General features: G+C 68.5%; 43 protein-coding genes and 3 pseudogenes (2 of these 46 only partly in view). 19 read left to right on the top strand and 27 right to left on the bottom strand.

The annotated features are described in order from the left end of the window. From ABFO07_RS22115 to ABFO07_RS22060, 12 genes and pseudogenes are all read left to right on the top strand, one after another. A pseudogene (locus ABFO07_RS22115) lies at positions 1 to 86 on the top strand (LysR family transcriptional regulator) (its annotated part extends 84 nt beyond the left edge of the window); the annotation flags it as partial. 218 nt (positions 87 to 304) lie between these two features. Then, on the top strand, positions 305 to 985 hold the full coding sequence (locus ABFO07_RS22110; protein ID WP_124491167.1) for a hypothetical protein: 681 nt from the start codon (positions 305 to 307) through the stop codon (positions 983 to 985). A gap of 31 nt (positions 986 to 1,016) precedes the next feature. After that, complete coding sequence (locus tag ABFO07_RS22105) at positions 1,017 to 1,514, top strand: Lrp/AsnC family transcriptional regulator (protein WP_059881097.1); 498 nt, start codon at positions 1,017 to 1,019, stop codon at positions 1,512 to 1,514. Positions 1,515 to 1,665: 151 nt separating this feature from the next. Then, entirely contained in the window at positions 1,666 to 2,745 is a 1,080-nt protein-coding gene (locus ABFO07_RS22100) for a homoserine dehydrogenase (protein WP_060291688.1), read from the top strand. Beyond that, positions 2,742 to 4,172: an aldehyde dehydrogenase family protein gene (locus ABFO07_RS22095; RefSeq protein ID WP_059805210.1), complete on the top strand. Its 1,431-nt coding sequence runs from the start codon at positions 2,742 to 2,744 to the stop codon at positions 4,170 to 4,172. The genes ABFO07_RS22100 and ABFO07_RS22095 overlap by 4 nt, the downstream gene beginning before the upstream one ends. 80 nt (positions 4,173 to 4,252) lie before the next feature. Continuing rightward, positions 4,253 to 5,050 (top strand): ABC transporter ATP-binding protein, encoded by a 798-nt coding sequence (locus tag ABFO07_RS22090; RefSeq protein ID WP_059559112.1) that lies wholly within the window; start codon positions 4,253 to 4,255, stop codon positions 5,048 to 5,050. Between the two features lie 31 nt (positions 5,051 to 5,081). Beyond that, on the top strand, positions 5,082 to 5,861 hold the full coding sequence (locus ABFO07_RS22085; protein ID WP_347469569.1) for a transporter substrate-binding domain-containing protein: 780 nt from the start codon (positions 5,082 to 5,084) through the stop codon (positions 5,859 to 5,861). A gap of 71 nt (positions 5,862 to 5,932) precedes the next feature. Further along, the gene (locus tag ABFO07_RS22080) at positions 5,933 to 6,610 is read left to right on the top strand and encodes an ABC transporter permease (RefSeq protein ID WP_124491169.1); all 678 of its coding nucleotides are present in this window, start codon (positions 5,933 to 5,935) and stop codon (positions 6,608 to 6,610) included. A gap of 13 nt (positions 6,611 to 6,623) precedes the next feature. Next, on the top strand, positions 6,624 to 7,319 hold the full coding sequence (locus tag ABFO07_RS22075; RefSeq protein ID WP_081059711.1) for an ABC transporter permease: 696 nt from the start codon (positions 6,624 to 6,626) through the stop codon (positions 7,317 to 7,319). Between the two features lie 44 nt (positions 7,320 to 7,363). Then, a complete protein-coding gene (locus tag ABFO07_RS22070) occupies positions 7,364 to 8,533 on the top strand; it encodes a trans-sulfuration enzyme family protein (RefSeq protein WP_059805223.1) in 1,170 nt (389 codons plus the stop codon). 104 nt (positions 8,534 to 8,637) lie between these two features. Next, positions 8,638 to 9,566, top strand: a pseudogene (locus ABFO07_RS22065) (homocysteine S-methyltransferase family protein). Then, the gene (locus tag ABFO07_RS22060) at positions 9,563 to 10,000 is read left to right on the top strand and encodes an Lrp/AsnC family transcriptional regulator (RefSeq protein WP_059805229.1); all 438 of its coding nucleotides are present in this window, start codon (positions 9,563 to 9,565) and stop codon (positions 9,998 to 10,000) included. The pseudogene ABFO07_RS22065 and the gene ABFO07_RS22060 overlap by 4 nt, the downstream one beginning before the upstream one ends. A 434-nt stretch (positions 10,001 to 10,434) precedes the next feature. Here the strand turns inward: ABFO07_RS22060 and ansP are convergent, their stop codons facing one another. After that, complete coding sequence (ansP, locus tag ABFO07_RS22055; RefSeq protein ID WP_059881087.1) at positions 10,435 to 11,925, bottom strand: L-asparagine permease; 1,491 nt, start codon at positions 11,923 to 11,925, stop codon at positions 10,435 to 10,437. A 605-nt stretch (positions 11,926 to 12,530) separates the two neighbouring features. On the opposite strand from ansP, the gene ABFO07_RS22050 reads away from it, so the two are divergent. The 4 genes from ABFO07_RS22050 to ABFO07_RS22035 all read left to right on the top strand — a co-directional run bounded on the left by ABFO07_RS22050 (position 12,531) and on the right by ABFO07_RS22035 (position 15,496). After that, on the top strand, positions 12,531 to 13,337 hold the full coding sequence (locus ABFO07_RS22050) for a transporter substrate-binding domain-containing protein (RefSeq protein WP_059559136.1): 807 nt from the start codon (positions 12,531 to 12,533) through the stop codon (positions 13,335 to 13,337). Between the two features lie 89 nt (positions 13,338 to 13,426). After that, a complete protein-coding gene (locus ABFO07_RS22045; protein ID WP_059805232.1) occupies positions 13,427 to 14,113 on the top strand; it encodes an amino acid ABC transporter permease in 687 nt (228 codons plus the stop codon). Next, positions 14,110 to 14,760, top strand: coding sequence for an amino acid ABC transporter permease (locus tag ABFO07_RS22040; protein WP_059559144.1), 651 nt, complete (start codon positions 14,110 to 14,112; stop codon positions 14,758 to 14,760). Before ABFO07_RS22045 ends, ABFO07_RS22040 begins: the two co-directional genes overlap by 4 nt. Further along, positions 14,747 to 15,496, top strand: a complete 750-nt coding sequence (locus ABFO07_RS22035) for an amino acid ABC transporter ATP-binding protein (protein WP_059559147.1) — start codon at positions 14,747 to 14,749, stop codon at positions 15,494 to 15,496. Before ABFO07_RS22040 ends, ABFO07_RS22035 begins: the two co-directional genes overlap by 14 nt. 1 nt (position 15,497) lies before the next feature. Here ABFO07_RS22035 and ABFO07_RS22030 read toward each other — a convergent pair. The 22 genes and pseudogenes from ABFO07_RS22030 to tssJ form a co-directional block, all read right to left on the bottom strand. Then, positions 15,498 to 15,953, bottom strand: a pseudogene (locus ABFO07_RS22030) (helix-turn-helix domain-containing protein); the annotation flags it as partial. A gap of 230 nt (positions 15,954 to 16,183) precedes the next feature. After that, positions 16,184 to 17,581 carry an ISNCY family transposase gene (locus ABFO07_RS22025; protein ID WP_059971218.1) on the bottom strand — a complete coding sequence of 466 codons (1,398 nt, stop codon included), beginning with the start codon at positions 17,579 to 17,581 and terminating at the stop codon, positions 16,184 to 16,186. Positions 17,582 to 17,832: 251 nt separating this feature from the next. Continuing rightward, positions 17,833 to 18,534 (bottom strand): hypothetical protein, encoded by a 702-nt coding sequence (locus ABFO07_RS22020; protein WP_347469568.1) that lies wholly within the window; start codon positions 18,532 to 18,534, stop codon positions 17,833 to 17,835. Positions 18,535 to 18,653: 119 nt separating this feature from the next. Continuing rightward, positions 18,654 to 19,475 carry a DUF2491 family protein gene (locus ABFO07_RS22015; protein ID WP_059805351.1) on the bottom strand — a complete coding sequence of 274 codons (822 nt, stop codon included), beginning with the start codon at positions 19,473 to 19,475 and terminating at the stop codon, positions 18,654 to 18,656. Between the two features lie 8 nt (positions 19,476 to 19,483). Further along, a complete protein-coding gene (locus ABFO07_RS22010) occupies positions 19,484 to 20,656 on the bottom strand; it encodes a hypothetical protein (protein ID WP_347469567.1) in 1,173 nt (390 codons plus the stop codon). A gap of 368 nt (positions 20,657 to 21,024) precedes the next feature. Beyond that, entirely contained in the window at positions 21,025 to 25,746 is a 4,722-nt protein-coding gene (locus tag ABFO07_RS22005; protein WP_347469566.1) for an RHS repeat-associated core domain-containing protein, read from the bottom strand. Between the two features lie 13 nt (positions 25,747 to 25,759). Next, positions 25,760 to 27,025 (bottom strand): hypothetical protein, encoded by a 1,266-nt coding sequence (locus tag ABFO07_RS22000; RefSeq protein WP_347469565.1) that lies wholly within the window; start codon positions 27,023 to 27,025, stop codon positions 25,760 to 25,762. A gap of 15 nt (positions 27,026 to 27,040) precedes the next feature. Next, on the bottom strand, positions 27,041 to 29,245 hold the full coding sequence (gene tssI / locus ABFO07_RS21995; RefSeq protein ID WP_347469564.1) for a type VI secretion system tip protein VgrG: 2,205 nt from the start codon (positions 29,243 to 29,245) through the stop codon (positions 27,041 to 27,043). Further along, positions 29,242 to 31,902 carry a type VI secretion system ATPase TssH gene (tssH, locus tag ABFO07_RS21990; protein ID WP_347469563.1) on the bottom strand — a complete coding sequence of 887 codons (2,661 nt, stop codon included), beginning with the start codon at positions 31,900 to 31,902 and terminating at the stop codon, positions 29,242 to 29,244. The genes tssI and tssH overlap by 4 nt, the downstream gene beginning before the upstream one ends. Before the next feature lie 12 nt (positions 31,903 to 31,914). Beyond that, a complete protein-coding gene (tssG, locus tag ABFO07_RS21985) occupies positions 31,915 to 33,042 on the bottom strand; it encodes a type VI secretion system baseplate subunit TssG (protein WP_060015149.1) in 1,128 nt (375 codons plus the stop codon). Further along, positions 33,039 to 34,913, bottom strand: a complete 1,875-nt coding sequence (gene tssF, locus ABFO07_RS21980; RefSeq protein WP_060015147.1) for a type VI secretion system baseplate subunit TssF — start codon at positions 34,911 to 34,913, stop codon at positions 33,039 to 33,041. Before tssF ends, tssG begins: the two co-directional genes overlap by 4 nt. A 4-nt stretch (positions 34,914 to 34,917) precedes the next feature. Then, positions 34,918 to 35,475, bottom strand: coding sequence for a type VI secretion system baseplate subunit TssE (gene tssE / locus ABFO07_RS21975; protein ID WP_059564032.1), 558 nt, complete (start codon positions 35,473 to 35,475; stop codon positions 34,918 to 34,920). Between the two features lie 18 nt (positions 35,476 to 35,493). Then, the gene (locus ABFO07_RS21970; RefSeq protein WP_059907849.1) at positions 35,494 to 35,985 is read right to left on the bottom strand and encodes an Hcp family type VI secretion system effector; all 492 of its coding nucleotides are present in this window, start codon (positions 35,983 to 35,985) and stop codon (positions 35,494 to 35,496) included. Between the two features lie 34 nt (positions 35,986 to 36,019). Then, positions 36,020 to 37,528 carry a type VI secretion system contractile sheath large subunit gene (gene tssC / locus ABFO07_RS21965; protein WP_060015145.1) on the bottom strand — a complete coding sequence of 503 codons (1,509 nt, stop codon included), beginning with the start codon at positions 37,526 to 37,528 and terminating at the stop codon, positions 36,020 to 36,022. Then, positions 37,521 to 38,096, bottom strand: a complete 576-nt coding sequence (tssB, locus tag ABFO07_RS21960; RefSeq protein ID WP_060015143.1) for a type VI secretion system contractile sheath small subunit — start codon at positions 38,094 to 38,096, stop codon at positions 37,521 to 37,523. Before tssB ends, tssC begins: the two co-directional genes overlap by 8 nt. 55 nt (positions 38,097 to 38,151) lie before the next feature. Beyond that, entirely contained in the window at positions 38,152 to 39,249 is a 1,098-nt protein-coding gene (gene tssA, locus ABFO07_RS21955; RefSeq protein WP_155632979.1) for a type VI secretion system protein TssA, read from the bottom strand. Then, positions 39,236 to 41,401 (bottom strand): serine/threonine protein kinase, encoded by a 2,166-nt coding sequence (locus ABFO07_RS21950; protein ID WP_347469562.1) that lies wholly within the window; start codon positions 41,399 to 41,401, stop codon positions 39,236 to 39,238. The genes tssA and ABFO07_RS21950 overlap by 14 nt, the downstream gene beginning before the upstream one ends. A gap of 40 nt (positions 41,402 to 41,441) precedes the next feature. Then, a complete protein-coding gene (gene tagF / locus ABFO07_RS21945) occupies positions 41,442 to 42,164 on the bottom strand; it encodes a type VI secretion system-associated protein TagF (protein ID WP_430733077.1) in 723 nt (240 codons plus the stop codon). After that, positions 42,146 to 45,778 (bottom strand): type VI secretion system membrane subunit TssM, encoded by a 3,633-nt coding sequence (gene tssM / locus ABFO07_RS21940; RefSeq protein WP_347469561.1) that lies wholly within the window; start codon positions 45,776 to 45,778, stop codon positions 42,146 to 42,148. Before tssM ends, tagF begins: the two co-directional genes overlap by 19 nt. Further along, entirely contained in the window at positions 45,775 to 47,106 is a 1,332-nt protein-coding gene (locus ABFO07_RS21935) for a DotU family type VI secretion system protein (RefSeq protein WP_059805305.1), read from the bottom strand. The genes tssM and ABFO07_RS21935 overlap by 4 nt, the downstream gene beginning before the upstream one ends. Positions 47,107 to 47,121: 15 nt before the next feature. Continuing rightward, positions 47,122 to 48,492, bottom strand: coding sequence for a type VI secretion system baseplate subunit TssK (gene tssK, locus ABFO07_RS21930; RefSeq protein WP_059805301.1), 1,371 nt, complete (start codon positions 48,490 to 48,492; stop codon positions 47,122 to 47,124). Then, entirely contained in the window at positions 48,489 to 49,007 is a 519-nt protein-coding gene (gene tssJ, locus ABFO07_RS21925; protein WP_059564041.1) for a type VI secretion system lipoprotein TssJ, read from the bottom strand. Before tssJ ends, tssK begins: the two co-directional genes overlap by 4 nt. Before the next feature lie 599 nt (positions 49,008 to 49,606). Here tssJ and ABFO07_RS21920 point away from each other — a divergent pair. The 3 genes from ABFO07_RS21920 (at position 49,607) to ABFO07_RS21910 (ending at position 53,460) form a co-directional block, all read left to right on the top strand. Continuing rightward, the gene (locus ABFO07_RS21920) at positions 49,607 to 49,993 is read left to right on the top strand and encodes a TssQ family T6SS-associated lipoprotein (RefSeq protein WP_060028632.1); all 387 of its coding nucleotides are present in this window, start codon (positions 49,607 to 49,609) and stop codon (positions 49,991 to 49,993) included. 50 nt (positions 49,994 to 50,043) lie between these two features. Continuing rightward, positions 50,044 to 51,420, top strand: a complete 1,377-nt coding sequence (gene tagH, locus ABFO07_RS21915; RefSeq protein ID WP_059805292.1) for a type VI secretion system-associated FHA domain protein TagH — start codon at positions 50,044 to 50,046, stop codon at positions 51,418 to 51,420. A 102-nt stretch (positions 51,421 to 51,522) separates the two neighbouring features. Beyond that, positions 51,523 to 53,460, top strand: a complete 1,938-nt coding sequence (locus ABFO07_RS21910; protein WP_347469560.1) for an SMP-30/gluconolactonase/LRE family protein — start codon at positions 51,523 to 51,525, stop codon at positions 53,458 to 53,460. A 170-nt stretch (positions 53,461 to 53,630) separates the two neighbouring features. On the opposite strand, the gene ABFO07_RS21905 is transcribed toward ABFO07_RS21910, so the two are convergent. From ABFO07_RS21905 to ABFO07_RS21890, 4 genes are all read right to left on the bottom strand, one after another. Continuing rightward, positions 53,631 to 54,149, bottom strand: coding sequence for a DinB family protein (locus tag ABFO07_RS21905; RefSeq protein ID WP_059893144.1), 519 nt, complete (start codon positions 54,147 to 54,149; stop codon positions 53,631 to 53,633). Positions 54,150 to 54,297: 148 nt separating this feature from the next. Further along, the gene (locus ABFO07_RS21900) at positions 54,298 to 55,743 is read right to left on the bottom strand and encodes an NAD-dependent succinate-semialdehyde dehydrogenase (RefSeq protein WP_060148615.1); all 1,446 of its coding nucleotides are present in this window, start codon (positions 55,741 to 55,743) and stop codon (positions 54,298 to 54,300) included. 158 nt (positions 55,744 to 55,901) lie between these two features. Beyond that, positions 55,902 to 57,188, bottom strand: coding sequence for a c-type cytochrome (locus ABFO07_RS21895; protein WP_230944952.1), 1,287 nt, complete (start codon positions 57,186 to 57,188; stop codon positions 55,902 to 55,904). 26 nt (positions 57,189 to 57,214) lie between these two features. Next, positions 57,215 to 57,671 carry the 3' end of a xanthine dehydrogenase family protein molybdopterin-binding subunit gene (locus tag ABFO07_RS21890; protein ID WP_347469559.1) on the bottom strand. It continues 1,763 nt past the right edge of the window, so 457 of the gene's 2,220 nt are visible here — the last part of the coding sequence; its start codon lies off the right edge, out of view — the gene reads right to left on this strand; its stop codon occupies positions 57,215 to 57,217.

Raw genomic sequence — 57,671 nt, 5'->3', positions numbered from 1 at the left:
CTCTTCACCCGAACACCCGGCGGCATGGCGCCGACACCGCAAGCCGGCACGCTGGTCGGCCATGCCGGGAAATTCTCGAATCCCTTCTCGCCTGCGCACCTGTAACCGGACCTGCCGGGCGTCCGCTCGGATGAAAAACATCCATCAAGCGGTGTTTTTCGATGCTTTGCGTCGCCATTCGATGCGGTTGAGATTTTTTTAGTCGCATCGAGACGATATGATTTCTCCAGCCCCAACATCGTCAGCCAATCCATGAAGCGCGCCAGCATCGCTGCGACGAGCCCCGCAAGCACGAGAGAGTTGTATGCCGGACACGCCAATCGTCATCGTTGAACACGCCCGCAGGCGAACCGCTCAAGTCCGGTCCGGCGACGTCCCCGCCGCTTTGCAGGATGGTCCCAAGTGGGTATGCCGGATCGTCCCGGATCACCCGCGGAGGGCCTGCGAACGGCACGGATCGGCTGCAAGCGCGGCTGGCATGCTCGGTCGACTGAAGCCTGCGAACGTCGTGTTGACGGACCCTGTCACGAGCGCCGCCGGCTGGCTGGCGTGCTCCGCCACCGACGAGGCCGGTCGGTGCCGCGCCTATGCGCATCTGGGCGCGGACCGGATCCTCGAGATGGTCGGAATGCCGGGCGTCGGCCCGTGGCTCGACGAGCACGACACCTGGTGGCCCGGCGCGTACGAGCTGCCGCTGCTCGAGCAGTTGTCCGCGAACGAGTCGCCTCTGCGCAACCTGCTTGGCGCGACTGCGCCCGCCCATCTGTTGATGAGCCTGACCGAAGTCGACGGCACCGCACTCGTGACCGAATCGGACGATGGCATCGAGCGCCCGTTCCGTATTCCTGCCGGTGTGGATACGATCCATTTCGCACCCGTATGCATCTGCGGGCCAGTAGCGCAATGGCGCGAAACGCTCGTCACCGCGTTCGACCGCGTCCGGCATCTGGTCGGGCTCAGATCGGCCCGACCTTTCTATCTTTGACGCAAGCACCCGTTCTCCGGCAGGCCACGCCATGACCGACGCACTCGACACCTTCGACCGCAAGATCCTGAATATCGTCCAGCGCGATTGCACCGCGACTGCGGACGCCATTGCCGAACGGATCGGTCTGTCCACATCGGCCGTGCAAAAGCGGCTGAAGCGCATGCGCACCGAAAAGATCATTTCGGCGGAAATCGCGGTGGTCGATCGCGCGGCGGTCGGCAGGCCGATGACGTTCATTGCGGCAATCGAGATCGAACGCGAAAACTACGAGACGGTCGCCAGATTCCGCGAGTGGTCGAAGGCGCATGACGAAATCCAGCAGATCTACTACGTGACCGGCTCCGTCGACCTGATCGCGATCATCACCGCACACGACGTCGAGGCGTACGACCGGCTGTCCGCACGCATCATGCAGAGCAACCCGATGATCCGCCGGATCAACACGAACGTCGTGCTGAGCGCGGTCAAGGTCGGGCTGTTCGTGCCGGTCGACAAGGACGGCGACGACGAACCGCCGGCCACCTGACGTGCTTGCTTCGCGCGGGAACGGGCGATCCGCCCGTCCCGCATGACAAACCGCAACGGGTGACTCCCTGAATCGGGCGAAAAGCCTAATTTGAAAATCGATTCGCATGACTAACCTGTGTCACGTAGTCAATGAACAGGAGATGATCGAGATGGAACTCAAACTGGCACTGGTCGGTTTCGGCGGAGTCAATCAGGCACTGGTCGAACTGCTCAAAAAGAAGCGTGCGATGCTGGGTGCGGCGGGACTCGACGTATCGGTGACGATGGTCGCCGACCTGCGGCTCGGGATCGCGACGAATCCTCGCGGTATCGCGCTGGACGTCCTCGACGAAACCGCTCGGCGGGGCGTCGATGCCGAAGCGCTGCGTCGCGATCCCGGCACGCTGGTGTCGCCGGACGTCGGCCTCGGTGCGGTGCTGAAGGCCATCGCATCGGACCACGTGGATGTCGTCATCGAGGCGACCTTCACTGATCCGAACACCGGTGAGCCTGCGCTGTCGCATTGCCGTACCGCGCTCGAGTGCGGCAAGCACGTGATCACGACCAACAAGGGGCCGATCGCGCTCGCGCAGCCGGCACTGGCGCGGATCGCCACGCAATCGGGTGCTTGCGTGATGTACGAGGGCACGGTGATGAGCGGCACGCCGGTGCTGCGGCAGCTCGCGACGACGCTGCGCGGCTGCGACATCAACGGCTTCGCCGGCATCCTGAACGGCACGTCGAATTTCGTGCTCGGTGAGGTCGAGGCCGGCGCGAGCTTCGATGCGGCGATCCGGGATGCGCAGCAGCGCGGCTATGCGGAGGCGAACCCGGCGGCCGACGTCAACGGTTCGGACGTGCAGCTGAAGGTCGTCATTCTGGCGAACGCGCTGTGGAATGCCGGCCTCAAGCGCGGCGACGTAACGTGCCGCGGCATCGTGGAATTGACCGAGCGCGACGTGCGCGCGGCGGTGGCGGAGCGCATGTCCTGGCGGTTGATCGGATCTGCCGTCCGCCATCCGGACGGCACCGTCACCGCGAGCGTCGAACCGCGCAAGCTGCCGGCCGGCCATCCATTGCTTGCCGCGAGCGGCGTGACGAACGCGATCACGTTCGACACCGACGTGCTCGGCAGCGTGACGATCAGCGGACCCGGCGCGGGGCGCGAGGAAACGGCGTTTGCGATCCTCTCCGACCTGATCGAACTGGCGGACAGGATTGGCGCAGCCTCGCACGAGGTGGCGGCATGAGCGCGCGCGATGCGGTGATGACCGACTGCACGGGAGCCGGCGTAGCCGATGTCCGGTCGCCGTATGACGGCTCGATCGTCGGCCAGGTCCGTCTGTCGCGGGCCGATGCGGCGCCGGCCCTCGTCGAGCGCGCGCTCGACGGCGCGCGCGCGGCCGCAATCATGCCACGCAGCCAGCGAGCCGACATCCTGTTTCGCGCAGCCGCGAGCGTGGAGGCACATGCGGAGACATTTGCACGCACGATCGCGCTCGAAGCGGGCAAGCCGCTGCGGCAGGCCCGCAAGGAAGTCGCGCGCTGCGTGAACACGCTGCGCCTGTCGGGCGAGGAAGCGAAACGACTCAACGGCGAGACGATCCCGTTCGACGGGTATCCCGGCTCGGAGGATCGCAGCGGCTACTACACGCTGGAGCCGCTGGGCGTGATTCTCGCGATCACGCCCTTCAACGACCCGCTGAACCTCGTCGCACACAAGCTCGGACCGGCGATCGCGACCGGCAACGCTGCCATCCTGAAGCCCTCGTTGCTCGCGCCTCTGTCCGCACAGGCGCTCGTCGAGGCCCTGTGGGAAGCCGGTGCGCCGCGTGACGCGCTGCAGATCGTGCACGGCGGCGCGGAGATCGCGTCCGCGCTGGTGCGCGACCGGCGGATCCGGATGGTGACCTTTACCGGCGGCCCGCAGACCGGCGAAGCCATCACGCGCGATGCGGGACTCAAGAAGATCGCGATGGACCTGGGCGGAAATGCGCCGGTGATCGTCATGGCCGACTGCGACCTGAAGGACGCCGCCGAATCGTGCGTGTCGGGCGCGTTCTGGGCGGCGGGACAAAACTGCATCGGTACGCAACGGATCTTCGTCGCCGAGGCCGCGTACGAGCCGTTCATCCGGTATTTCGTCGAGCTGACCGGCAGGATGGTCGTCGGCGATCCGCTGGACGATGCGACCGACATGGGGCCGATGATCGACGAGGAACAGGCGATCCGCATCGAACGCTGGGTCGACGATGCAGTCTCGGGCGGTGCGACAGTGCTGACCGGCCATCGGCGACGCGGGGCGCTGTATGAACCGACGGTGCTCGCGGATGTGCCGCACGACGCGCGGGTATGGACCGACGAGGTATTCGCGCCGGTCGTGACGATCGAGAAATTCACCGACCTGCAGCAGGCGCTCGACGCGGCCAACGCGTCGGAGAGCTGCCTGCATGCAGGCGTGTTCACCAACCGCCTGGAGGCGGCGCTCGGCGCGGCCGAGCGCCTGCAGGCGGGCGGCGTGATGATCAACGATTCGTCCGATTACCGCTTCGACGGCATGCCGTTCGGTGGATTCAAGCATGGGTCGCTGGGCCGCGAAGGCGTTCGGTTCGCGATGACGGAAATGACGCAGCCGAAGGTGGTCTGCTTCAGGCGCAACCGGCGGCTGTCGAGCTGATGCGCAAGCGCCGGCACCTGGCGGGCCGGCGCGGCGCGAACCGGAGCGGTGTGTGAAACGTATCGAAGAAGGAGTCGAGGATGCCAGCAGCAATTCCTGCATGCAAGCCGGCGGCAGACGCGCTGGTGGTCGAGGATATTCACAAGTCGTTCGGCGGCGTCGAGGTGCTGAAGGGCATCTCGCTGACCGCGAAGAATCACGAGGTCGTGTCGATCCTCGGCAGCAGCGGGTCGGGCAAGAGTACGTTCCTCAGGTGCATCAACTTGCTGGAAATGCCCGACCGCGGCCGGATCTGCGTGAACGGCGAAACGCTTGCGCTGAAGCCGGCGGGCCGCGACGGCGCGCTCGTCGCGGCCGATGCTCGGCAGGTGATGCGCGTGCGCCGCAAGCTCGCGATGGTGTTCCAGCAGTTCAATCTCTGGGCGCACATGACCGTGCTGCAGAACGTGATGTTCGTGCCGGTGCGCGTGCTCGGCGTGCCGAAGCGCGACGCCCGCGACAAGGCGATCGCGATGCTCGAACGGGTCGGCCTCGCCGGCAAGTGTGACCACTATCCGAACCAGCTGTCGGGCGGCCAACAGCAGCGCGTCGCGATTGCTCGTGCACTCGCGACCGACCCCGACGTGATGCTGTTCGACGAGCCGACGTCCGCGCTCGATCCCGAGCTCGTCGGCGAAGTGCTGAAAGTGATGCGCTCGCTGGCCGACGAGGGACGCACGATGCTCGTCGTCACGCACGAGATGGGGTTTGCACGCGAAGTCGCGAACCGCGTCGTGTTCGTCCACCAGGGACGAATCGAGGAAGACGGCAGCCCCGATGAGGTGTTCGCGAGCCAGAAATCGCCGCGTTTCCAGAAGTTTCTGTCCAGCATCATCTGATGCGGATTCAATGTCAACCGGAGGGGAAACCATGAAGAAGCTGCTTCAGTCGCTGTGCGTGGGTGCGGCGCTGCTCGGATCGGTCGCGCATGCCGAGCAGGTCGTGCGGATCGGCACGCTCGCCGATTACGCGCCGTTCGAATACAAGGATGCATCCGGCAAGCTGCAGGGCATGGAGATCGATATCGGCAAGAAGATGTGCGACACGTTGAAGGTCAAGTGTCAGTGGGTGACGATGGATTTCGACGCGTTGATTCCAGCACTCAAGGCGAAGCAGATCGATGCGGTACTCGCGCAAATGTCGAAGACGCCGGAGCGCGAGCAGTCGGTGGACTTCACGCGCATTTTCACGACGGCGCCCGTGCAGCTCGTCGCGAAGCAGGGCTCGGGCATCACGGACAATGCCGCCACGCTGCGCGGCAGGACGATCGGCGTTCAGACGGCCTCGACGCATGAATCCTATCTGCGCCGCCGCCTGCCGGCGAGCAAGTCGGGAATCAACGTGAAGGTCTACCAGACGCTCGACGAGGCCTGGCTCGATCTCGAGGCCGGGCGCGTCGATGCGGTGTTTGCCGACAACACGGTCGCGTACGACTGGCTGACGAAGGCCGGCAGGCGGGAAGGCTTCGACTTCGTCGGCAAGCCGATCGCCGATGCGGACATCTTCGGCGACGGTACGGCGATCGCGGTACGCAAGGGCGACGCGCCGCTGAAGGCGCTGTTCGACAAGGGCATCGCGCAGGTGCAGGCGGATGGCACGTTCGCCGCAGCCAACAAGCGCTATTTCCCATTCAGCATCGCGCCGCAATAACCGCGCATCGGGACCGCGCGGTCGCCGGACGGCGGCCTGCGCGATCCGGGCTCACAAGGAGCGATATCACGATGGACATCCTGGTGAACTACGCCGCGCAGATCGCGGCTGGCGCGCTCGTCACGCTGGAGCTTGCAGTCGCCGCGCTGTGCGTCGGCATGCTGCTCGGCATCGCCGGCGCATCGGCAAAACTGTCGAGCGTGAGGTGGCTCAGACATGCGACCTATGCGCTGACCAATTTCCTGCGCGGCATTCCCGAGTTCCTGATCCTGTTGATCTGCTACTTCGGGCTGTCGCATCTGCTCAACGCGCAATTCGATGGCGCCATTGTCATCAGCCCGTTTTCCGCCGGCGTGATCGCGCTCGCCGTGGTGTTCGGCGCCTACTCGTCGGAGATGTTCCGCGGCGCGTTCATCGCGGTGCCGGCCGGACAGATCGAGGCCGCGCGCGCGTACGGGCTGACACGCCTGCAGACACTGTGGCACGTGCGCCTGCCGCAGGCGTGGCGCATCTGCCTGCCGAGCCTGAACAACATGTGGCAGAACTTGCTGAAGGACACGTCGCTGGTGTCGATCGTCGGGCTCGAGGACATGTTGCGCAAGGCCAACATCGCCGCGCAGTTCACCAAGCAGCCATTCGTCTTCTACGTGACGGTCGGCATCGTCTATTTCGGCTTTCTCGCCGCATCGAATCCCGTGTTCGCGTGGCTCGAGCGCATCGCGGGCCGCGGTTACGCAAAACGCACCTGAGGAGGGCCTTGTGATCAACGACTTTCTTTCCCTCATCGCGCAGTCCGGCCCTGACGTCGCGCGCGGCATATGGATCACGCTCGAGCTGCTGGTGCTGTCATGCACGCTTGCGTTCGCGCTCGCGGTGCCGCTGGCTGTCGCGCGCACGTCGGCGTGCCGGTGGCTGTCGACACCGAGCCGCCTGTTCATGTCGGTGTTTCGCGGCACGCCGCTGCTGGTGCAGATTTTCGTGCTGTATTACGGGCTCGCGCAGTTCTCGATCGTGCGTGCGTCGCCTCTGTGGCTGCTGGTCGGCGGATCGTTCTCGTGTGCGTTGTGCGCGCTGACGCTCAACCTCGCGGCGTACATGGCGGAAGACATCCGGGGCGGGATCGCCGGCGTCCCCGCCGGCGAGAAGGAAGCCGCGCTCGCGTTCGGGATGAGCCGCTTCATGCTGACCTGGTTCGTGATCGTCCCGCGCGCGATCGGCATCGTCGCACCGACGCTCGGCAACGAGATCGTGCTGCAGCTGAAGTCGACCGCGCTGGCCAGCACGATCACCGTGCTCGACCTGACCGGCGTCGCGCGGCGCATCTCCATCGAAACCTATACGACCGACGCGCTGATGCTGGCCGGCATCGTGTACGTCGGTATCACGGCTGTGCTTTCGACCGTGCTCAAACGCGTCGAAGGTCTGCTGAATCGCCATCTGGGCAGCGTGCGTGCCTGACCGGCACCGCATGAACGCGACACAACGAACGATCCGAGGACGACATGGGATACAAGCTTGAAACGCTGGCGCTCGCTGCGGACCGCGACGTGACCGACGAGAAGTCGGTCGCGCCGGCGATTCACTATTCGGCGGTGTTCAAGGCAGCCGGCAGCGAGGAATTCGCGGAGATGTCGAGCGTGCCGCAGCATCCGCGCAACTACACCCGCTACGGCAATCCGGTTCACGAGCGCGTAAAGGCAATCATGGCGGAGCTCGAGGGCACCGAGACCGCGCTCGTCACGGCATCCGGAATGGGCGCGATCGCGACCGCGATCCTCAGTGTCGTGAAGGCAGGCGATCACGTCGTCGGCCAGACGCGTCATTACATGAGCACCACGAAAATGCTCGACGACATGCTGCGCCGGTTCGGCGTCGAGGTGACGTTCGTCGACCAGACCGACGCGGCTGCGTTCGATCGGGCGATTCGGCCGAACACGCGGCTGATCGTGCTCGAGTCGCCGGTCAATCCGCTGCTGCTCGTGACCGACATCGCCGCGGTGACCGAAATCGCAAGCGCCCGCGGCATCCTGACACTCGCGGACAACACGTTCGCGTCGCCGGTCAACCAGCAGCCGCACCGGCTCGGTGTCGACATCGTCGTGCACAGCGCCACCAAGTATCTGGGCGGCCATCACGACCTGACCGGCGGCGTGATCTGCACGAGCCGCGTGCTCGCCGAGCAGATCTGGCATACGCATATTACGCTCGGCTCGGTGCTGTCCCCGATGGACGCGTGGCTGCTGCTGCGCGGGCTGCGCACGCTGCCGATGCGCGTCGAGCGGATCAACGCGAATGCTCAGGCGCTCGCCGAATTCCTCGAAGCGCACGCGAAGGTCGAGCGCGTGTTCTATCCGGGCCTGCGCAGCCATCCGCAGCATGGGCTCGCATGCCGGCAGATGCGCGGTTTCGGCGGTGTGGTGGCGTTCGGCGTGCGGGGAGGGTACGGCGAAGCGCAGCGCTTTGTCGAGGCGCTGCGCGTGCCGTTGAATGCAGGCAATCTCGGCGGCGTCGATTCGCTCGCGATCCATACGGCATCCATGTGGGCGGGCACGATGTCGGCAGAGCAAATGCGTGCTGCCGACATTCCGCTCAATTTCATCCGCTATTCGGTCGGCATCGAGCACATCGACGACCTGAAAAGCGATATCGCGCAAGCATTGGCGCAGATCTGACACGGACCGGCGCGCACGCTCGATCGACGCCCCACGCGCGTCGCGCCGGCCTTTGAATCGATTCAAGCGCGAGATGCGCGGATTGCAACGACGGAGCACGGACTATGCATGACATCACAGTACTCGACGGCGGCATGGGGCGCGAATTGGCGCGGATGGGGGCGCCGTTCAGACAGCCGGAATGGTCGGCGCTCGCGCTGATGGAAGCGCCGCATTACGTCAGTCTCGCGCACGACGCGTTTGCCGCTGCGGGCGCCGACGTGCTCACCGCGAACAGCTATGCGGTCGTGCCGTTCCATATCGGCGAGGAGCGATTTCGTTGCGACGGCGTCGCGCTCGCGGCACTTGCCGGGCAACTCGCGCGGCAAGCGGCGGACCGCGCAGCGCGGCCCGTGCGCGTCGCAGGATCGCTTCCGCCGACGGGCGGATCGTACCGGCCCGACCTGTTCGACGCGGCGCGCGCCGATGCAATTTTGGCGATGCTCGTCGATGGGCTCGATCCGTACGTCGACCTGTGGCTGGCCGAGACACAGAGCCTGACCGACGAGATCCACGCAGTCCGGCGCGCGCTCGGCGCGAATCCGAAGCCGCTCTGGGTCTCGTTCACGCTGCGCGACGACGTCGACGCAGGAGCCACGCCGGTACTGCGATCGGGACAGACGCTTGACGAAGCGATCGACGCCGCCGTGTCCGCGCGCGCGACCGCGCTGCTGTTCAACTGCAGCCAGCCGGAAGCGATGGGGGCGGCGATCGAGACGGCGCAGCGCACGCTCGCGCGAACGGGACGTCGCTATCAATCGGCGCATATGCGAACGCATTTCCGCCTCAGCGCGCCGATGCGCGCGCGAACGAGGAACTTCACGGTTTGCGCGCCGACATCGATCCGCCCGGTTATGCAAGATGGGCGGAGCAGTGGCTTGCGCTGGGCGCGCGGATCGTCGGCGGATGTTGCGGAATCGGCCCCGGCCACATCGCGGCAGTGCGCGACGCGGTCGACGCACGCGGCGCCGGGCACACCGGGTTCGGTCAATGAAGATCGACGGCCTGGACCAGAAGATAATCGACGCATTGTGTGCCGATGCGCGGATTCCGCTCGCGGTGCTGGCCGATAGGATCGGTTTGTCCAGGCAGGCGGTCCGGAACCGGATCGACCGGCTAGAAGCGCTGAACATCATTGCAGGCTACACGGTGCGGCTCGCAGTGCCCGACGATGTCGTGCCGGTGCGCGCCGTGATGCTCGTTTATCGCAAGGACCGGATGCGCGGCGCGGACGTGCTTGCCGCACTCGAGCGGATCGCCGAGGTGCGCGATTGCGCGGTCCTCAGCGGCGAGGTCGATTTGCTGGTGCAGATAGAGGCATCCACGCACGAGCGCATCAGCGACATCTGGGCGACGATCAGTGCGATGGACGGTGTGCAAAACATGACGACCAGCTTCGTGCTCGATTCGATCGTCCACAAGCGTTGACTGAAATTCCCGAAAGAGTCGGGATATGAGCAAGAAGGCAACCGCTTTCTGCGCCGAAAAATGGCCCGCGTTCTGAAGAGCACCTTTCCGCTGCTGGCCGCTGAAGCAGTTTCGGTGCTGCGCAGGGTTGCCCGTCAACAAGTGGTCTTTTGGGTTGTCGACAGATGGTCGGCGGGGCGGCGTAATGCCGCAAGTTGGCGCCATGTGCGTGTCGATCCGGCGCATGTGCGGACAGGTCGAGCGCGGGGGCGCGATAGCGGTCGATTGCGTCGATCGAATCCGGCGGGTCGCAGTCGGATGGCCGGCCGTGGATTGTTTGCGTCATCGGTACGAGTGCCGACATTTCCGTCGAACGACTCACCGGGCCGAGAGTGTGACCGCAATCTCCATGGCCGGCGTTTCGGGCCGGAGGCCGCCCCCAATCGCGCGTCGGCTTAGTCGTTACCCTTTTCGAGCACTTGCCGTGTCAGCGTGACCGACGGAATCGTCGGCTTGAGCAACCCGCGGCGCGCTCGGCTGCTCAGCCACTTCCAGCCAGCCGCGAGCAGCAGTGCGACCAGCGGGATCGATGCGATCGTCCACGTACCGTTCGGGTAATCGAATGCCATCAGCACCAGCACGCCGAGCAGGAACAGCAGCGTGAGCCACGAAGTCACGGGCGCGCCCGGCATCCTGAACGGCACGTCGTCCACCTCGCCGCGCCTGACCGCGGCGCGGAACTTCATCTGGCACACGACGATGAAGCCCCATGTGCTGATGATGCCGAGCGACGCGATGTTCAGGACGATCTCGAACACGCTTGACGGTACGAAATAGTTGAGCAGTACGCCGACCACATAGATCGCGACCGTCACCAGAATGCCCGCATACGGCACGGATTGCGCGCTCATTCGCCCGAGGAACGCGGGGGCCGATCCGCCCATCGACAGCGAACGCAACACGCGCCCGGTCGAATACAGGCCGGAGTTGAGGCTCGACAACGCCGCCGTCAGCACCACCAGGTTCATCACCGAGCCGATGCCCGGCACGCCGAGCGCGCCGAAGAACGTGACGAACGGGCTCTGGCCCGCCTTGTACGCGCTCCAAGGCAGCAGGCAGACCAGCAGGACGACCGACGCGACGTAGAAGATCGCGATGCGCCAGATCACGTTGTTGATCGCGCGCGGCAGCACCTTGCGCGCATCCTTGCATTCGCCGGCGGCCGTGCCCACCAGTTCGACGCCCGCGAACGCGAACACCACGCCCTGCACCAGCACCAGCGCCGGCATCAGTCCGTGCGGAAAGAACCCGCCGTTGTCGGTGATCAGATGCATGCCGGTGTCATGGCCGGCGACCTGCACGCCCGTGCCGAGAAGCGCGGAGCCGATCGCGAGAAACAATACGATCGCGGCGACCTTGATCAGCGCGAACCAGAACTCCATCTCGGCGAACCACTTCACGCCGATCAGGTTCATCGTCGCGACGATGCAGAGCGCGACGAGCGCGAAAACCCATTGCGGCACGCCCGCGAACGGCGCCCAGTAATGCATGTAGAGCGCGACGGCGGTGATGTCGACGATGCCCGTCATCGCCCAGTTCAGGAAGTACATCCAGCCTGCGACGAACGAAGCCTTTTCGCCGAGGAATTCGCGCGCATACGACACGAAGCTGCCGCTGCTGGGGCGATGCATCACGAGTTCGCCGAGCGCGCGAAGGATCAGGAACGAGAACGCGCCGCATACCAGATAGACGATCGCGAGCGACGGTCCGGCGGCCTGCAGACGGCCGCCCGCGCCGAGGAACAGACCGGTGCCGATGGCCCCGCCGATCGCGATCATCTGCACCTGTCGATTGCCGAGGGTCTTGTGATAGCCGGCCTCGTGCGATTCGAGCCAGCTGCGTTTGTCGGTTTCGCCCGTTGTCGACGATTCGGGAAGCGATGCCATGATTGCGTCCTCGTGCTCTGATGTGATTGCGTTCATCCCGATCGCGAGACGATCGGGAACCCCTCGTACCGGAGAAGGAGGGCGCGAAATCCGGCGCGCCCATCCTGCTTGCGATTCGCCGATCGTGGCGAACGGCACGGTATGTCGCGAACGTATTCGGCCGTAATTCCCGTCACAAACGGAATGCAAATTTGGACTGAACCTGTTCGAATCCGTGCATATGGGCCGCGGCGAGGGCGCCGCAAAGCGCGTCGGCCTGCAAGGCGCGTGCGACCCCGTATATCGTGCGTGCGCGACTGTCGTTTCGATTTCTTGTTTCCACTCCGGGGCGATGAACAGGGGCCGGCGTACGTTCAATACGCCTGCGCTTGACTCCCCGGGGCGAACCGGTTAGTTAATTTGGTGCGCCGACGCGCACTGCGAGGGCAACGGCTGTCGCCGATGCCGGCCCATGCACCGGAATGAGGAATACGGGTTGCCGGAATTGCCATCTCGTGCCGGTACCGCAAGCGTTTCATGGCGATGGCCCGGTTTTTGCTGGAGTTGCACCGGCCGCGCAACGGTTGCGCGCTGCCCGACGACATACCAGACAAGGAAGATTCACCGTGAGCCCGACGACTCGACCGTTCCCCCGACGCACCTGGCTGGCTGCGCTGATCGCAGCCCCCGTGATGGCGCTGTTCGCCGCTGCGCCGGCGCATGCCGACGCGCTCGACACCATCGCGAAAAGCGGCGCGCTACGCGTTGCGGTACCCGAAGACTATCCGCCGTTCGGCTCGGTCGGCACGGACATGCAGCCGCAGGGCTACGACATCGACATGGCCGAGCTGCTCGCCAAATCGCTCGGCGTGAAGCTGAAGCTGGTGCCCGTGAACAGTGCGAACCGGATTCCGTACCTGACGACCAACAAGGTCGACATGGTGATCTCGTCGCTCGGCAAGACGCCCGAGCGCGAGAAGGTCATCGACTTCTCGAGCGCGTACGCGCCGTATTTCCAGGGCGTGTTCGGGCCGGCGGACGTGAAGGTGGCCGCGCCCGCCGACCTGACCGGCAAGACGGTCGGCGCCACGCGCGGCGCGCTGGAAGAGATCGCGCTGTCGCAGCTTGCGCCGAACGCGACGATCAAGCGCTTCGAGGACAACAACGCGACGATCCAGGCGTTCCTGTCGGGGCAAGTGCAGCTGATCGCCGCCGGCAACATCGTCGCGGCGGCGATTCTGGCGAAGAATCCGCCGCGCCGGCCCGAGGTCAAGTTCGTGATCAAGAATTCGCCGTGCTTCGTCGGCGTCAACAAGAACGAACCGCGCCTGCTCGCGAAGATCGACGATGCGATCGCCCACGCGAAGCAGGACGGCACGCTGGGCGCGATGTCGCGGAAATGGCTCGGCCAGCCGCTGCCGGCCGGCCTGTGACGGATCGTCGTGCCGCCTGATACATCGCCGCAGCCGGCGCCGCCGGCGCGGCGGGTGTCGTTGTCCGAACCCGAACTGACTCAATCGTCATGAGCTACCAGCTTCAATTCGGCGAGCTCGCCGAATACGCCGGCGTGTTCGCGAGCGGCGCGGCGATCACGCTCGCGCTGACCGCGGTCGCGACCGTGCTCGGCGTGGCGCTCGGCGTGCTCGGCGCGGCCGCGTACAGCGCCGATGCGCGTGCGGCCGTGCAATTTCGCCCGCTGATCGGCGCGTACGTCGAGGCGATTCGCAATACGCCGTTCGTTGTCCAGCTGTTCTTCATCTTCTTCGGCTTGCCCGCGCTCGGCGTGCACATCGACGAATACACGGCCGCGATTCTCGCGATGACGCTCAATCTCGGCGCGTACTCGGTCGAGATCGTGCGCGCGGGCGTCGCCGCCGTGCCGAAAGGGCATCTGGAGGCGGCAGCCGCGCTTGCGATGTCGCGCGCGCAGATGCTGCGCCACGTCGTGCTGCCGCAAGCGCTCGCCAAGGTGTTTCCCGCGCTCTCGAGCCAGATCGTGATCACGATGCTCGGTTCGGCGGTGGTGTCGCAGATCTCGGTGGCCGATCTGACCTATGCGGCCGGCTACATTCAGTCGCGCAACTTCCGTGCGTTCGAGACGTATTTCGTCATCACGCTCGCGTATCTGGCGATGGCGCTGCTGCTGCGTGGCGCGCTCGGCTCGATGGGGCGCCGCCTGTTCTCCCGTCGCGTGCGAGGTGCGCGATGACCGATTTCACGTTCGGGCAGATTCTCGCCAACCTGCTGCTGGCCGCGCGCTGGACGATCGTGCTGTCGATCGTATCGTTCCTGTCCGGCGGCCTCGTCGGGCTGGGGCTGCTCGTGATGCGCGTGTCGGGTTCGACGGTGCTGCGCGGCAGTGCGAAGCTGTACATCGAGGTTTTCCAGGGCACCCCGTTGCTGATGCAACTGTTCATCGTGTTCTTCGGCCTGCCGCTCGTCGGGCTCGACGTGCCGCCGTGGGTCGCGGCCACGGCGGGGCTCACGTTCTTCACCAGTGCGTATCTCGCCGAAATCTGGCGCGGCTGCGTCGAGGCGGTGCCGAAAGGGCAGTGGGAGGCGTCGGCGAGCCTGGCCATGAGCTATATCGAGCAGTTGCGTCACGTGATCCTCCCGCAGGCCGCGCGCATCGCGATCGCGCCGACGGTCGGCTTCGGCGTGCAGGCCGTGAAGGATACGGCGCTGGTGTCGATCATCGGCTTCACCGAGCTGACGAAGGTCGGCATCGCGATCTCGAACGCGACGTTCCGGCCGTTCGTCGTGTACGGGCTCGTCGCGCTGATCTATTTCGCGCTCTGTTATCCGCTTACCCGTTATGCGCGCACGTTGCAAAGGAGATGGCATGCCGCTCGTTGAAACCCGTGGTCTCGAAAAGAACTTCGGCACCCATCATGTGCTCAAGGGGATCGATTTCTCCGTCGAGCGCGGGCAGGTCGTCTCGATCATCGGCCGCAGCGGCTCGGGCAAGAGCACGTTGCTGCGCACGCTCAACGGGCTCGAGAGCATCGACGCGGGCACGATCTCGATCGACGGCGCGCGCGTCGATGCGCGGCACGCGGACCTGCGTGCGCTGCGGCTCAAGGTCGGGATGGTGTTCCAGCAATACAACCTGTTTCCGCACCTGAGCGCCGGACAGAACGTGATGCTCGCACAGTCGGTCGTGAAGAAGGCGCATCGCGAGCAGGCGCGCGCGATCGCGGAATTGATGCTCGAGCGCGTCGGCCTCGGCGACAAGTTCGACGCGTTTCCGGAACATCTGTCGGGCGGCCAGCAGCAGCGCGTCGCGATCGCGCGGGCGCTCGCGATGAAGCCGAGCGTGCTGCTGTGCGACGAGATCACGTCCGCGCTCGATCCCGAGCTCGTCGGCGAGGTACTGGGCGTCGTCGAGCAACTCGCGCGCGAGGACATGACGCTGATCATGGTCACGCACGAGATGAACTTCGCGCGTGCGGTCAGCGACAGGATCGTGTTCATGCACCAGGGCAGGGTGTGGGAGACGGGGACGGCCGAAGAGATCTTCGAGCGGCCGCAGACGGTGGAGCTGACGCGGTTTCTGGGCAGCGTGCGGAACAGGGAGACTGCCGAGCGGTGACGCTGCCGTCGATCTGGATCGGTTCGGCCAGGCATGTGCGTCGTGTGCGCGGCTGGTAAACCTTCGGTGGGCGCTGCCGGCGCGGCACCCACAAGCCGGCGTCGGCCATCAGCTTGCGGACCGTCTCCTTGGCCAGCCGGATGCCGTGACACTCCCACAGCTTCTCGCAGGCCAGCGTCGGGCCAAAATCGGCGTAACGGTCGCGGATGATCGAGAGCGCCCGGTCGGCCGTTCCTGCATCCAAACGACGATTACCCGGCTTCGAACGATGCCCCGACACCAAACCAGCCGCACCGTGCTCGCGCAGCTTGGCGACCAGCCGCCGAATCTGCCGCGTCGTCAACTCCAGTCGCTCAGCCGCGCGCCACGGCTTGAGCTTGCCGTCCGCCACGTCCTGAATGACCTTGAATCTGTCCAGCTCTCGCATCGTCATCGTTATCCGTTCTGTTGCGGCCATCGACGCCTCCAGCGCCGGAGTCCCGGCGACTGGTCAGCTTACTGGCCATCAAAGCGGACATTTCTATGTAGCTAAAAGCGGACATTACTATCTAGCCGCTACAAGCTTTTGTCATACCCAGATTCAAATGTCGTAGCGGCAGCCAAATACAGATGTCGCATGTTTCATCGGTTTGCCCATCATTCAGCGTTGAAGGATTGGGCTTGAAGCAGCAGAGCGCTTACGCTCGATCAGCCAGCCCTCGCAGACCGCCGACGTGATTTGGCATCAGGGGTTTGCGCCGCCAGATTCAGAATGGCTGCTTCAACGTCCGCCGCCGTGAACGCGCGCTGCTTCTTGGTGCCGGGTGGCGATGCCTTGGCACGTACCGGCATGCCGCGGTTGGTGCGCGATGGCGATCCTGACGCACGTCGGTTGTCGCGCTGCGCCTGGATCGCTTCCGCCACCTGCAGCGCATGACTCAGGCGTTTATGCTCGACCACCGCGCCTTGATCGACCTCCGCCAGTTTGTCGTACTGCCGACAGACCAACACGCGGCCGTCGGCGCGAACCTCGATCCGCCCATCCGGGTACTCCCACACGTCGATGTAGCGATGAATCAGCTTGCGGTTGGCCGGCGTATCGTCCAGCAAGTACAGCACCCGGTCGTACAGCACCGTCAGCGACTTCGAGACGCGCCGCGTTTCGCGCCAGGTCAGCAACTGATCCAGATCCTCGTCGGCCCGCAACGGCCGGTGCGCGTTGAAGTCACTGCGCGGCGGCTTCGCAAAGCGTGCGTTATAGGCGGCGATGAAGGAGGGCGCATAGGCGTTGGCGTCGGCCACCGTGCTGATCCCGCGTAATCTCAGCTCCTTGACGAGCCGGTCCTGCAGCGTCAGGTGCGCACGCTCGACCCGCCCCTTGGCCGAACTGCTGTTTGCGCAAAACGTGTCGATGTTCAGCTCGTACATCGCCCGGCCGAAGTGCGTCACGCTGCGGCCGGTCTTGCTCGCATTCGTGCTGCGGAACACGCTCGCCTTGTCGCTGTAGAACGCCACCGGCTTGCCGTACCGCTCCAGATACGCGCGCGTCGCCTCGAAATAGCTGAAGGTCGATTCCGTCGCCGTGAAGTGCAACATCATCAGCCGGCTGGTCGCGTCGTCCACGTACACCAGCAGCGTGCACTGCGGCGCCCGGCCCTCGAACCACCGATGCTCGCTGCCGTCGATCTGGATCAGTTCGCCCAGGCATGCGCGCCGCGCCCGGGGCTGGTAAACCTTCGGCGGGCGCTGCCGGCGCGGAATCCACAAGCCGGCGTCCGTCATCAGCTTGCGGACCGTTTCCTTTGATAGCTGCAGGCCGTGGCATTCCCACAGCTTCTCGCAGGCCAAGGTTGGCCCAAAATCGGCATAACGCTCGCGAATCACGCTCAAGGCGCGATGCGCCAAATCCTCCGGCAGTTGATGGTTGCTCGGTTGGCCGCGCCGCTGCGATACCAGACCGGCCGGTCCCGAGGCCCGATACCGGGCGACGAGCCGCTCGACCTGTCGTCGACTGACATCGAGTCGCTCCGCGGCTCGCCACGGCATCAGCCGTCCTTCGACGACCGCTTCGACAACCTTGAGTCGATCCAGCTCTCGCATGCTCATGGTGATCGTGTTGGTGTTGTTGGCCACGGGCGGCTCCTGGTTGACCATCAGGAGCCGCTCAGGATGAACCAACCCGCGGCCAACTACGACATTTCAACTTTGCCCAGATACGACATTACAACTTTGCTCTTACAGCTTTTCTGGTGATAATTCACGTTATGTAAACTCATGTAGAACGTCCACCCAACCATCCAAACCAACACAAGCCCTCGTCGCCGCGTGCCGACATCACCGACACGCGGCCTCCCCAATTACGCTTGCGAAATCCGCCGCAAGCGCTCAACCGCCGATTCCGTACCAGCAGGCGACGCACCCGCAGCAATACGACGAGCCTCTTCAACCGCAGCTTGCTGGTCGAGCGGCTTTTGCCCAATGGCAGCCACCGTTTGCGCGGCATCCGCTGCAACACGCGCCTGTGCAGCCGCCGCTTGCAACGCGCCGAGCCCGGTCGAAGCCGACCCGGTGCTCGCACGCAACCGGTTCAATTCCTCCTGCTGTTGTTGCATCAATTGCGCACGCTCGCGATCGGCCTGGGCCTGCGCGAGATCCGCCATCGCCGCGCGCGCTCGCGCGTCGAACTCGTTCACCTGGGTTTCGACGGTCGTCAGGATTTCCTGCAGCGTATCGACGAGCTGCTGCGCGCCGTCCGCCTCGGCCTGACGTCGCGGCATCTCCTGCTGGCGGCGCTCGAGGTCGTTGGTGAACTGCGTCAGCGTGACCTCGTTGATTTCCTGCTTTTCGAACTTGGCGATCAGCACGACGGACGCCTTCACGTCGCCGTCGATGCTGGCCTTCAATTCCGTCGCCGCCTTCTGCGCGGCGCCGTTCTTCTGCTTGGCCTCGGCCAGCTTGACCGCCACTTCATGCAGCTTCGCTTGAAGGTTGTCGCGGTCGACTTGCGTCGCCGTTTCCGGATCGAATGCGGCGATCTGCTGCGCGAGGCGGTCGCCCACGGTACCAACGTGTTTCGCGAGAAGCGACGAAACGAGTTTCCAGCCAGACATGGTGTGCTCCTTGGTAAATCTTGCGTTGCGAGTTGCGAGTTGCGAATGGATCGAGGCGGCTTCGCCCCTCAGAAAACCTTGACGCGCAGCGGATCGATGGCAAGACCGGCGAAATAGTCGACCCAGACAGCCTCCGCCGGGCGCCCGTCCATCGTCTCGACATGCTCGAAATCGATCCACAGGCGCTCGATCGGGCCACTTTCCTGCGCCGGGCCGGCCGGCAGGCGCCGCACGTATTGCATGAACGAATGCGTCTTCTCGACGCCCTTCTCGCCGATGCCGTCGTCCAGCCGACGCTCCCGGGCCGTCCACGGCCGGACGTAGTCGCCGCCCGGCGCATCGCGCTCGAACCCGAGCGTCTCGTTGCCGCCAAGCAGCGCATCGACGCGCGCCGGATTCCCTGCGAGGTGCGCGATCTGGGCAAGCTCGTCGCGGTCCATGTCGTAGCGGTCCTGGCCAAGGCCGTAGCCGTTGCCGAGGAAGGCGTCCTGCTCCTCGGCCGTCACCGGATATTCGCGGTACAGGAACTGGTAGTACGCGATTTCGCGCACATCCTGCGGAGCGTCATTGCCCGTCATGATCTGCAGGAATGCACCCTGCCCGTTCCGATCCGTGCCCGTATCCGTGTACAGCCGGAAGATCGACAGATCCGCATCGGCGTCGACATGCAGGCGACTGACCGCAACGATCGGCATCTGCACAGCCGGCGGCACGACGAGAAGCGACCCTTCGAGCAATGCAAAATCGGCCAGCACCAGCTCGATCATGCCGCCGATACGCGCGCCCAACGGCAGCCCCGTGTCGACCCGCTCCGGTTGATCTGCCTGCGTGCGCGCAAACTCGTCGAGGCGTTTTGCGCCAATACGGCGAGCGAGTTCAAGAATTCCCATGTTCGTTCTCAGAGGCGGTAGTTGGTGCGGGACACATAGCGTGCCTTCCTGTCCGACCACGCGCGGCGCACCCACGCGAGCAGCTTGAAGACGAGCCAACCGGCCAGCAAGAATCCGCCGATCAGCACGACCGTACCCACGACCCAATGCTTGTTTTCCTTTTTCGGTTGTTTCGCCGTCGTTGCAGGCGGCGAATCGACAGCCGCCGCCCGGGCTTCGGATGCGGCGGTGTCGGTATCCGGCGTAGCATTGTCGCTGACGCGCCGATACCCCGGCGCATCGGTTGAATCGGCCGCGCGCGCCGTCGGCTGCTGGACAACGACCGTTTCGCGCGGCTGGCTGCTGCGCCCGAGCATATAGCCGAGCAGGAGGCCGCTATTGCCACTGGATTGCTGTACCACCACCGGCGGCGGTGGCGCGCTGGGCGCGGGTGAACGGTACGACGGCGGTGGCGGCACGTTGGGAGCGGGCGCACTGTACGACGGCGGCGGTGGCGGCGGCGTATCGCTGCGCGTCCCATACGATCGCGTATAGCCGGAAGTGCCGCGGTCGAGCGAACTGCCGCTCGCGTTGCTGCTACTGCCATTGGTACTGCCGCTGTCGCCGCTGCTGCTACGCGACGACTCGCTCGAATTCAGCGTCGCGGCTGCGTCCCGGCTCGACTGAGCGGCATACAGCGCCCCGCCGAGCGCAGTCGCGGCAATCACTTTTTTGGAACCCGAGCTGCTGAACCCCGACTTCTTCGACGTGCCGGACAGGCTGGACGTACCAGCCGACGAACGCGTCGAAGCGTCATCGGAAGCGCTCTTGTAACTCGACGAGCCGTACGAGCGGCTGGCGCTCGGACTTGAGCCGAAGGAAGAGCGGCTGGAGCCCGAGTCGGCACTCAGGCCAAAGGAGGAACGGCCGGAGCTGGAACCAGAACTCAAGCCGAAGGAGGAGCGACTGGAGCTGGAACTGGAGCTCGAGCTGTACGAAGAACGGCTGGAGCTCGAACTCGAACTGGCCGATGAACGGCTGGAGCCGGAACTCGAGCTGGATGACGAGCGGCTGGAGCTGAAGCCGGAACTCTTGGCAAAGGCGACCGGCGCCGCGCAGCCCGTAGCGAGCGCGAATGCGACCAGCGTCGCGGCGACCTGGAGGCGTGTGGCCTTCATGTTGTTGACGTCCTTGTTGTTCAAGATAGATCTGCGCGGGCCAGCCGCCGGCCTCTCAGTTGCCGTTCCAGCCCGTTTTCATGCGTGGGTTTTCGTGTCGTCCCTGCGCCGTCCGGGCGCGAGTGCCGTGCGATACGCGAGCCGAGAAATTCCCCCCTTTCGCCGCGCGCACAATCGTAGCAAGTCTGAGGAAAGCTTGCGCGAGCATTTCCACGAAATCGACTTGCGTGACGCATTCCGTCGGCATTTTTTGCCGGCACGCTCGCTGCCTCAAGTCTTTCCCGGTTTTGGGAAACGTTTGCCCGGAACGGTTGACCGCCCTGCTCCAGCCTCTGGACTACGCAAGCCGGCCCGAGTTGACGTCGCAGCCGCGCACGATCCGCCGCCGGCGCCTAGCGGAAATCCCCGTTCACCGCATACGAGCGGAATGCCTGGAGCCGCTGGGCGTTGGTCGGTGCGCCGGGGCCCGATAGTCCGGTCGCGATCCGGTAAAACACGGCTTTCAGCCCGCCGCTCGAATCGATGACCGTCTGGCACGGCGTGTCCTTGATCTGCATCTGCTTGTTTGCGTTGAGGTAATAGTTGTTGATGTCGCACGGCTGCAGTTCGCTCCAGAGCAGTTCGACGCTGCCCGGATAGGCACGCAGCAAGCGCGCTTCCGGGTGACCGACGGTCTGGTTGCCGTGCAGCAGCTGCAGGGATCCGTCGTTCAGCCGTGCGACCGCGATATTGTCCCTGCCGCTCGTGACCATGCCCGGATGGCTCTTCAGGAAGTCGACCACCTTGGCCCGCACCTGCGCCTCGACGAGCGGATCCGTGTGCCCGAAATAGCGCGGAACACGCCGGGTCGGCACGCCCGCCAGGCCGAGCGGATCGACCCAGCCGAGCGGGTTCCTGCCGTATCGGTACGGATGGTCGCCGCCGCTCAGGCGGATCGGGTCGATCGAGATGTACCGGGCCGTGTCCGGATCGTAATAGCGATGCCGGTTGTAGAAGAGCCCGGTTTCACGGTCTTCGTATTGGCCGAGAAAGCGCAGCGGCTGTTCGACCCCGGGCGTCGACGCCGGGCGATCGAGCGCCCCCCACGACGCGTAGGCTGCCCGCCACGGCGCGCCGTGCCCGATCGCGTCGCCGCGAATCGGCATGCCGTTCGGGTCCGTGGACAACCAATGAATCGTCGGCCGTGGCGGCGGCATCGGCGCATCGGCGCCGTCGGGCGGCAGCGTAGCGCGCAGCCACGCCAGCGGATGCGAGGTTCCGGGATAGCACAGCCATTCCTGATGCTCGGCAACGCCGTGCACCATGGCGGCGCCGCCGTCCCCGGCACGTTCGGAGCGGTCCGCTGCTGGCGCACCGTCCAGCGCGCGCGCCAGCAGCAGGTCGAACTGCGGATCGCGCCGGGTGAGCGCGCCGATCAGCACATCGCCGTCCCAGAAGAACCGCGTCGTGCTGACCGGCGCGCGCGCGTCGGCGCCGCCGGCGCCCGGCCGCAACTGCGTGACCTTCTTCGTGCGCCGACGCAGCGCGTCGTATGAATAGCGCGTCCAGACCTGCAGCGCGCCGCCTTGCGCGCCATCGGCCCGCGCCGGCCGCACGACGCACGTTTCGACCAGCAGGCCGTCACCGTCCCAACGCAGCGTCATGTCGTGCCCGGCATCCTGCTTGCGCACGAGATTGCCGATCCGGTCGAACGCATGGTATGCGTCGCCGCACGCACCCTCCCGGCACCACGCATCGACGCGCGGCCCGCTTCCGAACGCGTCTCGCGTGGCGTTGCCTTCGCGTATGCGCGTCGCCAGCAAATCGCCGGCCCGGTCGCCGGCAAACCGCCGCAGCCGGCCGGCCGCATCGAGATGTTCCGTCAGCCGGCCGACCGGATCGTATCGGAAGCGGTCTTCGCCGCCGCCCGTATCGCCCGTATCGCCCGTGTCACGCCTGGCGATCATGTCGCCGTTCGCGTCGTACGCATAGTCGCGGGCGAACCGTGGCCCCGCATCGCCCAGCAGCGTCTGGCGCGCAAGGAGCCGGTCGGCCGTATACGACAGCTCGCGGCGCAACGCGTCGCCGAAGTGCTCGGTCCGGATGCGTCCGAGCGCATCGCGCTCGAACACGATCGGCGGCGCATCGTCGATCGTGATCGCCGCGATCCGGTCGAGCGCATCGTATGCGTAGCGCGTCGTGCGTTCGATCGTCGTGGCGGCGTCGCGCAAGCGGGTCGTTCGTGCGATGCGATTGCCGTCGAGGTCGTACACGTTCGCGATCTCGGCATCGTCGCCGCCGTGCTCCGCGACGACGCGGCCGGCCGCGTCATACTCGCGTTCGATCCGGCCGTCCGGATTTTCCGCGACGATCAGGTTGCCGCTCCGATCGTACGAGAACGTCTCGGTACGCATGCCGTCGGGCTGCCGCGGATCCGGCACGCGCCTGCGCACGATACGGCCGAGCGCATCCGTTTCGTAGGCGATCGCCTGCCCGTTCGGATCGATACTGCGCAGCAGCTGGCCACCCGCGCCGTACTCATGGCGCCGCGACTGGCCCCAGTAATCGACCTCCTCGACGATCCGGCCCAATGCGTCGCGCGTCAGGCGATACAGTTCGCCGCGCTCGTTGACCACGCCGATCAGTTGCGCTTCGGTGTCGTAGCGGTATTCGATCACGTTGCCGTCCGGCGTCAGTCGCTTGACGACCTGCCCCAGCGCGGAATAGTCGAAGCGCGTGACCTGACCGCCCGGATCGCGATAGCGCAGCAGGTTGCCGTCGGTGTCGTAGCTGAACAGGGCTTCGCGCTCGCCCGGCTCGATGGCGCGCGTCAGGTTGCCGTTGCGGTCGTATTCGTAATGGCTCGCCTGCGCCAGCGCGTCGACCACCCGGATCACGTTGGCGCGCGCATCGTGCGTGTACCGGGCGCAGTGGCCGAGCGCATCGGTCACGGCCGCGAGATTGCCGTCGCGATCGTAGTCGAAGCGCGTCACCGCGCCGCGCGGCCCGGTATGCGCGATGAGCTGGCCGTGCCGGTCGTATGCGTAGCGCTGGGTGGAGTGCGTGGGCGTCGACTGCGCGAGCAGCCTGCCGCGATCGTCCCACGCGTAACGCCACTGCCGGTCGCCCGGCGCAGTGACGTGCACCGGGCGATGCTGCGTGTCGTACGCCACCTGCACGGCGCTTCCGTCGGGCTGCGTCTGCGCGAGCAGGTTGCCCCAGGGGTCATAGGCCCAGGTGGTGGTGCGGCCCGCGGGATCGGTTTCCGCGCACGTGCGCCCCTGGGCGTCGTACCGGTAAGTCGTCACGCCGCCCAGCGGATCGATGCGCGCCACCGGCATCCCGCGCGCGTCGGACTGGAGGATCGTCGCGTGCTGCAGCGAATCGACGATCCGCGTCTCGCGATGCGCGACATCGTAGGCAAAGTGGTAATCGAACAGGCCGTTGTCGCCCCACGCGCGCTCGACGCGCCACACGCCGTCGTCGTGCTGCCGGTGGCTGTAGTGGAACGCGATCCCCCGCGCGCTCGTGTGGCGCACCATCCGGTGACCGTCGTCGTACGCGAAGCGGCGCGGCAGGCCCATCGCATCGAGCACGGCAACCAGATTCCCGCTCCGGTCGTGCGCGTAGCCGACGAGCGGATGGGCGCGGCCGTCGGCATCGATCAGCGTCAATTGGCCCAGCAGATGCGCACGGGCTTCGCCCGGCCCGACCGCATCCGCGTCCGCGTCTGCATCCGCGTCGCATGCGATCGCGCGTCCGGTCGGCGCGTCCCCCTTCAGCTCGACCACGCGCACCAGGCCGCGATCCGGACCGCGCTCGAATACCCACGCATTGCCGCTCAGGTCCGCCATCCGCTCGACGGGCAACGTCAAGGCCGCACCGTCCGCCAGCGGGTCGACGGCGTGTTGCCGATGCGCCGGCCAGACAAACACATATTCGATCCCTGCTTGCGTACGCAGGACCAGCAGGCCGCGCTGCCGATACAGCGCATGCCCGTGCTGCCAGTCATATCGGCGCGCCGGCCAGCCGTCCTCGTCGGGTATCGCATCGAAAGCCGTCGCGAGATCGGGCAAATGCGCGACCGCGCCCACCGCGCGCCCGTTTCGCACCAGGTCGAGCCGGATATCGGCCGGCGTCTGCCACGCCGCGCCCACGGCGCCGTGCCGCGCCGCGTGGCCCGCATAACTGCGCACCCACACGAGCGGCAGGCGGCCCGCAACCGTAAAGTCGTGCTGCTGCACGATCACCTCGCCCGTGATCGCGTCCACCGGCTCCGCATGCAGCACCTTGCATCTCAGGAACCCCGATTGCAAATGCAGCTTGTCCGCCAGCGCCCTCGCCCACTTCGACCCCTGGAACGCCTTGAACAACCCCTTCGCGGCCGCGGCCATGTTCATGACCGGCGGCCCGCCGACGAGCACCGGCCGGCCGGCCGGGATCGGCAGCATCACCGAACTCGGCATCGACGGATAGCTCCGCTCGGTATGCGCGCCATTGTGCGGCGGCGGTTCCAGGCCCACCGACCAGCAACTCATTGCCGGCAGCGCCATGAACGACATCGGATCGTTGTTCGCGAGCACCGTCCTGCTGCCCATGTACGATTCGGCGTCGTCCGACGGCAGCGGATCCTCCGGCGGCGGTGGCGCGAACGCTTCGCCGAGCGGGAAGTGCAGGCCCGGAACGTGAAACGAATGCGTGCCGGCGGTGGCCCGCAGCAGGCCGTTCACGAAGATCGGCCGGCCGGCGCTGCCGCCCGCCCCGACGCTGGCGCCGAGCGCATCGCCGATACGGCGCTTGAGCGACGTGGCCTCGCCCTGGAGCTTCAGCGCTTGCGCGACGATCGGGTCGTCGTTCAGATCCGCCAGCTTCCCGGCCGCAAAACCCGCCGCATCGTCGAGCCGCTTCGCGACATCGGGATGATCGTCGAGATACTCGGCCGCCTTCTCCTGCGCGATCGCCATCGCGATGCTGCCGACCACGCCCTTCGCCGCCTCGACGTACTCCCGCAGATCGAGCATGAAACCGACATGCGGATGCGGCAGGAACACCGGCGTCGGGCTGGGCGCGACCAGCACCGAGTGAACGTCGACCCCGACCACCGGATCCAGATGCTTGACCGCGAGCAATCCCACGCCGCCCTCCCGCTCACCGTGCGCCGCGCAGCGCGGCGACCTTCTCGCCGAGTTCGCCGCGCCGGCGGTCGAACGCGCCGACCTGCGACACCATCCACTCGACGACGAGCCGCAGGTTGCTGTTCGCACGGATCGATTCGTCGATCATCAGCCCCGCATCGAGCGCATTGAATCCGGCCTCCCGCGCATGCTCGCGCGCCCCGGCCCGCTCCCAGCACACGGCGCTCATGCGCCACGCTTCGACCGTCATCAGCCCGTCCCGCGCGGCCGCGGTCGATGCCGCCGCGCGTTCGTAGCAATACGCCGCGTGCGCGTCATCCTTGTGCGTCAAGTGCACGCTCGCCTCGCCGAACAAGCCGTTCGCGACGAGCGTGTGCCCGGCCGGATGCCCGGCATTCACCGCATGCCTGCCGCTGTCGGCCGCCTGCCGATACGCGTCGATCGCACGCTCGCGATCGCGCCACTTCAGATACGCGGCACCGGCGATCAGGTGCACGACCACGCACTGGTCGAACCATTGCTCGCGCTCCGCCACCTTCAGCGCCGCCGCGCGCAGTGCCTCGAGCCGGGCCGGACTGCCGCTTTCGATCGCCTCGGTCAACGTCACGAACGCGCGCCGGAACTCGCCGCCCGGCCCCCGCTCGCCGGATTCGGCCAGCAGTTCGCGCGGCACGCTCGCCATCGCATAGCGGCCCTGCACGACGCGCACCGCATCGGGATGACGCTGCGGCAGCGCCGCCAATGGCGAGACGTCGGTACGCGGCACGACGAAGCGCACGCGCTCGCCGAGCGCCGGCGCGGCGGCCACGATCATCAGCAGCCCGTCGAGCCAGCGTGACCATGCCGCGTCGTCGCGCACCTGGGCGGGCGCCAGCACGAACACCATCGCGGGAAAAATGTCCGGGTGGTGGTGCATCAGGCTGTCGGCCACCGCGAGCAGATGCAGCACCGGGTTCGCCCCGTCGTCGCGCGGCGCCTGCCAGTCGGCGCGCAGTCCCTGCGCGTTGGAGGCTTCGCGGCGGCTGTCGTAGAACGCGACGAGTTCGTCCGCGAGCGCCTGCGCGTAACGCGATTCATTGACGAACGCCGCGCGCATCGTCCGCACCGCGCACGAGGTTTCGTCCTGCACCTGGAAATACAGCCGCACGAGCTGCGCATCGGTCTCGTCGGTCTGCCAGATCATCAGCCGGGCGGCGCGATCGTCCGCGAAACGCATCCAGTCCGCATGCGCATCCATGAACCTGCGCTCCACGGGGTTGGTCGGTTGCCAGTTCTGCATGCGCACGCCCTCGCGTCACGGATTCAGTTTCAGCACCGTGCCTTCGACGGTGTGCTCGCCGGTCGCCGACGACGTCACCGTCCTGCCGCGCACGCTGTGGCTGTCGGAGCCGCTCGACTCGACCTTGACGCCCTGGATCACGATCGTGCCGTCGCTTTGCATCACGATGCTGGACCGCCCGCAGACGAGCGCGAGCCGGTCGCCGGCATTGACGAGCATCTGGCGCTGCACGTTCGTCGTGTGGTTCGCGCCGACGGTGACGGAATGCTCGCCACCGACGGTGAGCACATGCGCATTCGAGATCGTCGACGTGCGCGCGCCGATTTCCTCGGTATGCGTCGCCGCGACCGTCGTCCTCATGTCCTGCGACGTCGTGTGATAAAGCTGCCCGACCGTGAGCGTCTTGGCTTCGCCGATCGTTTCGGTCTTGCCCTGCGCGACGGTTTCCTTGTGCGTGCCGCCGATGGTCGCGTCGCGATTCGCGCCGACCGTCACGGTTTCGTTCTGGCCGACCGAGCGCGTCCGGTTCCCGCCCACCCCGTGCGTCTCGTTCCCGCCGATCTGCGCGACCCGATGCTGGCCGATGGTCACCGTCTCGTTCTGCCCGACGTTGCGCTGCCGGTTGTTCTTCACCTGCATCGTCTCGTCGTTGCCGACCGTATGCGTATGGTTGTTGCCGACCGACAGCGAATGGTCGAGTTCGGTCTCCGCGTCGAAATTCCGCTCCGCATGCATCCATAGCTGCTCCGCGCCCTTCTTGTCCTCGAAGCGGAACGCGTTCGCATGCTCGGTCGTCCCGCCGGGCGACGACCGCGACAGCAGCCCGCTTTGCGTCGCGCTGCCCGGCAAGCTCCACGGCGGCATCCGTTCGCCGTTGTACACGCGCCCCGTCACGATCGGCTGGTCCGGATCGCCGTTCAGGAAATCGACGACCACCTCGTCGCCCACGCGCGGAATCTGCATGCCGCCGAAGCCGCCGCCGGCCCATGGGCTCGACACGCGCACCCAGCACGACGAATCCTGGTTGCTCTGCCCGTAGCGGTCCCAGCGGAACTGGAGCTTCACGCGGCCGTAGCGGTCGGTCCAGATCTCCTCGCCGGGCGGCCCGACGACGGTGGCCGTCTGCGGCCCGCTGGTGCGCGGCATCGGCGTGTCGCGCGGCGACCGGTAAGGCAGGCTCGACGGCTGCACGAGCAACTGAGATGCATGCACGACCGCTTCGGCGTCGGCCGCGCTCGCATACGCGTTCTCCTGAAACCGGTACTGGCACCGCACGATCAGGTATTCGCGGTTCTGGTCGGCGCGCGGGCAATGCGCGAGCGTGAACAGCCAGCCGGGCGCGACGCCGCGCACGTCGGTGCTGGCGCTCGCGCGCTCGTGCTCCGCCTGCCGCTCCTCGAGACGCACGCGGCTGGTGTGCGCGCCGGGCGCATCGTCGCGATAGCCGCCCGGCCACTCGAACGACGCAAAGCCGTCGTGGTCGTGGCCGCGCGGGTCGACCTTCTGCGCGGACAGGTCGGCGCGCGGCTTCGTGTAGTCATAGTCGCTGGTCTCGTGCTTGCCGACGCTCACCTCCTGCGCCGGCAGCCAGCTGTCGATATGCTCCTCGCCGGCGATCGCCGTGCGGTCGCGCGCGATGAACGGAATCGTCGCGTAGCCGGGCAGCGCCGCGTGCGACGACATCGCGTCGCCCAGCATCAGCGTGTGCGCCTGCGCCGCATGCCGGAACCAGTAGTAGATCCCTTCGAACTCCATCAGCCGCGACACGAACGCGGCATCCGTCTCGTTGTACTGCACGCAGTAGTCGCGCGGCACGTACGACTCGGTCAGGCGGCTCTCGATCGGAAAGCCATACGGCGCCAGCACCTCCTGCACGATCTCGGGCACGGTGCGGTTCTGGAAGATCCGGCAGTCGGAGCGGCGCGTCGCGAGCCACAGCCACGGGCGCACGGTCAGCACGTAACCGTAGTGCCGTTCGGCGCGCCGCCCGGCGAGCGACACACGCGCGACGATCCCGTTCAGGCAGCGGATCGATCCGTCCTGCTGCTCGATTCGCACCGTCACCGGCTTGCCGAGCAGGTCCTTCAGCGACAGGCTGTGGCTGCCGGCCAGCGCCTCGATCCGGAATTCGAACAGGCTGCCGAGCGCTTCGTCGCCGTCGAGGCTGTGGAATTTCAGGTCGTCGCCGAGCGGGCTGTCGAGGGTGAATACGCGATTCACGTCGTGGCCTCCTCGTCGAACCGGTAGACGAATTCGCCGTCGGCCGCGCTCACGTCGATCGACGCGAGCGCGCGGCCTTCGAGCGTCGCCTCGAGGATGGCCCGGCTGATCCGCGGCAGCATGGCGTGCGTGAGGATCGCGTCGACCATCCGGCCGCCGGATTCGATCGTCCGGCAGCGCTCGACGATCAGCGCGGTCGCGCTGTCCGCGCAATGCAGGCGGATGCCGTGGTGCGCGTCGATCCGCCGCGCGATGCGCGCGAGCTGCAGCGCGACGACGCGCGCGAGCGTCGCGTCGGTCAGCGGGTAGTACGGCACGACGGTCAGCCGGCCGAGCAGCGCGGCCGGGAACACGTCGCGCAGCGGCACGCGCAGCGCGTCGGCGAGCGCGTGCGCGCCGGGCAGCCGCTCCGGGTCGCGGCACAGCCGGATCACCTGCTCCGAGCCGACGTTCGACGTCAGCAGGATCACGGTGTGCCGGAAATCGATGTCGCGCCCTTCGCCGTCCTCCATCCAGCCCTTGTCGAACACCTGGAAGAACAGCTCGTGCACGTCGCGGTGCGCCTTCTCGATCTCGTCGAGCAGCACGACGCTGTACGGCCGGCGGCGCACGGCCTCGGTCAGCACCCCGCCCTGCCCGTAGCCGACGTAGCCGGGCGGCGCGCCCTTCAGCGTCGACACGGTGTGCGCCTCCTGGAACTCGCTCATGTTGATCGTGATCGCGTTGTGCTCGCCGCCGTACAGCGTGTCGGCGAGCGCCAGCGCGGTCTCGGTCTTGCCGACGCCCGACGGGCCGCACAGCAGGAACACGCCGTGCGGCTTCGCCGGATCGTCGAGCCGCGCGCGGGCGGTCTGGATCCGTTCGGCGATCAGCTCGACCGCGTGACGCTGGCCGACCACGCGCTCGCCGAGCGTGGCGGCGAGGTTCAGCACCGCCTGCGTCTCGTCGCGCACCATCCGCCCGAGCGGAATCCCGGTCCAGTCGGCGACGACGGCCGCCACCGCGTGCGTGTCGACGGCCGGCAGCACGAGCGGCGCATCGCCCTGGAGGTCGGCCAGCGCCTGCCGGGCGGCGGCGAGACGGCCCTGTGCGGCGGCGCGCGCATCCGCGTCGAGCGCACGCGACGGGTCGTCGTCGAGCAGCGCGGCGCGCGCCGCGACGATCGTCGCCAGCGCATCGCGCTCGGCCTGCCAGCGGGCATCGAGCCGGTCGAGCTCGGCCTGCGCGCCGGCGATCGCCGTGGCGATCGCATCGCGCCGCGCAGCGTCGCCGGTGCCGAGCGCGCACTCGCGCCCGATCCGTTCGTGCTCGACTTGCAGGCTGTCGATGCGGCGGCGCGCGTCCTCGATCGGCGCGGGCACCGCGTGCTGGCTGACGGCGACCCGCGCGCAGACGGTGTCGAGCAGGCTGATCGCCTTGTCGGGCAACTGGCGCGCGGGGATGTAGCGGTGCGACAGCGTCACGGCCGCCTGCAGCGCGTCGTCGAGCACGAGCACGCGATGATGGGCCTCGAGCTTCGCGGCAAGCCCGCGCAGCATCGCGAGCGCGGCCTCCTCCTCCGGTTCGTGCACGTGGACGAGCTGGAAGCGCCGCGTCAGCGCCGGATCCTTCTCGATGTACTGCTTGTACTCGGACCAGGTCGTCGCGCCGATCGTGCGCAGCAGCCCGCGCGCGAGCGCAGGCTTCAGCAGGTTCGCCGCATCGCCGGTGCCGGCCGCGCCGCCCGCGCCGACGAGCGTGTGCACCTCGTCGATGAACAGGATCGCCGGCCGGCCGGCCGACATCGCTTCGTCGATCACGCCGCGCAGGCGGCTCTCGAACTCGCCCTTCACGCCCGCGCCGGCCTGCAGCAGGCCGAGGTCGAGCAGGTACAGCGCGACGTCGCGCAGCGGCGGCGGCACGTCGCCCGCGACGATCCGCAGCGCAAAACCTTCGGCGACGGCGGTCTTGCCGACGCCCGCCTCGCCGACCAGCAGCGGATTGTTCTGCCGGCGCCGCAGCAGGATGTCGACGATCTGGCGGATCTCGGCATCGCGGCCGATCACGGGGTCGATCTCGCCGGCCCGCGCGCGCGCGGTCAGGTCGACGGCGAAACGCGCGAGCGCCGAGCCGTCGCCGGCCGCCGCCGCGGCAGAGGCCGGCGCGACACCCGCCGCCCCGGGCGCGTCGGGCAACGGCGCTTCCGGCGAGCCGTCGACGATCGCGTCGAGCGTGTCGGCCAGCACGTCCGGCACGATGCGCTCGAACTCGCGCGCGATCCCGACCAGCACGCCGCGCAACTGCGGCGTCTTCAGGATCGCGAGCACCAGCGTCGCGCCGCGAATCCGCGTCGCATCGTATTTGAGCGTCGCGTACACCCACGCACGCTCGACCGCATCGTCGATATGCACGGACAGGTCGGACACCGAGCCGGCGCCGCGCGGCAGCCGGTCGAGCGCCGCGACGAGCCCGCGCTCGAGCGCGGCGGCATCGATCTCGAAGCGGCGCAGGATGCGGTGCAGGTCGCTGTCCGGGCGCTGCAGGATCTGCTTCAGCCAGTGCGCGAGCTCGACGTACGGATTGCCGCGCAGCCGGCAGAAGCCGGTCGCCTGCTCCAGCGTCTCGTAGAGGAACGGGTTCAGTTTTCCGAACAGGGTGACGCGGCCGATATCGGACATGATGGTTTCCGTTCAGGCAGGTTCACGATCGGCGGGCGCGGGCGCAGCCTGCGCCGGGGAGCGGCGCAACGTGGATGCGTACGCGCGGCCGTCGATCACGAGATCGCGCGCGGGGCCCGGCTCGATGCGCCGCCCGAGCCACGCGCTGCGGCCGATCCCGTGCGGGCCGCCGAGCGCGGCCGACGGCACCGCGTCGTGCGCCAGTTCGAGCTGCACCTCCCAGTCGAACTCGATGCCGACGTATTCGCGCACCCATTGCGCGAGCGGCCGCGCATACGTGCCGCCCGGCAGGCATCGGCGGTACGCATCGAGCGACAGCGGCCCGAGCACGATCCGGAACCGCGACTGCGCATCGCGCACCGCGATGCCGAGCACCGCGCCGCCGAGCGGCTGCGTCGGCCGCGTCGCGCGGATCGCGCAGCGCTGCGCGCGCTCGATCGTCACCCATTGCGGCACATGCTCGACGATGCGCGCCGCGACGCCGAAATGCCGCCGCAGGATCTGCGCAAGCCCCTCCGGGTTGCGGGTGTGCCGCACCAGATGGCCGGCGTGGAAGCAGCGCGCGTGCGGCGCGAGCGCGTCGGCCGGGTCCGGCTGCGCCGCGTCGGGCGCGGCTCGCCCGATCAGGCTCGCGACGTAACCGTCGAACCGTGCGCGCGCGGGCCGGTCGAGGCTCACCGTCGGCTGCGCGTCGGCCCACGCGCGGTAGAACAGCAGGATCAGCCGGTGATGGAACAGGTCCGCGAACGCGGCGAACGCCGGATCGCCGTGCTGCGCCGCGCGCTCGTGCGCGTACTCGGTCAGGTGCGCGGGCAGCGGCCCGTTCGGGCCGAACAGCCCGAAGCCGTGGATCGCGATGCGCGGCACCGCGCCGCCGTCGTCGACGCCGGCCAGCATCGCCGCCGCGAACGCGAGCGACGGCGCCTGGCCGAGCCTGACCGGCTCGTCGCGCGGCCGCGCCGCATGGCCGAGCGGCGCATGGTCCGGCGCCAGCGCGTCGAGCCAGCGCAGCGCGTGGAACAGGTCGTAGCCGTGCGGCGCGGCGCGCAGGCGCGCGCGGAACGCATCGCGGCGCGCGGCGACGGCGGCCGGGTTCGCGGCGGGCGGGCCATCAAGCCTCTCGGGCTTCTCGCGCTTCATATCACGGGCCGCCTGCCGACGCGTGCCGGCCACTGCGCGAGCCGCCCGCGCTGCGCGCTCGTCAGCACGCATTCGGCGAACGCGTTGATCGACACGTGCCGCGCGAAGAACTGCTCGAGCACCGCGCCGAGCAGGAACGGGCTGTCGCCGGAGAACGCGTGGTCGTCGACGGTCACGTTGACCTGCACGCCACGCCCGAACATCAGCGGCGAAGCGGCCGGCAGGCGGCGTAACACGGGCTCGAACGCCACCCGTCGCACGCCATCGATCTGCCGGCGCATCGCCGCGTCGGCCGGGTCCGCGTGCAAGCCGAGCAGCTCGCGCAGCACGCGCGCCCCCGCCTCGTCGTCGAGATCGGTCAGCGTGTGCCGCGCGAGCCCGAGGTGGCGGATCAGGCGCCACGCCGTCTGCGCATCGGCGATCGGCGGGCGCGGCCGCGACGGCCCGCGCAGCGCGACGATCCGCTCGACCGGCGCCGACACGCGCAGCGTGAACGTGTGCGCATCGCCGGGCGGCTGCAGCAGCACGAGATCGCGGTTCGTGCACAGCGTGTCGACGGCGAGGTAGCGCATCGCTTCGTCGTACGGCGCGCACGCGCTGTCGACCAGCGACACGTAAGTCTCGCTGCCGACATAGCCGGTGCGCGTGCCGTTCGCACGCGCCTGCGCGGACACGAGCCGCGGCTCGCGGCGCACCGTGTAGTACGCGCCGTAATTGCCGTCATCTCCCGCGTACGACGCGTGAAACGGCCGAAATTCGCGCGCTTGACCGTCGTTGCGCTGCGGGTCGATCGCGAGCCGCTGCACCGCATAGACCTCGTAGTCGAGCGGGCGGCTGCGGTCGACCACGACGTGATGCTCGCGCGCGCCCGGCTGCACCGGAATGCGATCGCCGCGCCGCGCGAACAGGTTCACGGCCGGCGTGCAGTTCAGCGCGAGGTGCCGCGCATCGACGGCGGCTTCGAGCGCGGCGTCGTGCCGGTCGAACAGCAGCGTCAGCTCGCAGGTGTCGCCCGTCGCGTGCGCGAGCGCGGGCCGCAGCCCATCGATGCTGAAGAACAGGAAGCGCGCGGGGAACGCGAAATACTCGCGCAGCAGCCGGTAGCCGTGAAAGCTGCGGCCGTCGTCGGGCAGGATCGCCTGGCCGGGGTCGAAGCCCTGGTGGACGATGGCGTCCGCACCGAGCGCGTGCGCCCAGCGCGGCGGCTGGCCCGGGTCGTGCACGACCACGCCGAGCGTGTGCGCGGCGATCAGCTCGAGCAGGTGCAGCGCGTCCCGCTCCGGCCCGGCGAGATGGAGCATCAGCCGGTCGAGCGGCAGTTCCGCGAGACGCGCGCCGCCGCGCGCGGCGAGCCGGATCCGCAGCGCGCCGCGCACGTCCTGGCGTGCCGCGACGAAGCCATGCGGCAGGTAGGCCGGCGCGCCCGTCACGGCCGCGCCGGTCAATTCGAGCGGCCACAGCGTCAAGTCGTGCGCGGTGCGGAACTCGCACGCGGTCTGCTCCGACGCGGCGGGCCGCGCGCGCAGCGCGGTGCCGGCCGGCAGCGGCCAGCCCTGCGCGAGGCTGCCTTCGTTCATCAGCGGCGCGAACTGCACGATCGCCATCGACGGCAGCGGCGCCAGATAGCCCGGATACACCGCGTCCAGCAGCGCCTGCGTGAAGTGCGGAAACTCCGCGTCCATCTTGAGCTGCACGCGCGCGGTGAGGAAGCTGAAGCCTTCGAGCAGCCGCTCGACGTATGGATCGGGCGGCCCCGGTTCGTTCAGCCGCAGCCGCGCGGCGACCTTCGGGAACTGCTGCGCGAACTCGTCGCCCAGCTCGCGCAGGTACGCGAGTTCGCGGTTGTAGTAGTCGAGCAGGCGTGTTTCCATCGCGTCAGCCTCCCGCTGCCGAATGCAGCGACATTGCACCGGTTTCGAGGTCGAGCGCGGAGCGCAGCACGAACGCAATCGGGTGCGGCACCGACCACAACGTGCCGCGGATCTCGAACATCAGTACGTTGTGCCGCTGCTCGCCGGCCGCGCCGCCGGGCACGCCGGGCGTATCGGGCACGCTGCGCACCTCGACGCTCTCGGGTGCGATGCGCGGCTCGAAGCGCACGATCGCGTCGCGGATCGACGCCTCGACCGCCAGCCGCTCGACGCCCGACATCGGCTTGCCGACGAGCGGCCGCATTCCGTAGTTGATCACCGACGCCTGCGCGTGCGGGTACGCGTGCCAGTCGACGAAGCCGTCCTCCGCGTTGCGCGTATTGAGCAGCCACGCAAGATCGCGCAGCACCGCCGCGCGCAGGCGCTCGGCGCCGACCCACTGCGCGTCGGGCGGCTCGGTGCGCCGCTGCGGCTCGGCGTCGGTCAGCCGGTCGAGCAGCGCGGGCTGCAGCCGGTCGCGCATGCCGGCCTCGCGGCCGTCACGGGGGCGCGTGTCGTCCATGGTTCGGTTGGCCCGCCGTCACATCTCGGTGTTTTCCTTGATGTTCCAGCCGACCGACACCTCGGCGCCCTTGCCGCCGTTGTCGTTCTGCTGCCAGTACTGCTTCTTGACCTTCGCGGCCTGGAAGCCGTAGTGCATCAGCAGGCGGTCGGCCGCGTCGCCGGCGTCCACGCCGGCCACCTGCGCGGACGTGACGAGCACTTCCTGCAGCGTCACCCGCATGAACTCGACCTGCGTGCCGCCCGTCTTGCACGCCGAGATCTCGACCGTCGCCAGGTGCTTGCCGTTCGCGCAGTTCTTGATGATCGCGGGCGCGCCCTTGTCCATGTACGCGGCCACGACGAGATCGTTGAAGCTCGCCTTGCCCGCGTTGCCGCCGCTGCCGCTCGCCATCGCGCCCGGCTGGCTGGCGCCCCACGAGAACGTCTGGATGTCGGTCCAGCCCTTGTGCTGCGCGTCCGCCGATTCGCCGGTCACGCCTTCCACCTTCATGAACATCGCCACGCCCATCGCTGCCTCCGTTCCGGTTGAGATGCGCCGCCGCTCACGCGTTCGCCGCCTTCGCCGACGGCAGCCTCGAGATGAGCCGCAGCGACACGGTGAGCCCTTCGAGCTGGTAATGCGGCCGCAGGAAAAACTTCGACGCGTAGTAGCCGGGGTTGTCCTCGATCTCTTCGACGATCACGTGGGCCGCCGCGAGCGGCTTGCGCGCCTTGGTTTCCTGCGACGAGTTCACCGGGTCGCCGTCGACGTAGTTCATGATCCAGTCGTTCAGCCAGCGCTCCATGTCGTCGCGCTCGCGGAACGAGCCGATCTTGTCGCGCACGATGCACTTCAGGTAATGCGCGAAGCGGCAGCACGCGAACAGGTACGGCAGGCGGCCGGACAGCCGCGCGTTCGCGGTTGCGTCGGGATCGTGGTATTCGGCCGGCTGGTACAGCGACTGCGCGCCGATGAACGCCGCGAAATCCGAGTTCTTCCGGTGCACGAACGGCATGAAGCCGTTCTTCGCGAGCTCGGCCTCGCGGCGGTCGCTGATCGCGATCTCGGTCGGGCATTTCTGGTCGACGCCGCCGTCGTCGGTCGGGAACGTGTGGCACGGCAGCCCCTCGACCGCGCCGCCCGATTCGACGCCGCGGATCGACGAACACCAGCCGTACAGCTTGAACGAGCGGTTGATGTTCGCGGCCATCGCATACGCGGAATTCGCCCACGTGTAGCGCGCGTGGCTGGCCGCGTCGGTGTCCTCCTCGAAGTCGAATTCGTCGACCGGGCTGGTGCGCGCGCCGTACGGCAGCCGCGCGAGAAAGCGCGGCATCGCGAGGCCGACGTAGCGCGCGTCCTCCGATTGGCGCAGGCTGCGCCACGCCGCGTATTCGGTGTTCTGGAAGATCTTCGTCAGGTCGCGCGGGTTCGACAGCTCCTGCCACGAATCCATCTGCATCAGCTCGGGCGACGCGCCGGCGATGAACGGCGCGTGCGCGGCCGCGGCGATCTTCGACAGCTCGCCGAGCATCTCGACGTCCGGCGCGCCGTGGTTGAAGTGGTAGTCGCCGACGAGGCAGCCGAACGGCTCGCCGCCGAACTGCCCGTATTCCTCCTCGTAGACCTTGCGGAACAGCGGGCTCTGGTCCCACGCGACGCCCTTGTAGCGCTTCAGCGTGCGCGCGAGCTCGCCGCGCGCGACCGGCAGCGCCTTGATCTTCAGCAGCTCGTCGGTCTCGGTGTGCGTGACGAGGTAATGCAGCCCGCGCCACGCGCCTTCGAGCGCCTGGAACTCGCCGTGATGCAGGATCAGGTTGATCTGCTCGGACAGCTTGCGGTCGATCTCCGCGATGATCTGCTTGACGCTGCCGTACGCATCGGTCGTCACGCCGACGGTGTTTTCCAGCGCCTGCTGCGCGAGCGTGCGCACGGCGCGCTCGACCGATTCGCGCGCCTCGGCGGTCTTCGGCTTGAACGCCTTTTGCAGCAGCGCGGCGAATTCGTCGTGCGCGACGAGCGGCTGCGCGGTGCCGCGCGCGGCGGGCCGGGTCTGGGCGGATTCATTCATGGCGCGCCTCCGGGCCGGCCTCGCCGAGCCGGGCGGCCGGTGCGGCGCCGGCCGCGGCCTCCGCCGCCGGCTGCCGCACGAGCGCCTTCAGCAGCTCGGGATCGTTGATCGCGTTCTCGATCAGTTGCTCCGCGCCGTGCTTGCCGTCCATGTACGACAGCAGGTTCGACAGCTCGGTGCGGGCGTCGAGCAACTGGCGCAGCGCGTCGACGTGGCGCGCGATCGCGGCCGGCGAGAAATCGTCGATCCGCTCGAACGTCATGTCGACGTTCAGCAGCCCGTCGCCGGTCAGCGTGTTCGGCACCTGGAACGCGACGCGCGGCGCGATCGACTTCATCCGCTCGTCGAAGTTGTCGACGTCGATCTCGAGGAACTTGCGTTCCGGCAAATCCGGCAGCGGTTCGGCGCGCTTGCCCGCGAGATCGGCGAGCACCCCCATCACGAACGGCAGCTGGACCTTGCGCTCGGCCCCGTACGTCTCGACGTCGTACTCGATCTGCACGCGCGGCGCCCGATTGCGCGCGATGAATTTCTGCCCGCTGCCTGTTGCCTTGGTCCTGTCCGTCATCGTGTGCTCCTTCGCTTCAAGTTGCGCCGTTCGGTGCCGCCCGCACGGCCGCGTGTCATTCGCTCCGCTGGCCGCTCAGCAAGTCCAGCTTCGGCAGGCTTTCCGGAGCGAGATCCCGGATGATTTCGTAGAAGTCGAGCGCGAGCAGCCGCTGCGCGCGCCGCAGCAGCAGCGGCGCGGGATGGCTCGGCTCGTGCAGCTCGAAATAGCGGCAGATCTTGTCGAGGCCGATGCGCACGTCGTCGCGGCTCGTTACTTCGGCGTCGCGCCACGCGCGGCCGTCGGCAGGCGCAGCTGGCGGTGACGGCTCCGCTTGCCCCGGCGCTGCGCCGTCCGCACCGGTTTCGGCGGGCGCCGCCGTGTCGCGCGGCGGCGGCGCGCGCTGCACGATCCGGTGCAGCGCCTTCTCGACATCGCTCGCATCGGGCGCCCATTCGCCGCCGAGCTTCTCGCTCACCTGTGCGCGAATCGATGCGAGCGCGGCCAGCGCGGCGCGCGCCGGCTGCAACGGCGGCGGCCCGTCGCCGCGCACGTCCAGGAGCGCGTCGAGCAGGCGCTCGCGGTCGCCCGGCTGGCGCTCGCCGCCGTCGTCGTGGCCGTCGAGCATGCGTTCGGCGTCGCGCACGCTCGGGCCGCCGTCGAACAGCGGCTGGCGGCGCGCCGCGCGCGCGCAGTCGTGCGCGCCGGCCACCTCGGCCAGCGCGTTGCAGCGCGGCGTCGGGTCCGGTTCGCCGTCCGCGTCGAGGCGCGGGTGCACGTCGTCCCACCAGCGGCCGAGCAGGCCCGCGACCACCGCGAGCCCGTCCGCGTAGCCGGGAATCCCGTGCAGCTCGGTCCAGCTGCGCGTCAGGTACGCGGCGACGCGCAGGTCCTTCGTGCGGCCGGACAGCGCGAGCGCCAGCCGCTCGACCGCGCGCCAGTCCGGCGCCTCGGCCGGAATCACCGTGTCGCCGTACTGCTGCTCCGGGCGCGGCGTCGCGTGTTCGCGCAGTTGCAGGAAATCCGGCTCGTACTCGAGATTCGCGCCGCACGGCGCGTCCGGCGCGACGCCGTCGAGCAGGCGGTCGATCAGCTCCGCGCGCGGCGTCGGCGCGCGCGCTTCGGTGGTGGAGGCGGCGGCAGGTGCCGGCGCGCCGAGGTCATTCGAACGCATAGTCGATGCTGATCGGCTTGCTGCCGGGGTCGATCTTCACGGTGCGCCGCAACGGCGGCAGCGTGCCGTTGCGGATCTCGATCTGGTACGTGCCGGGCGCCAGCGACACCGTGCGCAGCGGCGGGCTCGCGCCGCGCCGCACGCCGCTCACGTACACGTCGCCCCACGGCCGCACGTGGAAACGCACGGCGACGGGTTCCGGCGTATCGGGCGGGCGTTGCTCGGGTGCGGTAGCGGCGGTGGCGAAGGCGTTGGCGGAATTGCCCGCAGTGGCGACGGCGGCGTCGGGGGACGAGCCAGCCCCCGAAGGCGGAACCGCGACCACCCTTTCCGATGCATCGAGGCTCCCGGCCGGCGCGATGCTCGAACCGGGCGCGGCCGGCGACGCGCCTGCCGTGTTCTTCGCGGTCTGCTGCGGGGCGGACGGCGCCTCTGCCGTGTTCTTCGCGATCTGCTGCGGGGTGGCTGGCGCGTCTGCCGTATTCTTCGCGATCTGCTGCGGGGCAGACGGCGCGGCGGGTTCGCTCGCGGCGGTCGTCGCGACCACCTGCGCCGGCGCGGCGGCCGGCATGCTCGCGGGCGGCACGACGATCGGCGTCGGGCCGCGCTGGGCGACCGCGACCCCGGAGCCGCCGCCAGGTTCGGGCGCCGGCGCGGCGGCCTGCGGCACGCCCGCACCCGACGCCGATTCGCCCGCGTTGCGGGCCGGCTGCATCAGATAGGCCGCGCCGATGCCGATCGCCGCCAGCGCGGCAAGCGCGCCGCCGACGTACACGCCGGTGCGGTGGCCACCACGCCACGGCGGGCTCGCGGCGGCGGGCCATGTGCGGCCGGCGGCCGGTCGGGCCGAGCCGTCCGTCGGAGTCGGAGTCGGAGTCGGGGTCGACGTCTCGTCGCGGGCCGGTTTCGCGGATGGGTTCGGCGCGTCGGCAGTCGGCGGCACGCCCGGCGTCTGGGTCGCCGATTGCCGCAACGGCGCAGGCTCCGCGCGAGACGAATCGGACGCGCTGTGTTCATCGTGCGCGGGCCGAGCCTGCGTCGAAGCCGCAGGCGACGTTCCTGACGAAGCCCCCGCGTCAACCGAAGCACCTTCCGCCTTGCCATCGCCCGCGCGCTTCCCCTCCCCGCCGCCTTCGTTCCCCTGACGCCGCGCCTGCGCGCCGCCATCCTCCCGCGCCCCGGCCTCCGGCCCGTACCCCACCTGACCGAACCCGCTCAACCCCAGCTCCGCCGCAAACGCGGCGACCGATTCCGGCCGGTCGGCGATCCTGAGCTGCAACGCATGATCGACCGCCGCCAGCAACCCGGGGCTGTACAGGTCGCGCACCGGCCGCTCGCGCGCGGCGAGCGGCCGGTACGTGTCCTTGATGCTGCGCACGACCGCGGCCGGCGGCAGCTCGCCGGTGATCATCGCGTGCATCACCGCGCCGAGCGCGTAGAGGTCGGTCCACGGCCCCTGGCTGAACGCGGGGTCGTCGGTGTACTGCTCGATCGGCGCATAGCCGCGCTTGATCATCATCGCGCCGTCGTCGACGAGGTCGCCGATCCGCTTTCGCGCGGCGCCGAAGTCGAGCAGGATCGCGTTGCCGTCCGGGCGGATCAGCACGTTGTCCAGCGCGACGTCGCGATGGAAGCACTGCGCGCGATGCAGCGTGTCGAGCGCGCCGAGCAGCGCGGCGACCACGTTGCGCAACTGCGTCTCGCTCATCTGCACGCCGCCGTCGAGCAGTTGCTTCAGCGTGCGCCCTTCGTAGAACGGCATCACCATGTACGCGGTGCCGTGGCTCTCCCAGAAATGCAGGACCTTGACGAGCCCCGGATGATCGAACTGCGCGAGCAGCCGCGCCTCGTTCAGGAACGCGCCGCGGCCCGCGTCGAACGCCGGCGCGAAACGCTCCGAGCGCAGCGACACCGTGTAGTCGCCGCCGCGCGTCGCGAGCATCGACGGCATGTATTCCTTGATCGCCACCGCGCGCCGCAGCGTGCGGTCGAACGCGCGATAGACGATCCCGAAACCGCCGATCCCGAGCACCTCGTCGAGCTGCAATTCGCCGAGCCGATGCCCGAGCGGCAGCGGCCGCACCGCGATGTCGGTCGCGTCGCCGCGGCTCGCCGCGTCCTGCTCGCCGTCTCTCGAAAATGCGTCCTTCATGTCCACCTCGTCCACCTCTCGATGCCGCGCACCGCCGCCGCTACACGCCGCCGCCGAACAGCCGCAGAAACAGCGGGCCGTCCGGCGCGCCGGTGTGCGCGTGCGTGCGCAGCGGCGACCCGTCCGCGCGGTTGGTCCACCAGAAGCTCGTCGCGCCGTGCGGATCGAAATACCCGGACAGCCCCGGCCACGCGGGCGCGGCCGGTTGCTCCGACGGCGGCAGCGACGCCTGCGACACCTGCGACACCTGCGACACCTGCGCCGGCACATCGTCCAGCCCGGCGTCGCCCGGCACGAGCCGCACCTGCGCGAGCGCGGCCTCCAGATCGAGCGGCGCGCGCGCATGCCGGATCGCATCGAGCAGCGCGCTGCCGATCTGCCAGTAGAACGCGTCGGCGGCGTCCGGCAGCCCGCTCCAGTAATCGGCCGCGTGCATCGGCAGCGTGACGAGCACCGGGTAATAGCGTCCCACGCGGTCGCAGCTCGGCGCGACGCAGCCGGGCTGCACGCACGCCGCGCCGGCGCCCGCCGGGATCAGGAAATTCCACACCGGCGCGACCGTGTAGTAGCGCGCGATCTCGTCCGCGCCGCGCTGGCGCATCGCGGCCATCCCCTGCTGCAGCCAGCGCTCCCACCAGCCGGCGAGCGAGTGCGGCAAGCGGCGACTGACGAAATCGCCCGCGCCCGGAATCTTTCCGTACCAGGCCGGCGGTTCGCCGCCGAGCGTGTGCGCCGGCTGCGTGCTCATGGCTTCGGAGGGCATGCGAAGGACTCCATCTGGGCGAGCCTGAACGGGTTGCGGACACTGCCGGTGCTCACCAGCAGCACGATCGGTTTGCCGTCCACCGAAAAGCGCGCGACCATCTGCTCGGCGCCGCGCCCGGCCGACACGCCCGCGCGATCGAACAGCCGATGCAGCGCCCACGGCCCGTCGGTCGTGAAGCCGTCCGCCGCGCCCGCCTGCCCGGCGGTCTGCAAGCGCACCTGGTTGCTGCCGCGCGGGCCCGGCCACTGCACCGCGCTCGGCACGAGCGGCCCGTGCGCATAGCGGACGACCTGGCCGTCGACGTCGAGCACCATCTCGGAGATCGACGGATCCATTTCGAGCGGCTGGATCATCACCCTGAGCTGCGCGGCGCGCGCGCCGCCCGGGAAATACGCGTCGCGGATCACCGCGGCCTTCTCGAACGACGCGAGCATCGCGGCCGCCGTCGCATCCGCGTCCGCGTTGCGGTTCGCGAAGCGCCACGGATGCGCCGTCGTGTCGACGATCGGCTGCAGGTTCTTCTGGAAGAAGTCGTCCATCAGGCCGCCCGGCGCGAACAGCTGCGCGAAGTCCGCCGGCGCGACGTCGCGCGACGCGCCGCGCGCGAACGGATAGCGGCCGTCGATCGCCTGCCGGCAGAAGTCGCCGACGTTCGTGCCGGCCCGCAGCGTGACGTTGCGCTGCTCGACGGTCGCGACGCTGCCGTTCGCGACGTTCGACAGCTCGTCGAGCACTTCCCGGAACGGCGTCGGCAACCGCCCGGCCTGCGCGCGCAGCCGGGCCGGCGCATCGGACGGCGGCGGCTGCGCGCCGCTGCGCAATGCGTCGTCGGTCGCCATCAGGTACGTGTACAGCGCGTCGATCGCCTTCAGCACCGCGTCGAACGACGCGGCCTGGTCGCCGCTGCCCGGCGCGAACGCGCGCAGTGCGGCGAAATGGCCGTCGACGACCTGCTCGGGGCTCGCGGGCGCAGCAGCAGCCGCGCCGGCTTCGCCGCCCGGCTGGCCCGCGAAGATCTGCGCGAGCGAGCTGCGCGCCGCGTCGACCTTGTCCTGCGCGCGCGACGCGAGGTTGCGCGCGCCGCCCGGCGCATCGCCGAGCGCGGTGTCGCGCGCGAGCGCGACCATCAGCCGGGTCAGCGGCGAATCGGCCGACGACAGCGCGCGCGCCACCTGGATGCTCTGCGCGAGCGTCGCGGTGCGCTGCAGCCGGAGGTCGGCGAGATAGTCGTCCCAGGTCTTCAGGTAATCGTTCAGATAGAGCTGGCGGATGTCGCGCGCCCACGCGGCCGCCTCGCTCGCGCCCGGGATCTCCGACGCGCCGAGGTTCAGCACCCACACCTCCTCGCGGCCGTACGCGTCGACCGCGCCCGCGACGCGCGGCGCGAACACGTTGCGATAGCCGTTGCGCGTGTAGAGGCCCGGCACGCCTTCCGCGAGCGGCTTGCCGCTCTGGCGCCGGAACACGAGCGACGCGTCCGGGCCGACCGCGCGCGCGACGCTGAAGTCGTACGACGCGGCGTCCGCGCGCAGCGTGCGCGCGAGCTGCCGGTACAGCCGCTGCGAGAACGGCGCCTGCCGCAGCCGCTCGCGCACGTCGGCGACGAGCCGTTCGTTCATCGCGAACGGCGACACCACGACGCGGCTGCCGAACAGCGCGGCGAGATGCGCGCGCAGCGCCGTGCGCTGGGCCGCCGAGAAATCGGCCGGCAGCGCGCGTTCCATCTCCAGGTCGACGACGGCCTGCACGAACGCGGGATCGTAATGCGCGCTGTCGTACAGCATCAGGTATGCCTTCAGCGCCGCATACGCGTATTCGCTGTCCTCGGGCCGCGCGTCGCGCAGCGCCGCTTCCATCCGGCGCGCGGCGATCGGCAGCAGCACGTCGTCGAGCGCGCGCCGGTAGACGGCGTCCACCGCCTCGTCGATCTTCTCGCCCTGGAACAGGCCCCACCGATACGCGAGCGGCGGGTGCGCGAGATCGACGCCGCCCGCGTTCGCGAGGCCGCCGAGCGCATCGAGCACCGGCAGCAGCCGCGCGACGTCGGCGGCGCCCGCGAACGTCGCACCGCCGATCTGCGCGTCGACGGCCGGCACGCGCGCCGCGACCTGGTCGAGATACGCGCGGTTGTTCGAATAGCTCTTCAGCCAGGCGACCAACATCGCGATGCACAGGAACGCGAGCGCCGCGTAGCCGCCGATCTGCAGCACGCGCCGCCGCTGATGCCAGCGCAGGTTGCTGCCCGCGAGCGCCGCCTCGCGGAAGATGTGATCCTGCAGCAGCGATTTCAGGAAGAAGCTGCGGCCGGTCGCGCCCGTCTGCGCGGCCGGCGGCACGCCCTCGATCTTCAGGAAGCGCTTGATGCCGCTCATCACGCGGTCGAACGCGGTGCCTTCCTGCGTGCCGCTCGTCAGGTACACGCCGCGCAGCATCGGCATCGGCTCGAAGCTTGACACCGAGAACACCTCGGCGACGAACTGGCCGAGCAGGTCCTGCAGGTCGGCGATCTGCTGCGGCAGCAGATAGCTCATCTCGCGCTGGCGCGCGTCCGTCTGCGACGCGAGCAGCTCGGGCAGCGCGTCGTTCAGCCGCCGGTGCAGCAGCGCATACTCGCGGTCGAACGCCGCGCGCAGGTCGAAACCGGACGCCTCGCTCTGCGCGAGCGGGAACGTGAAGCCCCACACCTGCGCGCACTCCGCGCGGCCGAAGCCGCCGAAATACTCGGCGAATCCAGCGAGAAGATCGGCCTTGGTGACGAGCAGGTACACCGGAAAACGGATGCCGAGCTGCGCACGCAATTCGAGCAGGCGCTTGCGCAGCACCATCGCATGCTGCGTGCGCTCGGCCTCCGACGCGCCGAGCAGGTCCGCGACGCTGATCGTCAGCATCGCGCCGTTCAGCGGCTGGCGCGCGCGGTATTTCTTCAGCAGGTCGACGAAGCCTTTCCACTCCGCCTCGTCGAGCGCGCGATTGCCTTCGTGCGTCGTGTAGCGGCCGGCGGTGTCGATCAGCACCGCGTCGTTCGTGAACCACCAGTCGCAATGCCGCGTGCCGCCCACGCCACGGATCGCCGCGCGGCCGAACTGCTCGGCGAGCGGGAAGCTGAGCCCCGAATTGACGAGCGCCGTCGTCTTGCCCGAGCCCGGCGCGCCGATGAACACGTACCACGGCAACTGGTACAGGTACTGCCGCGACAGCCGCTCGAGCCAGCGCGACAGCCCCTTGCGCACGCCGTCGGCCTGGCCGAAGCGGACCTTCTTCAGCAGCGTCGCGGCCTCGTCGAAGCGGCTGCGCAATTCGTCGAGCTGCGCCTTCGCCGCATCGTCGGGCCCGGCGGCCGTGCGCGGCGCGGCTTCGCGCAACTGGTTCAGCAGTTGCGCGTTCAGCCGGCCGGCCCGCCAGCCGCGCCACGCGACGCGCGCGCCCCAGGCGGCGAACAGCGCGACGATCGTCAGCGCGCGCGCCCAGCCGCTTTCGAGCGGGCGGAACTCGGCGAACGCGACCAGCGGCCCCGCGAGCCACACGAAGCAGGCGAGCACGGCCAGCCCCGCGAAGGTCCAGATCTCGCGGGACGGCAACGGGCGGACGAAGCGCATCACGGCCTGGTTCATGGTCGGCGAACCTCCTGCGCGGCCGCCGCGGCGTCGCCGCCGGGCGCGGGCATCAGCGTGATCTCGACGCGGCGGTTGCGCGCGCGGTTCGCGGGCGTATCGTTCGGCGCGACCGGATCGAGCGTGCCGCGCCCCTCCGCCGCGAGCCGCTCCGGGCGGTCGAGCCGCGCCGCGAGCAGGCCGCGCACCGCTTCCGCGCGCTCGCGCGACAGGTCCCAGTTCGACGCGAAGCGGGCCGTGTGCACCGGCGTGTCGTCGGTGAAGCCGCTCACGCGGACGTTGCCGGGCACCTTGTTCAGCGCGTCCGCGACGCGCGCCAGCACCGGCGCGTAGCGGTCGATCACCGACGTCGAGCCCGACTGGAACAGGCCGTCGCCGCGCAGCACGATCACGCTGCGGTCCGCGTCGTCGCGCACCGACACGAGCCCCGCCGCGATCTCCGGCTCGAGGAACTTCGCGATGCGCGGCGCGGGCGCGGGGCGCGGCGCCGGTTGCGCGGGCTGCAGCTTCGGCAGGTGCAGCGCGTCGATCGACGCGAACAGCCGGTCGGAATGCCCGGCGAGCGCGATCCGCAGGCCCGCGAACACGCCGAAGCCGACCAGCAGCGCGAGCGCCGCGCACACCCACAGCGGCACCGTGAAGCGCCGCGTGACGTCGCGCGTGACGACGTCGCGCCAGTGCGGCGACAGCGCCGCATCGAATTCGCCGCGCACCGAGCGGATCGTCTGCGCGAGCTGGCGCCGCAGCGCGTCGAGCTGCGCATGGCCGTTGTCGAGCACGCGATAGCGGCCTTCGAAGCCGAGCGCGAGGCAGAAGTACAGCAGCTCCAGCAGGTCGAGGTGCTGGCGCGGCTGCTGCGACAGCCGCTCGAGCAGATGGAAGAACTTCTCGCCGCCCCAGGTCTCGTTGTGGAACGACACGAGCAGGCTGTGCGACGACCACACGCTGCCGCCCCATGGCGTGAGCGCGGCGGCCTCGTCGAGCGCCGTGCACAGGCAGTAGCGCGCGCCGATGATCGCCTCGGACGCGACGCCCGCCTCCTGCGCGCGCGCCTCGAACTGGCGGATCTCGACGACCAGATGCTCGCGCAGCCACGCCGGGTTCGGGTGATGGACGGTCGAGCGGATCTGCGGCACGAGGTTGAGCAGCGGGTTCGCGGCGGCGACGAGCGGGTTCGAGCCGCTCGCCGCCCAGCGGCCGGGCCGCGGCTGCGGCTGGGTCGTGGCGGGCCCGGCCGCGCCCGCCGTGGCCGCCGCGTGCATGCCGCCGGGGTTCGGCGGCACGAAGCCGCCCGCGCCGCCGGAAATCGAATCGGGAGAGGTATTCATCGCGCGCGCCCGCCGCTATCCGCGGATCGCCCAGAACTCCATCGAGAGTCCCGGGAATTCGCCGGCCAGATGCAGCGCGAGACCGCCGGAGCGCGCGAGCTGCTTCCACAGCTCGCCGCCCTTGTCGATCTCGAAGTACGCGTGGCCCGCGTGATACGGAATCTGCCGTGGCGCGACCGGCAACTGGCGCAGCGCGATGCCCGGCAGTTGCAGTTGCACGAGATCGCGGATGCGTTCGACCGGCCCGAGCTTCGCCTGCGCGGGGAACCGCTGGCGCAGGCTGTCGGCCGGCACGTCGGCGCGCACCGCGAGCACGAAGCCCGCCGTGTCGCGCAGCGACGGATCGGCGAGCGTCGCGACCCGCATCCCATTGCCGGCGTCGCGCAGCTCGATCTGGATCGCGTTCTGTTCGAGCACCGTCGACAGCGAGCGGCGCAGCTCGGCCATCAGTTCGCCGAAACTCGCGCGCAGGTCGTCGTGCCGATATATCGCGAGCGCCTGCGGGCGCCGGCCCGCCGCGGTGAACGTGCTCAGGTCGCACGCGAGCTTCAGCCAGTCGCGGAACAGCGCCTCCGGGTGCGTGGCGACGTCCTGCTGCGCATGCCAGGTGAGCGCCAGGTAGCGGTTGACGAGTTGCAGCAGCAGGAAATCCGCGACCTCCGACACGCCGCCGCGCCCCGGCTCCGACAGGCGCGCCGCGAGCGCCTCGCTGCGCTGCACGAGCAGCCCGTGCAGCTCGCGCGCGTGCCGCAGCAGCACCGGATCGCGCTGCGCGACGAGCCGCGGCGGGATATAGCCGTCATCGACGAGCAACCGCCCGTCGGTGCGTCGCTCGACGATCCGCGCGACGCCGAGCGCGTGCCAGTCGCCCGTCAGTTCCGCGTCGAGCATCAGCCGCACGTTGAGGCGGCCGGTCTGCAGCAGCGCGGGGCCGAGCGCGACCGCGTTGGCGTCGGCGATCTCGTGTTCGCGCACGACGTAGCGCGCGACGTCCGCGTCGCCGTCGCCGCCGAACGACACCTCCTCCGCGCCGCCGCGCCAGTGCGGCAGCGCGAGCACGACGAGCGCGTCCTTAGCGTCGGCGGGCACGTCGAACGGCACCGGCAATGCATCCGGATGCGACAGCTCGAACGGCGTGCCGTCGCGCATCACGCCCGACGCGGCGCGCAGCGCGACCTTGCCGAGCGCGAGCAGTTCGCGGTCGAGCGCCAGCGCGTCGAATCCCCACCAGCACCCTTGCAGCGGCAGGCAGCGCAGCGCGACGTACTGTTCCCAATGCCGTTCGAGCTGCTGGAAATGCTGCGGCCGCAGGAACATGCCTTCGGTCCACACCACGCGCTGACGCAGGGCCGCGACGGGCGTCGCGGACAACGACGGTTCGTTCATGGGCGCCCCCGCGCATCGCCGTCGAGCCCGAGGCCGCCGTTGCGCACCGCAATCGACAGTTTCAGCTCGCCCGGCGACGTCTGCCAGAACTTGTAGACATTGAGCTGCTTCGCACGCGGCAGCGGCACCGTGAGCCGCCAGCGGTTCTTCTCGAGCACGCGGTATTCGGCGACGACGCCGAGCGCGCCCGCGTCGACGTGGCCGCGATAGTGCAGCGTGCGCGCATCGCCGGGCCGCAGGATGATCCGGTCGACGCCGAGCAGGTCCGCGCCGAGCACGCTCTCCGGCTTGTCCTGCAGCGAGAAGAAGTCGGCGCTCTCGAATGCCGCGGCGGACTTGAGCTGGAACACCTTCAGCACGATCGGCGACGGCTTGCGGTTCAGGTCCGGGTTGACGTCCGGCGCGACGTCGACCGTGATCGCATACGGCACCGCGGCGGCACGCTCCGTCGCGCCGCAGCCCGGGAGCAGCAGCACGCATCCCAGCACGATGAAGCCACCGTACCGCCGTCGCATAGTCGATCCTCGCAGCGCAAACGCTCTCCCCGGTTTCCCGAAAGCGGAATCCGGATCGGCCGTTGAATCAGGGACGATTATTCATTCGGTAATGATGTAACCAACCACTCCTTTCATTTATTTTTCATCCGGCAATTTATTCGCCAAAAAGCCGGGTCGAATCACGCGTCATTTACCGATCGATTGAATTGGGTAAACAGCCAATGATTCAATGAATGCCGATTGAATTTCGCCAGGGCGCGCGCCATCCCGTCGTCCGAACGGACGGACGCAAACCGCCGCCCGCCAGCCTTGACGCCGGCGGCAGCATGCGACGCGGGTGACGTGCCAAGCTGTTCATGCCGCCGGAGTAAACGGCCCGCTTTTACGCACCGGAATGAGCGCTGCAAAACAACTGACGAAACCCAAAAGCACACCGAACTATAGGTCGATTTTCCGGATTCACAAGCGCATTCCGGGCGCGGCCCGCCATACATCGATAATTAATTGTTTCAAGTTGAAACGAAACGTAACAAGCGAAGATCGTCGGATTATTGGCACTAGAATCCAACAGCACCGCACGTCACGCATCCCATTCAACCGAATTCGTCCAATCGAGCATGAAAGGCAGATCGTCGCTGGTTGTTTTCCTCGGCGTCCTGTTGCTGGGGCTGGGCGGCTGCGGCACGCCCCCGGCCCAGTCGGCCGCGCGCGCCACGCTCGACAGCGCGCGCACGGCCTACGATATCGGCGACTACGCGCGCACGATCGCGATCCTCAACCGCGCGCACGACATCGACGGCGCCGACACCGACACGCAGGTCGCCGCGCACAAGCTGCTCGCGTTCAGCTACTGCGTGACGAACCGGGTCGCGACCTGCCGCGCCGAGTTCGTGAAGATCCTCGCGCTCAATCCGCGTTTCGACCTGTCCCCCGCCGAGAAGGGGCATCCGATCTGGGGGCCCGCGTTCGAGGCCGCGCGCCGCAAGCATGCATCGTCATCCTGAACGAACCGGTTTCCCAGCGAACGCACCATCCAAATCGAGCGACGCATGACATGCAATTGATCGTGATCGAACATGCCGGCGAACCGGTCGGCAACGGCCATTTCGACGCCGTGGTGTTTCACCCGCCGGGCGGCACCATCGGCCGCGACAGCGACAATCACCTCGTGCTGCGCGACGACTCCCGGCAGGTTTCGCGCCTGCAGGCGCTGCTGCAGGTCGGCGACGATGCGTGCCTGCTGAAGAACCTGAGCAGCGTATCGACCATCGAGGTGAACCGCGAACCGATCGGGTATGCGCAGGAACGGCCGTTGCGGGACGGCGACATCGTCCGGATCGGCCCGTACGTGCTGCGCGCGGAACGCGAGGCGGCCGCGCGGCCGACCGTCGACATGCCGGCCGGGCCGCACGCCGACCCGAAAGGTGCGGGCAACCGCCTGTGGGGCCTGCTGCAGGACCGCTTCGCGCGCGGCAAGGCGCCTGGCGATGCCGCGCCGCGTGGCACGCGCGCTGCTGCCGGCGCCGAACGGCCCGCGGGCCGCGCCAACGCGCCGCAACACGTGCCCGCGCCGCACGACCTGCATCACCTGTCGACCGATCCGCTCGACCTGTTCGCGCAACCGTCGAGCGACGCGCCCTCGCCGGCCGACGCCGGCCACGACACCGCACGCGATTCGGCCCCGCCCGCCTTCGCGCACGTCACGCAGGCCGACCACGCGCCCGAATGGACGCAGCACATGCGCGTGCAACCGGCATCGACGCGCCCAGACGACGACGCATCGCGCACGGCGGATGCGCCACCCGCCGCGCACGCGCCGCAATCCGCGGCGCCCGATGAACTGTTGCGTGCATTCTTCGAAGGCGCGGGACTCGACGCCGCCGCCGAACCGCACGAATGGTCGGCCGAGCAGCTATTCATCGCCGGCCAGTTGCTCGCGCTGTTCGCGAACGGCACGGTGGAACTGCTGTCGTCGCGCAGCATCCTGAAGCGCGAGGTGAAGGCGCACATGACGATGCTGCTCGACCGCGAGAACAATCCGCTGAAACTGCTGCCGGACGGCGGCGCGGTGTTGCGGCAGATGTTCGGGCTGCCGCTGCCGGGCTTCATGTCGCCGCAGAGCGCGGTGAGCGATGCGTTCCAGGATCTGCACGCGCACCAGATCGGCATGGTCGCCGGCATGCGCGCCGCGCTGATGGACCTGCTCACGCGCTTCTCGCCGCAGCGCCTGCGCGAACGCGACGACGCGCCGCCGTGGTACGCGAAGCGCGTGCCGGTGCTGTACAAGGCGCGGCTGTGGGATCGCTACGCGGCGACGCATCGCGACACGGTGTTCGCGATCGAAGACGATTTCGCATCGGTGTTCGGCAAGGCGTTCCTCGCCGCCTACGACGCGGAAGTGGAAAGTTATCGCGGGCGCAGCCGGCATTGAGCGGCCGCGCGGCGCATGCGCGTCCTGTCACATGCCGACGGTATGCTGGACGTCATGCATCGACTCATGTGAATGATTGCCCCATTCAGGAGCCCATTGGACATGGCGGGAAAAAAACGAATGCATGCCGTGCTGCTCGCCGCAGCGCTCGCGACGATCATGCCCGCGAGCCATGCGGCGCCCAACACCACCGACTGGATCGCGAACACCTACGGCACGCTCGACGCGCACGTCGGCAACACCGCGCGTTCGATGTGGGTCGCGCCCGAAGGCGTGATCTATACGGCGTCGATGTGGGATGAATACGAGGGCGGCGTCGCGATCTACCAGAACCGCAAGAGCCTCGGCTCGATCGGCACGCATGCGGAATTCCAGGGCAGCGCGATCACGGGCAACGCCGCGTCGATCTTCGTCGCGCTGCAAGCCGGCAACGGCTACGGCACCGGCGCGGTGGGACGCTACAACCGCGCCACCAGGGCGCGCGACCTGCTCATTCAGGTCAGCGCGTCGACCAACCAGCCGCGGGTGGACGTCGTCACCGGGCTCGCCACGGCAGGCGCGTTGCTCTACGCGAGCGATTTCTACGGCAACCGCGTGCGGGTCTTCACCACCGCCGGCGTATGGCAGCGGGACCTTGGCGTGTCGAGCCCCGGCGCGCTCGCCGTGGACGGCGCAGGCAACGTGTGGGTCGCGCAGAAAAGCGCGGGCACGATCGTCGGCTTCGGCCCGTCCGGCACGCCGCTGAACACGATCCGGATGCCCGCCGGGTCGCGGCCGTCGGCGCTCTATTTCGATGCGTCGTCGCAGCAGTTGCTGGTTGGCGACGAAGGCCCCGACATGAACATCAAGCGCTACACGGTGTCGGGCACGCCGGCGCTGGCCGGCACCTTCGGCGTACGGGGCGGTTATCTCGACGCCACGACGGGCATCAAAGGCCAGGTCGGCGCGCAGCGCTTCACCCGCGTCGCCGGCATCGGCAAGGACACGGCCGGCAACCTCTATGTGCTCAACAATCCGTGGGGCGGCAGCTGGGATCTCGGCCGCAACGGCGCCACCGACATTCATGCGTACAACAGCGCCGGCAACCTGCAGTGGACGCTGCAGTCGCTCAACTTCGAGGGCATCGCCGCGCCGGACCCGGTCACGGACGGCGCGCTGTTCTATGGCGGCACGCACATCTACGGCGGCACCGCGGGCGGCACCTTCGTCGCGAACATCGTCGACCCGTTCACGTACCCGTCGGACCCGCGCATCGACATGAACGACGTGCAGCGCGACGAGCATTTCGGGCTGCTCACGTCGGTCGGCGCGCACCGGATTCTCGTGGCGGCCGGCCAGAACCCGCCGATCTACTACTTTTTCCATTTCAACGCGGCGAACGGCTACATCGCCATTCCGGATGCGTCGATTCCGGGGCCCGCGTTCAATACGAACCTGCGCGTCTCGAGCGGATTCAGCCTCGACAGCAAGGGGGACGTTTGGGCCGGCCTCGACAAGACCGGTTCGATCTATCACTACCCGTTGGCCGGTTTCGACGCGAACGGCAAGCCGTCATGGGGGCCTGGCGTGCCGACGCCCGTTCCCGCGAGCGTCCAGCCGCTGACGCGCATCATCTACCTCGCGGACACCGACACGATGGTGCTCGGCCAGGGCATCGTCGGCGGCAACGACTGGACGGCGATCGGCACGCGGATCGAGGTGTATCACGGCTGGCGCGCGGGCAACACCACCGCGCCCGATCCGGTGATCACGCTGCCCGCGACCGGCGCGAAGTCGATCGACGCGGCCGGCAACCATCTGTTCGTCGGCTACTGGTTCGGCGGCAACGTGCCCGCCCGGCCGAACGTCGACGCATTCAACCTCACCACCGGCAACCTCGACGCCACGCTGGTCAACACCAGCAGCAGCACCGTGGATACCAGCAGCGCGATCGATGCGATGTACAGCATCCGGGCCTACCGCCGGTCGACGGGCGAGTACGTGGTGACGAAGAACCACGTGAAGGGCAACAGCATCAACGTTTATCGCTGGACGCCGTGAACGATGGGTCGAAATACGAGAAGCGTGAAAAGCCCGATATCGCTTGCTGCCCGTCTCGTCGTGCTGTTTTCCGATCAGAGACCGTCATGTCGGTCCACCCTGCAACAGTCCCGAGCGCCGATCAATTCGCCCTCTACCGGCCGCCGACGGGTGAATGGCATGCCACCCCGTCACTCGCACCGATAGTGGTCTCTGATGAACACAGGCAGATCGTTTGATGGCGGCGTAAAGGGCACTTGATACATCATGTCGCCGACAAAACCACGGTGATATGTACCGTGATTCACGACATGCAGCACGATTTGCTCGCGCGTCATGGCGCCTCGTCCTCCTCCGACAAACTCGAAATGGACGACTTTCGCAAGATCCTCGTCCGACCAGGTGTCGACGAGATCGGTGTACCAACGATCCATTTCCTGAACGGCTTTCCATAGATCTTCAACGGCAGGCGCATGGTCGGTATTGCGCGCGGTATAGCCGTGTTTCTTGCCTTGCAGATGGTGTCTGAAGATATCGTCCACCACATAGACATGGTTCAACGTATGCACCATGTTTCCGAACCGCGTCGGTCTCGGTCGAAGGGCCTCGCCCTCCGGTAGTTCCATCACGGTTCTGAACGTCAGCGCATTCGCCCAGCTCTTGTAGCGCACCAGCATTTTCAAGGTGGCTGCCGCCGATGCGGGGAGCATGGTGCAATCGTTGGTTTGGGACGGAGCGGATGCGCTCTGACCGGTTGTGGACATATTTGAGCTCCTTGAAACACCCTCTTCACCGCGCAAAAATTACCGCCGCCCCCTGTAAAAGTGGAGCGGCGGCATCGCTACCCTCAACCACCCGTCAAACCGCCATCACCGTCACCGACTTCGTCACGAGATACGGCTCGAGCGCCTCCGGCCCGCCTTCCGACCCATAGCCCGAATCCTTCACGCCGCCGAACGGCATTTCCGGCCACGGCGTTGCCGGCTGGTTGATCCACAGCATCCCCACTTCCAGGCGCTGCGTGAGCAGGTGGACGTTCGCGAACGAACGCGTGAACGCGTAGCCCGCGAGGCCGTACGGCAGGCGGTTCGCTTCCGCGATCGCGTCCTCGAGACGGTCGAAGCCGCGGATCGCCGCGACCGGGCCGAACGGTTCGTTGTTGAACACGTCCGCCTCGAGCGGCACGTCGGCCAGCACGGTCGGCGCGAAGAAGTTGCCTTCCGTGCCGATCCGCTCGCCGCCCGTCTCCACCCGTGCGCCCACCGCGCGCGCGTTCTCGACGACCGACGTCATCGCGGCGATCCGGCGCGTGTTCGCGAGCGCGCCGAGCGTCGTGCCTTCTTCCAGCCCGTTGCCGACCTTCAGCCCTTCGGCATGCTTGACCAGCGCGCGCGTGAATTCGTCGCGGATGCTGTTGTGCACGAGGAAGCGCGTCGGCGAAATGCACACCTGCCCCGCGTTGCGGAATTTCGCGCCGCCGGCGGCCTTCACCGCGAGCGCGACGTCCGCGTCCTCGGCGACGATCACCGGCGCATGGCCGCCGAGCTCCATCGTCGCGCGCTTCATGTGCAGGCCCGCGAGCGCGGCGAGCTGCTTGCCGACCGGCGTCGAGCCCGTGAACGTCACCTTGCGGATCACCGGATGCGGGATCAGGTAGCCGGAAATCTCGGCCGGATCGCCGAATACGAGGCCGATCACGCCGGCCGGCACGCCCGCGTCGACGAACGCGCGCAGCAGCGCGGCCGGCGACGCCGGGGTTTCCTCCGGTGCCTTCACGAGGAACGAGCAGCCGGTCGCGAGCGCGGCGCTCAGCTTGCGCACCACCTGGTTGACCGGGAAATTCCACGGCGTGAACGCGGCGACCGGGCCGACCGGCTCCTTCACGACCGTCTGCTGCGCGCCGAGGTTGCGCGGCGGCACGATCCGGCCGTACACGCGCCGGCCTTCGTCGGCGAACCATTCGATGATGTCCGCCGCCGACAGCACTTCGGCGCGCGCCTCGACGAGCGGCTTGCCCTGCTCCTGCGTCATCAGCTGCGCGATCGCGTCCGCGCGTTCGCGCACCAGCGCGGCCGCCTTGCGCATCGTCGCCGCGCGCTCGTGCGCGGGCACCCGGCGCCATTGCTCGAAGCCGCGCTGCGCAGCGGCCAGCGCGCGGTCGAGATCGGCGATGCCCGCATGGGCCACCTTGCCGATCACCTTGCCGGTCGCCGGGTTGACGACGTCGATCGTCTTGCCGCTCGCCGCGTCGGTCCACTCGCCGTCGATCAGGAGCTGCGTATCCGTATAAGTCACGTTAGCCATCCAGACACCTCTGCTTTGCGTCAAAAATGCGCGCCGGCTCGCGAACGAGGGCGCACCGGTGAACCGGGCCGCCGCCGGCGCGCGATGCGCGCCGCGGCAGCCTCGTCGGCAGGCAGCATACCCGCCTTTCGACTTTCATGCGCGACCCGCGGCCGCGCTCAGCGCGCCGCCTGGGTCGCCCGGCGCAGCTTCGCGACCGCCTCCGCCTGCACGGCCGGCGCGCCGTTGTTCCAGCCGGCGCGCATGAACGTCAGCACGTCGGCGATCTGCCGGTCGTTCAGCTGGTTCGCGAACGCCGGCATCGGGTACGCGGACGGCACGCCGCCGATCACCAGCGTCTCGCTGCCGTTCAGCGTCACGTTGATCAGCGACGTCGCGTCGTGCTCCAGCACGTTCGGATTGCCCGCGAGCGGCGCGAGCAGCGGCGCGAACGCCTTGCCGTCCGTGCCGTGGCAGTGCATGCAGTACGCGGTGTACACCTTCGCGCCCGGGTCGTTCGCCGGCCGCAGCAGCGCCGCCTGCGTCACCTTCGGATCGTCGCGGTAAGGCGGCGCGCCCGTGCCGCCCGCCGCCGGCAGCGACTTCAGATAGCGGGACATCGCCGTCAGGTCGTCGTCGGTGAGCGCCTGCGTGCTGTGGTTGATCACGCTCACCATCGAGCCGAACGCCGTCGCATGCCGGTTCGCGCCCGTCTTCAGGAACTGCGCGATGTCGGCCTCGCTCCAGCGGCCGAGCCCCGTGTTGTGCTCGCCGGTCAGGTTCGACGCGAACCAGTTGTCGATCGGCGCGCCGGACAGGAACGCCGCGCCGCCCTCGTCGAGCGCCTTCTCCTGGAAGCCGACGCCGCGCGGCGTGTGGCACGACCCGCAGTGCCCGAGCCCCTGCACGAGGTACGCGCCGCGATTCCACGCCGCATCCTTGCCGGGTTTGTCCACGTAGGCCGTCGTATCGAGGAACACCGCATTCCACAGCTTCAGCGGCCAGCGCATGTTCAGCGGCCACGGAATGTCGGACGCGCGATTCGGCTGCTTCACCGGCTCGACGCCGTGCATGAAATACGCGTAGAGCGCCTTCACGTCGTCGTCCTTCAGCTTCGCGTACGACGGATACGGCATCGCCGGGTACAGGTTGTGGCCGTCCTGCGCGACGCCCGCGCGCAGCGCACGCGCGAAGTCGCCTTCCGTGTAGCGGCCGATGCCGGTATCCGGGTCGGGCGTGATGTTGGTCGTGTAGATCGCGCCCATCGGCGTATCCATCTTCAGGCCGCCCGCGAACGGCGTGCCGCGCGGCGCCGTGTGGCACGCGACGCAGTCGCCGGCCTTCGCGAGATACGCGCCGCGCGCGACGAGCGCCGCGTCGGGCGCGGCGGCCTGCGCGGCCGTGCCGGCCGCCAGCGTGACGGCGGCGGCCGCGCCGAGCGCCTGCGCGGCGCGCGCCAGAGTCATGTTTCGAATCATCCGTAACCTCGATGTCAGGCGGTTTTGAGCTGGTTGCCGACCGGCAGCTTGCGCAGGCGCTTGCCGGTCGCCGCGAAGATCGCGTTCGACAGCGCGGCCGCGGTCGCGGCCGTGCCCGGTTCGCCGATCCCGCCCGGCGCTTCCGCGCTCTTCACGATATGCACGTCGATCGGCGGCGTTTCGTCGATCCGCAGCATCCGGTAGTCGGTGAAGTTGCTCTGCGCCACGCGGCCGTTCTCGATCGTGATCTCGCCGTACAGTGCGCCCGTGATCCCGAAGATGATGCCGCCCTGCACCTGCGCCTCGATCGTGTCCGGGTTGACGGCCATCCCGCAGTCGACCGCGCATACGACGCGCTTGACCTGCACGTCGCCGCCGTCCACCGCGACGTCGACGACGATCGAGAAGAAGCTGCCGAACGCATGCATCACCGACACGCCGCGCCCCTGCCCCTTCGGCAGCGGCGCGCCC

This window comes from Burkholderia stagnalis, assembly GCF_039848545.1.
GTDB lineage: Bacteria > Pseudomonadota > Gammaproteobacteria > Burkholderiales > Burkholderiaceae > Burkholderia > Burkholderia stagnalis.
Note: the sequence above shows the minus strand (reverse complement) of the source record. Positions and strands in the feature narration are given on the sequence as shown.

Coding starts and splice junctions, on each gene's coding strand:
- tagF (WP_430733077.1), bottom strand. CDS start 42,164: ATGCCCTCCGAAGCCATGAGCACGCAGCCGGCGCACACGCTCGGCGGC.
- ABFO07_RS21935 (WP_059805305.1), bottom strand. CDS start 47,106: ATGAATACCTCTCCCGATTCGATTTCCGGCGGCGCGGGCGGCTTCGTG.
- tssH (WP_347469563.1), bottom strand. CDS start 31,902: ATGTCCGATATCGGCCGCGTCACCCTGTTCGGAAAACTGAACCCGTTC.
- ABFO07_RS22070 (WP_059805223.1), top strand. CDS start 7,364: ATGGGATACAAGCTTGAAACGCTGGCGCTCGCTGCGGACCGCGACGTG.
- ABFO07_RS22035 (WP_059559147.1), top strand. CDS start 14,747: ATGCCGCTCGTTGAAACCCGTGGTCTCGAAAAGAACTTCGGCACCCAT.
- ABFO07_RS22000 (WP_347469565.1), bottom strand. CDS start 27,025: ATGCAGAACTGGCAACCGACCAACCCCGTGGAGCGCAGGTTCATGGAT.
- ABFO07_RS22095 (WP_059805210.1), top strand. CDS start 2,742: ATGAGCGCGCGCGATGCGGTGATGACCGACTGCACGGGAGCCGGCGTA.
- ABFO07_RS21895 (WP_230944952.1), bottom strand. CDS start 57,188: ATGACTCTGGCGCGCGCCGCGCAGGCGCTCGGCGCGGCCGCCGCCGTC.
- ABFO07_RS22080 (WP_124491169.1), top strand. CDS start 5,933: ATGGACATCCTGGTGAACTACGCCGCGCAGATCGCGGCTGGCGCGCTC.
- tssB (WP_060015143.1), bottom strand. CDS start 38,096: ATGACGGACAGGACCAAGGCAACAGGCAGCGGGCAGAAATTCATCGCG.
- ABFO07_RS21900 (WP_060148615.1), bottom strand. CDS start 55,743: ATGGCTAACGTGACTTATACGGATACGCAGCTCCTGATCGACGGCGAG.
- ABFO07_RS22085 (WP_347469569.1), top strand. CDS start 5,082: ATGAAGAAGCTGCTTCAGTCGCTGTGCGTGGGTGCGGCGCTGCTCGGA.
- ABFO07_RS22025 (WP_059971218.1), bottom strand. CDS start 17,581: ATGAGCATGCGAGAGCTGGATCGACTCAAGGTTGTCGAAGCGGTCGTC.
- tssM (WP_347469561.1), bottom strand. CDS start 45,778: ATGAACCAGGCCGTGATGCGCTTCGTCCGCCCGTTGCCGTCCCGCGAG.
- ABFO07_RS21970 (WP_059907849.1), bottom strand. CDS start 35,985: ATGGGCGTGGCGATGTTCATGAAGGTGGAAGGCGTGACCGGCGAATCG.
- tssK (WP_059805301.1), bottom strand. CDS start 48,492: ATGAACGAACCGTCGTTGTCCGCGACGCCCGTCGCGGCCCTGCGTCAG.
- tssG (WP_060015149.1), bottom strand. CDS start 33,042: ATGAAGCGCGAGAAGCCCGAGAGGCTTGATGGCCCGCCCGCCGCGAAC.
- ansP (WP_059881087.1), bottom strand. CDS start 11,925: ATGGCATCGCTTCCCGAATCGTCGACAACGGGCGAAACCGACAAACGC.
- ABFO07_RS22090 (WP_059559112.1), top strand. CDS start 4,253: ATGCCAGCAGCAATTCCTGCATGCAAGCCGGCGGCAGACGCGCTGGTG.
- ABFO07_RS21950 (WP_347469562.1), bottom strand. CDS start 41,401: ATGAAGGACGCATTTTCGAGAGACGGCGAGCAGGACGCGGCGAGCCGC.
- tssE (WP_059564032.1), bottom strand. CDS start 35,475: ATGGACGACACGCGCCCCCGTGACGGCCGCGAGGCCGGCATGCGCGAC.
- tagH (WP_059805292.1), top strand. CDS start 50,044: ATGCAATTGATCGTGATCGAACATGCCGGCGAACCGGTCGGCAACGGC.
- ABFO07_RS21905 (WP_059893144.1), bottom strand. CDS start 54,149: ATGCTCCCCGCATCGGCGGCAGCCACCTTGAAAATGCTGGTGCGCTAC.
- ABFO07_RS22100 (WP_060291688.1), top strand. CDS start 1,666: ATGGAACTCAAACTGGCACTGGTCGGTTTCGGCGGAGTCAATCAGGCA.
- ABFO07_RS22040 (WP_059559144.1), top strand. CDS start 14,110: ATGACCGATTTCACGTTCGGGCAGATTCTCGCCAACCTGCTGCTGGCC.
- tssA (WP_155632979.1), bottom strand. CDS start 39,249: ATGCGTTCGAATGACCTCGGCGCGCCGGCACCTGCCGCCGCCTCCACC.
- ABFO07_RS22110 (WP_124491167.1), top strand. CDS start 305: ATGCCGGACACGCCAATCGTCATCGTTGAACACGCCCGCAGGCGAACC.
- ABFO07_RS22105 (WP_059881097.1), top strand. CDS start 1,017: ATGACCGACGCACTCGACACCTTCGACCGCAAGATCCTGAATATCGTC.
- ABFO07_RS22015 (WP_059805351.1), bottom strand. CDS start 19,475: ATGGGAATTCTTGAACTCGCTCGCCGTATTGGCGCAAAACGCCTCGAC.
- tssF (WP_060015147.1), bottom strand. CDS start 34,913: ATGGAAACACGCCTGCTCGACTACTACAACCGCGAACTCGCGTACCTG.
- ABFO07_RS21910 (WP_347469560.1), top strand. CDS start 51,523: ATGGCGGGAAAAAAACGAATGCATGCCGTGCTGCTCGCCGCAGCGCTC.
- tssC (WP_060015145.1), bottom strand. CDS start 37,528: ATGAATGAATCCGCCCAGACCCGGCCCGCCGCGCGCGGCACCGCGCAG.
- ABFO07_RS22045 (WP_059805232.1), top strand. CDS start 13,427: ATGAGCTACCAGCTTCAATTCGGCGAGCTCGCCGAATACGCCGGCGTG.
- ABFO07_RS21920 (WP_060028632.1), top strand. CDS start 49,607: ATGAAAGGCAGATCGTCGCTGGTTGTTTTCCTCGGCGTCCTGTTGCTG.
- ABFO07_RS22060 (WP_059805229.1), top strand. CDS start 9,563: ATGAAGATCGACGGCCTGGACCAGAAGATAATCGACGCATTGTGTGCC.
- tssJ (WP_059564041.1), bottom strand. CDS start 49,007: ATGCGACGGCGGTACGGTGGCTTCATCGTGCTGGGATGCGTGCTGCTG.